At 61.1% G+C, this 57,671-nt stretch carries 45 protein-coding genes, 1 tRNA gene, 1 other RNA gene and 1 pseudogene (2 of these 48 cut by a window edge); 35 read left to right on the top strand and 13 right to left on the bottom strand.

All coding sequences use genetic code 11. The annotated features are described in order from the left end of the window. The 8 genes from DTQ13_RS03220 to DTQ13_RS03185 form a co-directional block, all read left to right on the top strand. A protein-coding gene (locus tag DTQ13_RS03220; RefSeq protein WP_248461076.1) for a D-alanyl-D-alanine carboxypeptidase family protein crosses the window boundary here: on the top strand, window positions 1–257 show its 3' end. 742 nt of this gene lie to the left of the window's left edge; only the last 257 of its 999 coding nucleotides appear in the window; its start codon lies beyond the left edge, outside the window; it ends in the stop codon at window positions 255–257. 213 nt (window positions 258–470) lie between these two features. Next, window positions 471–1,271: a type I methionyl aminopeptidase gene (gene map / locus DTQ13_RS03215; protein ID WP_043557966.1), complete on the top strand. Its 801-nt coding sequence runs from the start codon at window positions 471–473 to the stop codon at window positions 1,269–1,271. 29 nt (window positions 1,272–1,300) lie between these two features. After that, on the top strand, window positions 1,301–3,124 hold the full coding sequence (gene ggt / locus DTQ13_RS03210) for a gamma-glutamyltransferase (RefSeq protein WP_408868401.1): 1,824 nt from the start codon (window positions 1,301–1,303) through the stop codon (window positions 3,122–3,124). A gap of 70 nt (window positions 3,125–3,194) precedes the next feature. Then, an RNA gene (ffs, locus tag DTQ13_RS03205) (signal recognition particle sRNA small type) lies at window positions 3,195–3,291 on the top strand. Window positions 3,292–3,366: 75 nt separating this feature from the next. After that, window positions 3,367–5,454 (top strand): DNA polymerase III subunit gamma/tau, encoded by a 2,088-nt coding sequence (locus DTQ13_RS03200; RefSeq protein ID WP_248461074.1) that lies wholly within the window; start codon window positions 3,367–3,369, stop codon window positions 5,452–5,454. A gap of 54 nt (window positions 5,455–5,508) precedes the next feature. Further along, window positions 5,509–5,832 carry a YbaB/EbfC family nucleoid-associated protein gene (locus DTQ13_RS03195; RefSeq protein ID WP_043557969.1) on the top strand — a complete coding sequence of 108 codons (324 nt, stop codon included), beginning with the start codon at window positions 5,509–5,511 and terminating at the stop codon, window positions 5,830–5,832. Window positions 5,833–5,889: 57 nt separating this feature from the next. Next, a complete protein-coding gene (gene recR / locus DTQ13_RS03190; protein WP_248461215.1) occupies window positions 5,890–6,456 on the top strand; it encodes a recombination mediator RecR in 567 nt (188 codons plus the stop codon). 2 nt (window positions 6,457–6,458) lie between these two features. Next, the gene (locus DTQ13_RS03185; RefSeq protein ID WP_248461214.1) at window positions 6,459–7,211 is read left to right on the top strand and encodes an SDR family oxidoreductase; all 753 of its coding nucleotides are present in this window, start codon (window positions 6,459–6,461) and stop codon (window positions 7,209–7,211) included. Here the strand turns inward: DTQ13_RS03185 and DTQ13_RS03180 are convergent. Both DTQ13_RS03180 and DTQ13_RS03175 read right to left on the bottom strand, forming a co-directional pair. Continuing rightward, window positions 7,147–7,713 (bottom strand): hypothetical protein, encoded by a 567-nt coding sequence (locus DTQ13_RS03180; RefSeq protein ID WP_192848367.1) that lies wholly within the window; start codon window positions 7,711–7,713, stop codon window positions 7,147–7,149. The two genes, DTQ13_RS03185 and DTQ13_RS03180, sit on opposite strands and share 65 nt — an antisense overlap. 79 nt (window positions 7,714–7,792) lie before the next feature. Next, complete coding sequence (locus DTQ13_RS03175; protein WP_043558425.1) at window positions 7,793–8,110, bottom strand: TIGR02300 family protein; 318 nt, start codon at window positions 8,108–8,110, stop codon at window positions 7,793–7,795. Between the two features lie 223 nt (window positions 8,111–8,333). Here DTQ13_RS03175 and aroA point away from each other — a divergent pair, with 223 nt between their 5' ends. The 6 genes from aroA to DTQ13_RS03145 all read left to right on the top strand — a co-directional run bounded on the left by aroA (window position 8,334) and on the right by DTQ13_RS03145 (window position 19,956). Continuing rightward, window positions 8,334–9,662: a 3-phosphoshikimate 1-carboxyvinyltransferase gene (gene aroA, locus DTQ13_RS03170; protein WP_043557972.1), complete on the top strand. Its 1,329-nt coding sequence runs from the start codon at window positions 8,334–8,336 to the stop codon at window positions 9,660–9,662. After that, window positions 9,659–10,312: a d(CMP) kinase gene (locus tag DTQ13_RS03165; RefSeq protein ID WP_181005183.1), complete on the top strand. Its 654-nt coding sequence runs from the start codon at window positions 9,659–9,661 to the stop codon at window positions 10,310–10,312. Before aroA ends, DTQ13_RS03165 begins: the two co-directional genes overlap by 4 nt. 244 nt (window positions 10,313–10,556) lie before the next feature. Further along, window positions 10,557–12,266: a 30S ribosomal protein S1 gene (gene rpsA, locus DTQ13_RS03160; RefSeq protein ID WP_043558429.1), complete on the top strand. Its 1,710-nt coding sequence runs from the start codon at window positions 10,557–10,559 to the stop codon at window positions 12,264–12,266. A 229-nt stretch (window positions 12,267–12,495) separates the two neighbouring features. Then, a complete protein-coding gene (locus DTQ13_RS03155; protein ID WP_248461073.1) occupies window positions 12,496–15,873 on the top strand; it encodes a glycosyltransferase in 3,378 nt (1,125 codons plus the stop codon). An 8-nt stretch (window positions 15,874–15,881) separates the two neighbouring features. Continuing rightward, complete coding sequence (locus tag DTQ13_RS03150; RefSeq protein WP_248461072.1) at window positions 15,882–18,890, top strand: glycosyltransferase; 3,009 nt, start codon at window positions 15,882–15,884, stop codon at window positions 18,888–18,890. A 31-nt stretch (window positions 18,891–18,921) separates the two neighbouring features. Then, window positions 18,922–19,956, top strand: a complete 1,035-nt coding sequence (locus tag DTQ13_RS03145; RefSeq protein WP_081562839.1) for a glycosyltransferase — start codon at window positions 18,922–18,924, stop codon at window positions 19,954–19,956. 99 nt (window positions 19,957–20,055) lie between these two features. Here the strand turns inward: DTQ13_RS03145 and DTQ13_RS03140 are convergent, their stop codons facing one another. Beyond that, complete coding sequence (locus tag DTQ13_RS03140) at window positions 20,056–22,788, bottom strand: pitrilysin family protein (protein WP_248461069.1); 2,733 nt, start codon at window positions 22,786–22,788, stop codon at window positions 20,056–20,058. A 148-nt stretch (window positions 22,789–22,936) separates the two neighbouring features. Between DTQ13_RS03140 and DTQ13_RS03135 the strand changes: the two genes are divergently transcribed. Both DTQ13_RS03135 and DTQ13_RS03130 read left to right on the top strand, forming a co-directional pair. Next, window positions 22,937–23,467: a hypothetical protein gene (locus tag DTQ13_RS03135; RefSeq protein ID WP_043558433.1), complete on the top strand. Its 531-nt coding sequence runs from the start codon at window positions 22,937–22,939 to the stop codon at window positions 23,465–23,467. Beyond that, window positions 23,457–24,011: an MliC family protein gene (locus tag DTQ13_RS03130; RefSeq protein WP_043557977.1), complete on the top strand. Its 555-nt coding sequence runs from the start codon at window positions 23,457–23,459 to the stop codon at window positions 24,009–24,011. The genes DTQ13_RS03135 and DTQ13_RS03130 overlap by 11 nt, the downstream gene beginning before the upstream one ends. Before the next feature lie 167 nt (window positions 24,012–24,178). On the opposite strand, the gene metE is transcribed toward DTQ13_RS03130, so the two are convergent. Continuing rightward, window positions 24,179–26,509, bottom strand: a complete 2,331-nt coding sequence (gene metE, locus DTQ13_RS03125) for a 5-methyltetrahydropteroyltriglutamate--homocysteine S-methyltransferase (protein ID WP_043557978.1) — start codon at window positions 26,507–26,509, stop codon at window positions 24,179–24,181. Window positions 26,510–26,861: 352 nt separating this feature from the next. Between metE and DTQ13_RS03120 the strand changes: the two genes are divergently transcribed. Beyond that, window positions 26,862–27,755 carry a methyltransferase domain-containing protein gene (locus DTQ13_RS03120; protein ID WP_248461068.1) on the top strand — a complete coding sequence of 298 codons (894 nt, stop codon included), beginning with the start codon at window positions 26,862–26,864 and terminating at the stop codon, window positions 27,753–27,755. 26 nt (window positions 27,756–27,781) lie between these two features. Continuing rightward, the gene (metF, locus tag DTQ13_RS03115; RefSeq protein ID WP_248461067.1) at window positions 27,782–28,660 is read left to right on the top strand and encodes a methylenetetrahydrofolate reductase [NAD(P)H]; all 879 of its coding nucleotides are present in this window, start codon (window positions 27,782–27,784) and stop codon (window positions 28,658–28,660) included. 151 nt (window positions 28,661–28,811) lie between these two features. Here metF and infC read toward each other — a convergent pair whose 3' ends face one another. From infC to DTQ13_RS03095, 4 genes are all read right to left on the bottom strand, one after another. Then, window positions 28,812–29,372, bottom strand: coding sequence for a translation initiation factor IF-3 (gene infC, locus DTQ13_RS03110; RefSeq protein ID WP_043557988.1), 561 nt, complete (start codon window positions 29,370–29,372; stop codon window positions 28,812–28,814). A 114-nt stretch (window positions 29,373–29,486) separates the two neighbouring features. Beyond that, window positions 29,487–31,433 carry a threonine--tRNA ligase gene (gene thrS / locus DTQ13_RS03105; protein ID WP_248461065.1) on the bottom strand — a complete coding sequence of 649 codons (1,947 nt, stop codon included), beginning with the start codon at window positions 31,431–31,433 and terminating at the stop codon, window positions 29,487–29,489. 201 nt (window positions 31,434–31,634) lie between these two features. Next, entirely contained in the window at window positions 31,635–32,594 is a 960-nt protein-coding gene (locus DTQ13_RS03100; protein ID WP_086431330.1) for a glycosyltransferase family 9 protein, read from the bottom strand. 26 nt (window positions 32,595–32,620) lie between these two features. Further along, the gene (locus DTQ13_RS03095) at window positions 32,621–33,259 is read right to left on the bottom strand and encodes a nucleotide exchange factor GrpE (RefSeq protein ID WP_248461063.1); all 639 of its coding nucleotides are present in this window, start codon (window positions 33,257–33,259) and stop codon (window positions 32,621–32,623) included. 366 nt (window positions 33,260–33,625) lie between these two features. Between DTQ13_RS03095 and DTQ13_RS03090 the strand changes: the two genes are divergently transcribed. The 6 genes and pseudogenes from DTQ13_RS03090 (at window position 33,626) to DTQ13_RS03065 (ending at window position 40,924) form a co-directional block, all read left to right on the top strand. Beyond that, window positions 33,626–34,402, top strand: a complete 777-nt coding sequence (locus tag DTQ13_RS03090; protein ID WP_081562832.1) for a response regulator transcription factor — start codon at window positions 33,626–33,628, stop codon at window positions 34,400–34,402. Window positions 34,403–34,461: 59 nt separating this feature from the next. Continuing rightward, window positions 34,462–36,210: a sensor histidine kinase gene (locus DTQ13_RS03085; protein WP_248461062.1), complete on the top strand. Its 1,749-nt coding sequence runs from the start codon at window positions 34,462–34,464 to the stop codon at window positions 36,208–36,210. 96 nt (window positions 36,211–36,306) lie between these two features. Next, entirely contained in the window at window positions 36,307–37,239 is a 933-nt protein-coding gene (gene rapZ, locus DTQ13_RS03080; RefSeq protein ID WP_373364573.1) for an RNase adapter RapZ, read from the top strand. Between the two features lie 26 nt (window positions 37,240–37,265). After that, on the top strand, window positions 37,266–37,787 hold the full coding sequence (locus tag DTQ13_RS03075) for a Fur family transcriptional regulator (protein WP_086431376.1): 522 nt from the start codon (window positions 37,266–37,268) through the stop codon (window positions 37,785–37,787). A gap of 191 nt (window positions 37,788–37,978) precedes the next feature. Beyond that, window positions 37,979–39,378 (top strand): annotated as a pseudogene (locus tag DTQ13_RS03070) (sugar porter family MFS transporter). 115 nt (window positions 39,379–39,493) lie between these two features. Beyond that, window positions 39,494–40,924, top strand: coding sequence for a sugar porter family MFS transporter (locus DTQ13_RS03065; RefSeq protein WP_043557999.1), 1,431 nt, complete (start codon window positions 39,494–39,496; stop codon window positions 40,922–40,924). 98 nt (window positions 40,925–41,022) lie between these two features. Here DTQ13_RS03065 and DTQ13_RS03060 read toward each other — a convergent pair whose 3' ends face one another. Next, on the bottom strand, window positions 41,023–42,549 hold the full coding sequence (locus tag DTQ13_RS03060) for a glycosyltransferase family 2 protein (RefSeq protein WP_043558002.1): 1,527 nt from the start codon (window positions 42,547–42,549) through the stop codon (window positions 41,023–41,025). Window positions 42,550–42,579: 30 nt separating this feature from the next. Beyond that, entirely contained in the window at window positions 42,580–43,638 is a 1,059-nt protein-coding gene (locus DTQ13_RS03055) for a quinone-dependent dihydroorotate dehydrogenase (protein ID WP_248461061.1), read from the bottom strand. Window positions 43,639–43,777: 139 nt separating this feature from the next. Here DTQ13_RS03055 and DTQ13_RS03050 point away from each other — a divergent pair, with 139 nt between their 5' ends. The 7 genes from DTQ13_RS03050 (at window position 43,778) to hflX (ending at window position 51,417) form a co-directional block, all read left to right on the top strand. After that, window positions 43,778–44,059: a hypothetical protein gene (locus DTQ13_RS03050; protein ID WP_043558447.1), complete on the top strand. Its 282-nt coding sequence runs from the start codon at window positions 43,778–43,780 to the stop codon at window positions 44,057–44,059. 87 nt (window positions 44,060–44,146) lie between these two features. Next, window positions 44,147–45,196: a tRNA dihydrouridine synthase DusB gene (dusB, locus tag DTQ13_RS03045; protein WP_248461060.1), complete on the top strand. Its 1,050-nt coding sequence runs from the start codon at window positions 44,147–44,149 to the stop codon at window positions 45,194–45,196. Continuing rightward, window positions 45,196–45,936: a helix-turn-helix domain-containing protein gene (locus tag DTQ13_RS03040; protein ID WP_043558012.1), complete on the top strand. Its 741-nt coding sequence runs from the start codon at window positions 45,196–45,198 to the stop codon at window positions 45,934–45,936. Before dusB ends, DTQ13_RS03040 begins: the two co-directional genes overlap by 1 nt. Before the next feature lie 17 nt (window positions 45,937–45,953). Next, window positions 45,954–48,311: an ATP-binding protein gene (locus tag DTQ13_RS03035; RefSeq protein WP_081562827.1), complete on the top strand. Its 2,358-nt coding sequence runs from the start codon at window positions 45,954–45,956 to the stop codon at window positions 48,309–48,311. Window positions 48,312–48,320: 9 nt separating this feature from the next. Beyond that, window positions 48,321–49,748, top strand: a complete 1,428-nt coding sequence (locus DTQ13_RS03030; RefSeq protein WP_043558015.1) for a sigma-54 dependent transcriptional regulator — start codon at window positions 48,321–48,323, stop codon at window positions 49,746–49,748. Window positions 49,749–49,759: 11 nt separating this feature from the next. Next, window positions 49,760–49,987 (top strand): RNA chaperone Hfq, encoded by a 228-nt coding sequence (hfq, locus tag DTQ13_RS03025; RefSeq protein WP_081563414.1) that lies wholly within the window; start codon window positions 49,760–49,762, stop codon window positions 49,985–49,987. Between the two features lie 107 nt (window positions 49,988–50,094). Further along, on the top strand, window positions 50,095–51,417 hold the full coding sequence (hflX, locus tag DTQ13_RS03020; protein ID WP_081562826.1) for a GTPase HflX: 1,323 nt from the start codon (window positions 50,095–50,097) through the stop codon (window positions 51,415–51,417). 69 nt (window positions 51,418–51,486) lie between these two features. Here the strand turns inward: hflX and DTQ13_RS03015 are convergent, their stop codons facing one another. Beyond that, window positions 51,487–52,941 (bottom strand): SulP family inorganic anion transporter, encoded by a 1,455-nt coding sequence (locus DTQ13_RS03015; protein ID WP_043558022.1) that lies wholly within the window; start codon window positions 52,939–52,941, stop codon window positions 51,487–51,489. 274 nt (window positions 52,942–53,215) lie between these two features. On the opposite strand from DTQ13_RS03015, the gene DTQ13_RS03010 reads away from it, so the two are divergent. Continuing rightward, a tRNA-His gene (locus DTQ13_RS03010) sits at window positions 53,216–53,291 on the top strand. Between the two features lie 53 nt (window positions 53,292–53,344). Here DTQ13_RS03010 and DTQ13_RS03005 read toward each other — a convergent pair. Continuing rightward, entirely contained in the window at window positions 53,345–55,000 is a 1,656-nt protein-coding gene (locus tag DTQ13_RS03005; protein WP_043558025.1) for a hypothetical protein, read from the bottom strand. A gap of 355 nt (window positions 55,001–55,355) precedes the next feature. Between DTQ13_RS03005 and rplM the strand changes: the two genes are divergently transcribed. From rplM to DTQ13_RS02990, 3 genes are all read left to right on the top strand, one after another. After that, window positions 55,356–55,826: a 50S ribosomal protein L13 gene (gene rplM, locus DTQ13_RS03000; protein ID WP_043558027.1), complete on the top strand. Its 471-nt coding sequence runs from the start codon at window positions 55,356–55,358 to the stop codon at window positions 55,824–55,826. A gap of 11 nt (window positions 55,827–55,837) precedes the next feature. Then, window positions 55,838–56,341, top strand: coding sequence for a 30S ribosomal protein S9 (gene rpsI, locus DTQ13_RS02995; RefSeq protein ID WP_043558030.1), 504 nt, complete (start codon window positions 55,838–55,840; stop codon window positions 56,339–56,341). Between the two features lie 215 nt (window positions 56,342–56,556). Then, window positions 56,557–57,642, top strand: a complete 1,086-nt coding sequence (locus tag DTQ13_RS02990) for a branched-chain amino acid aminotransferase (RefSeq protein WP_248461059.1) — start codon at window positions 56,557–56,559, stop codon at window positions 57,640–57,642. Between the two features lie 24 nt (window positions 57,643–57,666). Here the strand turns inward: DTQ13_RS02990 and DTQ13_RS02985 are convergent, their stop codons facing one another. Beyond that, window positions 57,667–57,671 carry the 3' end of a tetratricopeptide repeat protein gene (locus tag DTQ13_RS02985; protein ID WP_043558452.1) on the bottom strand. It continues 751 nt past the right edge of the window, so only the last 5 of its 756 coding nucleotides appear in the window; the start codon falls outside the window, past its right edge — the gene reads right to left on this strand; the stop codon is at window positions 57,667–57,669.

Here is a 57,671-nt window from a genome sequence, read left to right as displayed (position 1 = left end):
GGGCTTCCAGCAATGAAAGCCGGAACCAGACAATGATTTCCCTGCTGGATGATGGTTTTTCCGCTTCCGGGCAGGCCCCGCTGCCGCTGCTCAAGCAGCCGGGTCATTATTACGCCTTGGCCCGGCATGGTGGCAGCCGGATGGCGCACCGTTCCCATCTGCGGCGGGGAGTCGTGCTGGTCACTTACCGGTCTCACGGCGCTCCACGGGGGCTGCATCATTCATGGGCCTCACGCCGGGGGCATCATCGCTCCTGAGGCTACAGCCGGAAGCCCCTCCGCCCCCATGGCCGGAGGGGCTTTTTTCTGTCTGGCAGGCTGTTCCACTTCCGGCAGTTGAGGGGCGGTCACTTGGCCGTGTCTGAGAGGGTCTTGCACTGGGGCAGGGCAGGGCGCATTCTGCGGGCAGTTCCGACATCATGGTCGAGCCGACAGCACATCACAGAACAAGAACAGGGATTACGATACTTCATGTCTTCTCAGGACGGGCGCAGCATCCAGCATTACACGACGGACGATTTCAGGCATCTCAAGGCAGCCGGGCAGCTGGCCGCCGCCACGCTGGACATGATCACCGAGCATGTACGTCCCGGCATCACGACAGGTGAGCTGGACAGGATTGTACATGAATACACGCTGGAGCATGGCGCAACGCCAGCCCCGCTCAACTATCACGGTTTCCCGAAATCCTGCTGCATTTCCCTCAATCATGTTGTCTGCCACGGGATTCCCGGTGACAGACGCCTTCAGGAGGGGGACATCCTCAATATTGACGTCACTTCCATCCTGAATGGCTGGTACGGCGACACGTCCCGCATGTATGTCGTGGGCAAGCCGCCCCGCAAGGCCGAGAAGCTCATCGACCTGACCTATCAGGCGCTCATGCTGGGGATCGAGCAGGTGCGGCCCGGGGCCACGCTGGGCGATATCGGTCATGCCATCCAGAGCTTTGCGGAGAAGCACCGCCTTGGCGTGGTGCGGGATTTCTGCGGGCATGGCATTGGCCGCAACTTCCATGAGGCGCCAAGCGTCCTGCATTATGGTCGGCCCGGCCAGGGTACGATACTGAAAGCGGGCATGGTCTTCACCATCGAGCCGATGCTCAATCTTGGCCGCCCGGACGTGAAAGTGCTGGCCGATGACTGGACGGCCGTGACACGGGACCGCTCCCTGTCCGCCCAGTTCGAGCATCAGCTGGGTGTGACGGAAGACGGGTATGAAATCTTCACCCTGTCGCCCCGTGGTTATACGAAACCGCCTTACGCCCTCTGAAATCTGTTTCGTGGACAAGGAAGCCCGTCATGATGGCATTGCGTAAACTGGCTGCCCGGCTGGCTTTGGGGAGCATGGTGCTGGGCAGCGTGGCCCTGTCCCAGGCCGAGACGCTGAGTGCAGCACATGACCCGCTGGCCTATGGGCCGGACACCACCCGCCCCGGCACGCTGGTGAAGGGGGAGACGGGCATGGTCGTCTCTGCCCAGCATCTGGCCTCCGAGGCAGGGGCACGGATTCTGCGTGAGGGCGGCAATGCCGCCGATGCTGCCGTGGCCGTCGGTTATGCGCTGGCCGTGGTCTATCCAGCGGCGGGCAATCTGGGCGGTGGCGGCTTCATGACACTGCGCCCCCCGCATGGTCCTGCGGTATTCATCGACTTCCGGGAACATGCGCCCCTGCGTTCCCAGCCTGCCATGTATCTGGATGAAGAAGGCCGGGTGAAACCGGGTCTTTCCACGGTGGGCTGGAAGGCCGTGGCCGTACCGGGGACGGTCGCCGGGCTGGAGGCCGTGCGGAAACGCTGGGGACGGCTGAGCCGGGCGAAGGACATGGCCCCGGCCATCGCCCTGGCCCGGGACGGTTTCGTTCTGGAAGAAGGTGATGTGGAGCTTCTGCACACGTCCACCGACTATTTCCGGCAGGATGAGTATGCCCGTAGCATTTTCCTGCGGCCTGACGGGACGGAGCTGGCCGTGGGGGACAGGCTGGTCCAGCCCGGTCTGGCCCGGTCGCTGGAACTGATCGCCAGGGATGGCAGGGACGCCTTTTATCGTGGCCCCATAGCCTCGGAAATCCTCCGGGCCTCCCGTCTGGGTGGCGGGTTCCTGACGGAAGCGGATTTTCGTGCTTATAAGCCACGCTTCATGGAGCCGGTCACCTGCCAGTATCGTGGCTATCAGATCGAGACGGCACCTCCGCCAAGCGGTGGTGGCGTGGCCCTGTGCGAGGTGCTGAACATTCTGTCCGGGTATGACATGGGTCGCCTTGGCCTGCACAGTGCGCCTGCCGTCCAGCTGGAGCTGGAGGCCATGCGTCATGCCTATTCCGACAGGCGGGACCTTGGTGATCCGGCCTTTGTCGTCAATCCGGTTTCCTATTTCCTGAACTCCACTTACGCAGGGCAGATCCGGGCCGCCCTGCCCAGGGACAGGGCCGTGCCATCCGATACGCTTCAGGTCGGGCGTCCGGCCCCCGGCAGGAGCGTGCCGACTTCCGGCCCGGCCGTGGAGAAGCACGAGACGACCCATTTTTCCACGATCGATTCCCATGGCATGGCGGTGTCCACCACCTATACGCTCAATGGCTGGTTTGGAGCGGGCGTCATGGGGGGGCGCACCGGCATCTGGATGAATGACGAGATGGACGATTTCTCCATCAAGCCGGGAGAGCCGAACATGTTCGGCATTGTCGGTTCTGTGGCCAATGCCATTGCGCCGGGCAAGACGCCCCTGTCATCCATGTCCCCGACGATCGTGAGCCGGAACGGGCATGTCGTGATGGTCACAGGCAGCCCCGGTGGCTCCCGCATTCCTACCATCGTGCTGTCCAGCCTGCTGGGCGTGGTGGATTATGGGCTGGACCTGGCACAGGCGGTCGATCTGCCCCGCCTGCATGAGCAATGGAAGCCCGATGATGTGGAGATGGAGACGGGCGCCCTGAGTCCGGACGTGCAGAAGACGCTGGAACAGGAAGGGTACCATTTCATCCCCCATCGTCCGTGGGGCATTACGGAGGCGATTCTGGTCGGGGGGCCCCGGCTGGATGGTCAGGACCCGGCCCGGAAGGGGATCGGCCCGTTCTATGGCGTGGCGGACCCCCGGCATCCCGGTGGTGCGGCTGTCGCCCCCTGAAAGGGCATGGGGTGTGGTGGAAAGTAAGGGCTTGCCTGCCCCCCCTGTTCCTGTGCTAGAAGCCCGCTTGGGAGATCGGCCCCGGGCGGCTGACCTGCGAACCCGGTCAGGCCCGGAAGGGAGCAGCCGTAGTGGGCTCGTGTCGGGTCGGGTGTCCGGTCTCCTCCGATTGCCGTGCAGGCCCGTGTGCCTCCGGGGCGTCCTTTCCAGACGATGAAAGCTGTGGGAGGCACGTTGCAGCCGTGAGCGAAGAAGACATTCCCCTCCCACCCGAAGGCGGAGCCGGTTTTTTCTCCGATGCTGCCCCAGCGGATGCCGTTCCTTCGGAACAGAAGGCACCCTACCGTGTTCTGGCTCGCAAATATCGTCCCCAGACATTCGATGACCTGATCGGTCAGGAGAGCCTCGTCCGCATCCTGCGCCGGGCCTTTGCCGTGGGCCGTGTGGCCCATGCCTTCATGCTGACAGGGGTGCGAGGCGTGGGCAAAACCACCACGGCCCGGATCATCGCCCGTGCCCTGAACTGCACCGGCGTGGATGGCAGGGGTGGCCCGACGGCTGATCCCTGCGGTGTCTGCCCCAACTGCAAGGCCATTCTGGCAGACCGTCATCCTGATGTGCTGGAGATGGATGCTGCCTCCCGCACGGGCGTGGATGATGTGCGGGAGATCATCGAGGCCGCCCGGTTCCGCCCCATGCAGGCCCGCATGAAGGTCTTCGTGATTGACGAAGTGCACATGCTGTCCCGCAATGCCTTCAATGCGCTGCTGAAGACGCTGGAGGAACCTCCGGCACAGGTCACCTTCATCTTTGCCACGACCGAACTGCGGAAGGTGCCTGTCACGGTGCTGTCCCGCTGCCAGCGTTTCGACCTCCAGCGTGTGCCGCAGGCCATGCTGGCCGAGCATTTTGCCCGCATCGCCCGCAAGGAGGGGGCGGAGCTGGAAGAGGGGGCTTTGGCCCTCATTGCCAGAGCCGCTGACGGTTCCGTGCGTGACGGCCTGTCCCTGCTGGATCAGGCCATCGCACAGGGAGCGTCCGATACGGCCAGCGTGGCGGACATGCTGGGGCTGGCGGACCGTGGCATGGTGTTCGACCTGCTGGAGGCTGCCCTGCACGGGCAGGTGGCGCCCGTGCTGGAGATTGCCGGGCGGGCTTATGCCCGTGGGGCTGATCTGGGCGTCCTGCTGACGGACCTGATGGACGTGCTGCACCTTCTCTCCCGCATCAAGGCCCTGCCGGAACTGCGTGACGGCCCAGAACTGCCGGAAATGGAGAAGGTCCGTGGCGGGGCGATCGTGGATCATGTGGGGGTCACGGTTCTGGGGCGGGCCTGGCAGCTGCTCCTGAAGGGGCTGGCCGAGGTGGAAGCCGCTCCGGACCGGCAGCAGGCAGCCGAGATGGTGCTGATCCGTCTCTGTCATGCCAGTCTCCTGCCCACGCCGGACAGGCTGATCCGGCAGATGCAGGAGGCATCGTCTTCCGGTGCCATCCAGACCGAGGGACGGTCCGGTCCGCAGGGAAATGCCGCTTCATCCGCCGCTCATGGCGGGGGGACGGCTCCAGCAGGGGGCGTGTCCTCATCCGTGTCCCGGTCTTCCGTTCCCCGGGGGCAGGAGGGAAGTAGGCCTTCAGCTTTCGTGCAGGGGGCTGGGACGATGGCCGGGGGGAGTGATGTGGTCCGTCAGGGCAGTACCGTCCTGAAGCCGCAGCTGGACGGGCCTGCTCCGGAACCGGTCCCTGCGAGGCAGCCTCTGCGTCTGGCCACGGAGAATGGCACAGCCGTGTCGGCCCGTGATGAAGGGCCGGGGCCGGATGATGGCGGTGCGGGCGAGGCCATTCCGCCCATGCCCCGAAGCTGGCGGGAGCTGGTTGCGCTTGTGGGGCAGCAGAAGGAAGCCCGTCTCCACGGAACGCTGCGGCATCTGGGGCATGTCGTGGAGTTCGAGCCGCCCCGTCTCGTGCTCCGTCTGGCTGAAAATGACCGGGATCAGAAGCGGCAGGCCTTCCGTGCCCTGACAGCCCTGCTGGACAGGCTCTATCCCGGCCGCTGGCAGGTGGTCGCCTCCGAAGAACAGGGTGAGCCGACGCTGGACGAGCAGGGGGCAGAAATCATCGCCCTGCATCAGGACAAGGCCAGGCAGCATCCGTTGGTCCGGGCCATCATGCAGCGGTTTCCGCATGCCCAGATTGGTGAGGTGCGGGATCATACTCTGGATGATTACGGCCTGCCGCCGGAGACGGTGGTGCCTTTGGGGGAAGACGTGCCGCCTGATTTTGAATTTGCCCCGCCGGATGCCGATTACCCTGATGAGGATGAGTTTTACTGAGCCGTCAGAGGTCACCATGGCCCCGGCCCAGTTCTGTAACCAAGGAGTGACGTGATGAAAAATCTTGCTGGCATGATGAAGCAGGCCACACAGATGCAGGCCCGCATGAAAGAGGTTCAGGCCAGGCTGGAGAGTGCGGAGGTTGACGGTGAGGCCGGCAACGGGCTGGTACGGCTGACCCTGACGGGCAAGGGGGCGCTCAAGTCCATCACGATCGACCCCAAACTGGCTGATCCGGAAGACATGGAGACCATGCAGGACCTGATCGTCGCTGCCTTTGCCGATGCCCGCAGCAAAACGGAAGCCATGAGCCGGGAGGAGATGAAGAAGGTCACCGGTGGTCTCCAGCTGCCGCCGGGCATGGACCTGCCTTTCTGAAAGCCGGAGCGAGGATGAGGGTCTGACGTGCGCATAAGCCCCGAAATCGAAACCCTGATGTCCCGTCTGGCCCGTCTGCCCGGCCTTGGCCCGCGTTCGGCCCGTCGGGCGGCTCTGGCGCTTCTCCAGGCACCAGAGGCACGTCTCCAGCCCCTGATTGCTGCCATGCAGGCGGCGGCACAGTCGATCCATACCTGCCCGCAATGCGGCAACCTGGACAGCTGTACACCCTGTTCGCTCTGTGCAGACCCCCAGCGTGATCCATCAGTCATCTGTGTGGTGGAGAGTGTTGGTGACCTCTGGGCGCTGGAGCGGTCCGGAATGCATCGGGGGCGGTATCAGGTACTGGGTGGTGTGCTGTCGGCCCTTTCAGGCTGTGGGCCGGAAGACCTCAATCTGACGGGCCTCATAGAGCGTGTGCAGTCAGGCGAGGTGGAAGAGGTCATTCTTGCCCTTGGAGCCACGGTGGATGGTGCGACCACGGCCCATTGGTTGCAGGAAAAACTGGCCCCTCACAAGGTGGCGGTGAGCCGTCTGGGTCACGGCATGCCGATGGGCGGGGCGCTGGATGTGCTGGATGAAGGCACGTTGGCGGCCGCCATGTCATCCCGGAAGGTTCTGTGAGCATGTTTGGTCTGTCGCCCCATATGCCCCGTGTTGCGCTGGTAACGGGGGGAGCCCGTCGCCTCGGCCGGGCGATGGTGGAGATGCTGGCCTTGGAAGGCTTTGCCGTGGCCATCCATTGCCGCCACAGCCGTGATGAGGCCGAGGCCCTGCTGCGGCAGATTGATGGTCGTGGCTGTGTCGTGCAGGCTGATCTGGCGGAGGAGGCTACTCTGCTGCCCCTGTTGGCGGAGGTTGAGGCCAGGCTGGGGCCGGTTGGCGTTCTCATCAACAATGCGTCCGTTTTTGAACGGGATGAACTGGGCGGCGTGACCCGTGCAAGCTGGGATGCACATATGGAGCCGAACCTGCGTGCTCCGTTTGTTCTGTCCCAGGCTATGGCCGTTTCCTTGCCGGACGGAGCGGAGGGGCTGATCCTCAACATGCTGGACCAGCGTGTCTGGAATCTGACGCCTCATTTTGTCAGCTATACCGTATCCCGCTCTGCCTTATGGAGCCTGACCCGCAGCATGGCTCTGGGGCTGGCACCCCGCATTCGGGTGAATGCCATCGGGCCGGGGCCTGTCCTGCCTGCCGCAGGCCAGTCTCTGGACCATTTCGAGAGCATGTGCCGCAGCACACCCCTTCAGCGGGGTGCGGGTCCGGATGAAATTGCTGCCATTGCCCGCATGTTCCTGATGCTGCCATCTGTCACGGGACAGATGCTGGCACCTGATGGCGGGCAACATCTGAACTGGTCGCCTGCGGCGTCCTGATCTCAAGGGCCGCCTTTTTGTAGCGTTCAACAAGATAGGAAAAACCACGCTGATCCACCCTGCGGTGGAGGATGGCCCGGTTTTCCAGCACGACGCCTGCGGGCAGCCCTGTGAAGCGGCTTCCAAGACGCTGCCGGGAAAAGGCGGCCTCACCAACGGCCTGGCCGAAAGGCACATGGCTTCCGGCCAGTTTCCGGCGGGCGTCTGGTGTCAGACGGTCGGGCAGGTATAGATTCCATGCCTCTGACCATACTGCCCGCCCGCAGAGAAGCTGGACGTGCCGGACGACCAGTCGTGTTGTTGGGGAGGCCTGCAGGGCCTGTCTGGCGTCCCGCTGGAGGGCAGGGGGCGCCGCTCTGTCCAGAAGATGGGCTGTAATGGGGCGGGGGCAGTGCTGTTGCAGGGTGGCTGTGGCACTGGCCCGTTGGCCCAGCTCGTGTGCGAGGGCCTCTGCTGTCGCTGGGCGGGGAGCTGCGGCATGGGCCTGCACGATGCCGGCCATGCAGGTGCCAATCCCCAGACAGAAAAGCCGCACCCGGGTGGGGGTGCGGCTCCTGCATGGGAAGAACAGGGAGAGCCCTTTATGAATCGTCCCGGTCATCCTTGTCGGTCGAGACCTCGATATCCTGGCTGATGTCATCATCGTCATCCAGATCATCATCACCGGAGATGACATCGTCATCATCGCCAGTGTCGATGTCCATATCATCCTCGTGCTCTTCCTGGGCGAGATTCTTGTCCTTCTCGTCGGCCAGCTCGTCCTCTTTCTTCAGGCGGGAGAGGTTTCCGGGCTGGGTGGTCCCACATTTCGGGCAGACAGCCGGTACGCGGTTGAGATCATAGAAGCGTGCATTGCAGTCAACGCATGTCCGTTTCAGACCGAGTTCTGGTTTTGCCATAATGCTGGAGCCCATGTTGCCACAAAAGAGAAGTGACTGGGCCATGCCACCGAAATGTCCCGCTGTCAAATATTTCTCCATGTGGTGGCAGAAGAGGCGGAGCTCTGCCTCGGGGTCCGTTCCTGCTGGCAGAATTGCCGCATGGGGGGACAGACTTTTCCAGATGGATGGAGTAGTCTGGCCCTATTGGATGATCCCACCCTTGATGATGTGAAGCAGGATTATGACAGCACAGCGTCCCTTGAAAGTCTCCTCTGCCCCGGCTGGGCTGGCCGGGCGGGTCCGTGTTCCCGGAGACAAGTCCATCAGCCATCGTGCGCTCATGTTCGCCGCCCTTGCCGAAGGGCGGACCCATATTTCCGGCCTGCTGGAAGGTGAGGACGTGCTGCGTACGGCAGAGGCCATGCGTGCCCTCGGGGCAAAGGTCGTCCGGGAAGAGGGCCGCTGGATTGTCGATGGCTGTGGTGTGGATGGGCTGAAAGAGCCTGCCGATGTGCTGGACATGGGCAATTCCGGTACGGCAGCCCGGCTGCTCAGTGGTGTTCTGGCGACGCATCCCTTCATGAGCATCATGACGGGTGATGCCTCCCTCCGCAGCCGCCCGATGGGGCGTGTCAGCGTTCCGCTGGGTGAGATGGGGGCACGATTCGTGACCCGTGCGGGCCAGAAGCTGCCCATGGCCGTGGAAGGAACGGGCAAGGGGAAACCGCTGCATTACCGCCTGCCGGTGGCCTCGGCACAGGTGAAATCCGCCATCCTTCTGGCAGGGCTGAACTGCGAGGGGGAAACGGTGGTGGAAGAGCCGGCCCCGACCCGGGATCATACCGAGAACATGCTGCGTCATTTCGGCACGGAGGTGAAGGTTGAGGAGCTGCCCGGAGCCGGACGGCGCATCACGCTGAAAGGCCCGGCCCGCCTCGTGGCGCAGGACGTGCTGGTGCCGGGGGACCCGTCATCAGCGGCTTTCCCCGTCGTGGCGGCCCTGCTGGTGCCGGGTTCGGAGATTGTCGTGGAGGCAGTGGGCCAGAATCCACTGCGGACCGGCCTGTTCAAAACCCTGAAGGAAATGGGGGCGTCCCTGGAGGTCCGTGATGAGCGGATTGAAGGGGGGGAGGTCATCGGAGACCTGCATGTTCGTGCGGGGCGGCTGAAGGCGGTGGATGTTCCAGCTGTGCGGGTACCCTCCATGATTGATGAATATCCGGTTCTGGCCGTGGCCTGTGCGTTTGCGGAGGGTACATCCCGCCTGCGGGGCCTTGCCGAGCTGCGGGTGAAGGAGAGTGACCGCCTGGCCGCCACCGTGGCGCTGCTGGAGGCCAATGGGGCGAAGGTGCATGTCGAAGGAGATGATCTGATCATCGAGGGGCAGAAAACCCTGCCCGGTGGTGGGAAGGTCCAGACCCACATGGATCACCGTCTGGCCATGAGCGCCACCGTGCTGGGGCTGGCGGCTGAGAAGCCGGTCCATATTGATGATACGGCCTTCATCGAGACCAGCTTCCCCGGTTTCGTATCCCTGATGAACGGTCTTGGTGCGGGGCTGGAGGCATGAGCCGGCGGGGCATGAAATATCCGGTCATCGCCATTGATGGCCCCGCCGCCGCAGGCAAGGGCACGCTCGCCCGCCAGCTGGCGGACACGCTGGAGCTGCCTTATCTGGATACGGGGCTGCTGTATCGGGCCGTGGCCCGCCGGGTGCTGGACCAGGGGGGCGATCCGGCTCATGACGGGCCGGAGCAGGCCCGTCAGCTCGTGCCGGAGGACATGCGCCGGACCGACCTGCGGGAGCCGGAGGTGGACCGGGCGGCCTCCGCCGTGGCCCGGCACCCGGAGGTCCGGGAAGCTCTGCTGGAGCGGCAGCGTCATTTCGGGCGGGCCCGGGGTGCCGTGGTGGATGGTCGTGATATCGGGACGGTCGTGTTTCCTGATGCCACCGCCAAATTCTTCATTACGGCCTCGGCAGAGGTCCGGGCCCAGCGGCGTTATGTGCAGCGGCATGGTCAGCCATGCACGTCTCCGGCCCAGCTGGCTGAGGAAGTGGCGGCCATCAATGCACGGGATCAGCAGGACGCCTCCCGCGAGACGGCACCGTTGCGCCCGGCCGAGGATGCCGTGCAGATTGTAACGGATGATCTGGATGCAGCCGACGTGCTGGACCGTGTCTGCCAGATTCTGCAGGAAAAGGGCATCATCCGGCGCTGATTCATATCTTCGCTGTTGACAGTCCCCCCCTTATGCGTGTTGGTGAGGGGGTATGACGCCGCACAGCCCGTGGTGTCATGAATCCCCTTGGGGGATCTGCGATTTGTGATGACTTCCGCTCCGGGCTGTGGGGTCGGGGGGAGACGTCGTTTTTTGGGCCCATCACTGTGTTTTTGGGCAGAGGGAGACGGCGCATGGCTGGGTGCCGGGCACTGGCTGCGGCACTCTGGAATGCTGGAAATACATGGCTTCTGCCACTCAGAATACACCGGAACACGGTAAAGAAGATTTTGCTGCCCTGCTGGATGAAACACTGGGCAGTGACAGTGCGTTTGACGGGACCGTTGTCCGCGGCCGTGTCATCCGTCTGACAGACGATCACGCCATCGTCGATGTCGGCCTGAAGAGCGAGGGGCGTGTTGCCCTGCGCGAGTTCGGCCCTGTTGGCACAACCCCGGATGTGAAGCCGGGTGATGTGTTCGAGCTGTTCATCGAGCGCTACGAGGACCGTGACGGTTCCATCGTTCTGTCCCGTGAGAAAGCCCGCCGCGAAGAGGCATGGACCGCTCTGGAGAGCGCTTTTGCCCACAACCAGCGTGTCAACGGCACGATCTATGGTCGCGTGAAGGGTGGTTTCACGGTTGATCTGGGCGGCGCCATGGCCTTCCTGCCGGGCAGCCAGGTGGACATCCGCCCCGTGCGTGACGTCGGGCCGCTCATGGGCCAGCCGCAGCCGTTCCAGATACTCAAGATGGACCGGGCCCGTGGCAACATCGTCGTGTCACGTCGCGCCGTTCTGGAAGAGACCCGTGCCGAGCAGCGTTCCGAGCTGATCCAGGGCCTGAAGGAAGGCATGATCCTCGACGGCGTCGTCAAGAACATCACCGATTACGGTGCGTTCGTTGACCTCGGCGGCGTTGATGGCCTGCTGCATGTCACCGACATCGCCTGGAAGCGCATCAACCATCCGTCTGAAGCTCTGCAGATCGGCCAGCCTGTCCGCGTGCAGGTGATCCGCTTCAACTCCGACACGCAGCGCATCTCCCTGGGCATGAAGCAGCTTGAGGCTGATCCGTGGGAGAACGTGGCCGTCAAGTATCCGGTCAATGCCCGCTTCACGGGCCGCGTGACCAACATCACGGACTACGGTGCCTTCGTTGAGCTGGAGCCGGGTGTTGAAGGTCTGGTGCACGTCTCCGAAATGTCCTGGACGAAGAAGAACGTCCATCCGGGCAAGATCGTGGCCACCTCCCAGGAGGTCGAGGTCATGGTTCTGGATGTGGACAGCGCCAAGCGCCGCATCTCCCTGGGCCTGAAGCAGGTTCAGCGGAATCCGTGGGAGCAGTTCGCTGAAGAGCACAAGGTTGGCTCTGTCATCGAAGGCGAGATCCGCAACATCACCGAGTTCGGTCTGTTCATCGGCCTGTCCGCCGACATCGACGGCATGGTCCACATGTCCGACCTGTCCTGGGACGAGTCCGGCGAAGAGGTCATGAAGCGCTACGAGAAGGGCCAGGTCGTTCAGGCCAAGGTTCTCGACGTGGATGCCGAGAAGGAGCGTATCTCCCTGGGTATCAAGCAGCTTCAGGAAGACCCGGCTGCCGATGTGCTGGACCGCATCAACAAGGGTGATGTCGTCACCTGCGTTGTGACGGCTGTTCAGAGCAACGGGATCGAGGTCAAGGTCGATGATGTCCTGACAGGCTTCATCCGTCGTGGCGAGCTGGCCCGTGACAAGAGCGAGCAGCGTCCGGAACGCTTCGCTGTTGGCGAGAAGGTCGATGCCAAGGTGGTCGGTCTGGACCGTTCTTCCCGCAAGCTGTCTCTGACCATCCGTGGTCGTGAGGTTGAGGAAGACAAGCAGGCCATCAGTGAGTATGGCTCTTCTGACTCCGGTGCATCTCTCGGTGATATCCTTGGTGCGGCCATCCGTCGTCGTAGCTCCGAGGACTGAGAAGCTCATTTTCGGACCATGGCGGAATGGTAACATTTCTTCATGGATTCAAAGCGGTAAAAGGGCGGCCATTTGGCCGCCCTTTTATTGTTTTGTAATTATGTTGGTGGTAAATCTTTACTGGAGCTGCGCTTCAGACTGGCTCGTCCTCTGTAATTAAGCCGTTCTTACGGTCTGTCTGGTGCGGCCAGACTTGAAGATAGGTTTTTCTTGGAACTCAGGGTTGGCAATGGCGATTATCTACAACACGAATCATACCCATAACCCGAATGCCTATCTGACACTGGCAATACAGCGTGCGGCAGAAGAGCTGTTCGGGAAAGAAAACATTGTCGTTGCCGACAATATGAGTCTGGCCAGTGCGGCGGCCTCCGGCCAGCATGACACCCTGCTCTGTATTGATGGCCAGCGCATCAATCAGGCCCTGATCCGCCGTGTGCGCCCCGCCTTCAAGACCGTGATTCTCTGGACATTTGAAGACCCCTTCATGCAGGAGATAAACGGTCAGCTGGCTCCGCTGTTTGACCATGTTTTCACCAATGATCCGGCCTCCGTGTCAGTCTATCAGGGCAAGGGGCATTATCTGCCGCTGGCTGCGAGTCCCAGCCTGCATGAGCGGCCCGTGCGGGCTGCGGCTGATTGTGAGTATGATCTGTTTTTTGCCGGGACGATGTGGCCCAACCGGGTGCGGACTCTCCGGCGTGTTCTGGCCAGCTTTCCTGATGTAAGGCTGAAGCTTGTCTGCCCGGGCAATGAATATCTTCCCCCGCTGCCGGACGATATTGCTGCACTGGCCCTCCAGCGGCCTGTCAGCCATGAGGCCTTTATTGATTTCGCCAATGCCAGTGCTGTGACGCTGACCATGTTCCGGGACTATGCCAGCCATGGTGATGTCAGCCAGGCGACGGCGCCTGGTCCACGCTATTTTGAGCTTGGCCTCGCAGGGACAGCGCAGGTGGTTGAAGTGGCCCGTGGCATGGATGTCGAGCACTTCAGGAGTGTGGATGGCGTTCATCTGGCCCATGATGATGATGAGGTGGTGGAGAGCATCGCCCGACTGCTGCGGGATCATGAGCTGCGGCAGGACTCCGCCCTGGCGGCGCAGAAGTCGGTCATCGGGCAGCATCTCTATGCGCATCGTCTCCAGTTCATCCGTGAAGTCACGCAGGCGGAGTTCACATGCTATGCTCCGGCCAATGTGGTGCCGACACCACGCCGCAACCGCCTGCGGGTGCTGATGTGCACCCACTCCACCATTCATGAGCAGGTCTGGGGTGGGGTTGAGGTTTACCAGCGGGAGCTTTGCTCCTTTCTGGGCCGGGATGTGGAGTTTTTCTTCTGGCTGCGGCGGGGGACGAACTGCCGCCTCCTGTCTGCCAACGGGCATGAGCTGGAGCGTTTCGATATTGCGGAATGCAGCTGGGATGATGTCGTCTGCGATGCGCAGGAAGAGATGCTCTTCTCCAGTGTGCTGAGCCAGTACAATATCGATGTGGTTCATTTCCAGCATCTGGGGCATCACGCTCTTTCCCTGCCGCTCATTGCCAAGGCAAGCGGGACAGGCGTCCTGTTCTCGGCGCATGATTTCTGGCTGGTGTCATCCCGCTACAACCTGCTGAATCAGGAGATGCGGCATGTGGAGGACCAGTTTGGTTCCGTTCTGGCCATGGATATCATGCTGAAGCAGGCGGAAGGGATCGAGTATGGCGGGGAACAGACCCGCCGTGCCTTCATCGACCGGATGCTGCACCACGTTGATGCCATCATGTTCGGTACGGCCCATTCTCGGGACTTCATGCACAGGATCTACCCTGTGCTGGACAGGAAGATCAGTCTGGTCAACGGAATCCCGAGCCCCGACGTGACGGTGCCGGTTGTGCCCAACGCTTACAGGCCGCTGGAAGAACGCCCGCTGGGCGTGGCTGTTGTTGGCAATTTCGCCCGGACCAAGGGAGCGGATACCATCCTTTCCCTGATAGAGGCGGCCCATCCTGATCATTTCCATTTCCACATTCTGGGCTATGTCCATCCGGATTATCAGCCGGTGCTGGAGGGGATGAAACGCCCGAACGTAACGGTGCATGGGCGGTACGAGGTCGGCAATACGGATGTCATGAAACAGGCCGATGTGGCGCTGTTTCTCTCCATATGGCCCGAGACCTACTGCATCTCCCTCTCCGAGGCATGGCAGTACGGGCTGGTGCCCATCGTGACGGAAATCGGGGCGCTGGATGACCGTGTGACGGATGGTGTCAATGGCTTCAAGGTACCGGTCAGCCGGGCAGACGTTGTGCTGGAACGTCTGGAGCTTCTGCGGTCTTCGGAGGATATCCGCCGGAAGATGATGGAGGCCATCACGCCTGATCTCTGGACGCATGAAGGAGATTATACGGCCGGGTTGCTCAGCCTTTACAGGGAGCTCGCACCAAAGCGTCTTCTCGGTGTGTCAGACCTGATGCTGGATGCCGGGCAGCTTGGCCTTCTGCCCATCTCTTCCTGGAAGAACCAGGCGCCGCCCCGTCATATTTTTGATCCCCCGCTGGTGCGGGATCTGGCCATCAATCTGCCATCGCACATCAATGACTGGTTCGCCATCCAGGGGGCCAACTGTTATCTGGATGACATCTGCCACCATGTGCTTGTTGAAGGGGCAGAGAAGACCTTCAAATCGGCTGATGAATTCCATCTCCGTGGCTGGCTGTTCATTCCTGGTGTCACGACGGCGGGACAGCTGCATGTCGTGCTGATCAGTGAAGATGAGCGGAGCCCGCTGATCTTCCTGAAGAGCGAGCGGGAAAGCCGGGGGGACATTTCGGAACTGTTCGGTGCCGATGTGCCGCGCCGGTCCGGTTTTTCCGTCAAGGCGGCGCTCCGGGGCAAATGGTGCGAGGGCTGGTACAGGATCGGCCTTGTCAACTCCATCAATGGCCGTGGGGCGTTCCAGCTGCTGGCCTATGGCCTGGAGGTCGAGGGCAGCAAGGTCAAGAGCATCAGGGCCTTCCGTCTGGACAATGATGTGATTCTGAACGATTTTTACAGGGTCGTGAATGATGACAATGTCCTGCGGGGTGTTCCGCTGACCCGTTTCCCGCGAGGGCGCCTCTTTGCGCAGGAGCAGGGGACGCAGTTCTATTTCATGGACCGTCTGGAGCTTCTGGCAGCCAATGAGGATACGACGCTGGTCGTGCCGCCCGAGGAGCTGGGGGGGGTCGTTCTGCGGGGCTGGAGCTTCATGGCGGGGCAGGGCCGGTCTGGTACGGTGTACGCTGCCATGGTCAGTGAGGAGACGGATGAGATCGTCCTTTTCGCCATGTCCCGTTTTGCCCGGGATGATGTCCGGACAGCCCATCACGATGCGCCACTCTGCTCTGGCTTTGAAGGGCTCCTGAGACCATGGAAGGGGCGTGTCAGCCCAATGGGCGGCGTCTGGCATCTGGCTCTGGTGAATATCATCGGAGAGATTTTCGGGACGGTCGTGACGGATATCTGCATGCAGATGGAAGGGGGCCGTTGCCAGGTGCTTTACCGTGAAATGCCGACCGACGAGCAGCAGGAGCGTATCCGGCAGCTGGTGCTGGACCTTTCTGACCGACAGTCCCGGCAATGAGTTCTGGCGTGGCGGACAGGGCCGGTGGGCCATTGGGGGGACTGTCACCCCAGTGGCTTGAGTTCCAGCCGCAGTGGTATCTGCTGCGGTACCCTGATGCGCAGGAGCTGATGCTCCAGCATGGCTATGAAGATGCGCAGCGTTTCTACGAGGAGATTGGCTGCCACAGGGGGCATTCGCCCAACCGGTATTTTGATGAGATATGGTATCGGCAGGCCTATCCTGAAGTGCGACGTGGCCTGTTGGAAAAACGCTGGAAGTCCGGCTTCGAGCATTACCGGTCAGAGGGGTATCATCGCTTCTCGCCACACTGGCTGTTTGATGAGGTGGCCTATCGCCGTCGATATCTGGAGCTGACAGACCGTCATCTGGCAGAGCGTGGTTTCTGCAACGGGTATGACCATTACCTCTCCCATGGTGAGGCGCATGGGTTCAGGGCGGGGCCCTTTGTGGATGTGACGCTGCTTCAGGAAATGGCAGGCCGTCATGAGGAGTGGTTCGGCCCGGAGGGGCTGCTGGCCTCATGGCTGGTTCTGCCGGCCTATATCGCAGATGCTGCGCCACTTTCCTGGTATTTTGATGCCCCCTGGTATCTGGAAACTTACCCGCAGGTGCGTGAAGCCATCGAGGCCGGGGATTATGGTAATGCGCTGCATCATTATCTGACAAATCCAACGCCGGAGGCCTTCAATCCGTCGCCCTGGTTCGATGAGGCCTATTACCGCAGGACATCCCCGGATATTCTTCCTTCCGTCGGTGCCGGGGGATTGCGGAATGGGTATGAACATTTCGTTCTGTTCGGGGCGCATGAGGGACGTTCACCAGCAGAGGGAATTGATCTGGCGCTTTATAAACGCCATCCTCTCGTCTGGTCGGATTGTGAGGGCGGTGTCTATGACAGTCCCTTTGCCCGTCTGGTAGCGGAAAAGGCTGGCCATGCCGTACCAGTGGGATGTGAGGACCCTCTTCCTGATGAGGACCAGACCCGCCAGCTGTTCCGGGATGATGCGGCCCTGCATCTGCCTGCCCTCGCCCGTCAGAAGCTGGATTTCCGGGTGCGGGGCATGGCGGAAGTCAGTGTCATCATGGTCGTGCATGACCAGATCGACCTCACCCTTCAGGCTCTGGCGTCCCTGCGGGCTGGATATGATGGAGCCATCGAGCTCATCATTGTGGATTCCGGCTCTTGTGATGAGACATCCGGTCTGGAACAGCTTGTCGAGGGGGCGATCATCCTTCGGCACAGGACCAATATCGGCTATCTGCTGGGCTGCAATGAGGCGCTGGAGCATGTCACGGCACCGGCTGTGCTGTATCTCAACAATGACATACGGCTTTATCCCGATGCGCTGCACCATGCGCTGAAGCGCCTGTATCGTCAGGAAACAACCGGGGCCGTGGCAGCCCGTCTGGTGCGGACCAATCTCTTCCTTCAGGAAGCCGGGTCCATCATCTGGAGGGACGGAGCGACCTATGGATACCGGCGGCAGGATGACCCCAACATTCCCGAGGCCAGCTTCAGCCGGGAGGTCGATTATGGCTCGGCAGCTTTTCTGCTGGTCAGGACAGGGCTGCTCCGGCGTCTTGGTGGGTACGATACCCGGTACTGGCCTGCCTATTTCGAGGATACGGATCTGTGTGTCCGGCTCCAGAAGATCGGGGCCCGGATTGTCTATGAACCGCTGGCGATGGTCGAGCATCTGGAGTTCGGCAGTTCCGGGCAGAGTGGCTCCCATCAGCTCATCCAGCGGCACTGGAAGGTCTTTGCCCAGCAGCATCAGGAGTTCCTGCGTCAGCAGCAGCCCCAGCATATCCGCAATGCCCTGCTGGGGCGCGAGCGGCGCAGGCCGGAGCGGCAGCGTGTCCTGCTGATCGAGGATCGGATCCCCTTGCGGGGTCTGGGTTCAGGCTATGTGCGTTCCAATGATATTGTCCGTGCGCTTGTGGCGCTGGATTATCATGTGACGGTCTTTCCCGTCATGCGGGAGCAGATACCGCCCTTTCTGCTTTACCGGGACTTCCCGGAAGAGGTGGAGCTGGTCTTCAATCAGGACATGTCCACTCTGCTGGAGTTTCTGGAAGAACGGGCCGGGTATTATGACCTGCTCTGGGTCGGGCGGACCCACAACATGGCCCGCCTTCTGCCTCTGCTGAATGAGGCAAGCCGCTTCCTGCCGCATTGTGGCTCCGTCCTGGATACGGAAGTGGTGGCGGCCCCGAGAACTCTCCTTCAGCAGCAGGTGACGGGCCTGATGGCTGATGGCAGCCCGGCTCCGGAGCTTGCGCCGGAAGCCTGGGAGGAAGAGCAGGACCGGCTGCTGGCGGAGGAGCTGCGCTGTGCCCATTACTGCCAGCAGATCGTGGCTGTGACAGAGCATGATGCCGGGCTGATCCGCCGGGCGGGCTATCCCAATGTGATGGTTCTGGGGCATGGCATGGCAGTCGAGCCGACATCCCGGCCTTATGGGGAGCGGCGGGACATCCTCTTCCTTGGGGCCTTCCATAGCGAGGCCTCGCCCAATTACGACAGCATGACGTGGTTTGTCGAAGAGGTCCTGCCTTTGCTGAAGGCGCTGCCGGAAGATGTATGCCTGCACATTGCCGGGTATGTTCATCCTGCCGTGGACATGACCCCGCTGGGACAGCATGACCGCGTCGAGATTCTGGGAGCGGTGGATGATCTTGGTGCACTGTTTGACAGGTACCGGGTGTTTGTGGCGCCGACACGCTTTGCCGGTGGTCTGCCCTTCAAGGTGCATGAAGCTGCTGCCCGGGGTCTGCCCATGGTCGTGACGGATCTGCTTCGGGAGGAGGTGGGCTGGCAGGCTGGGGAGAGCCTGCTGAGCGCACCGGGAACGGACCCGGCAGGTTTTGCCGCAGCGGTGGAGCAGCTGTATGATGATGAAACACTCTGGCAGCGTATCCGCCAGTCTGCCCTGGAGGCTGTGAAACGGGATACCGATCTGGGGCAGTTCAGACATAGATTGAAACAGATTGTGGATGCCTCCCTGAACTGACATGGGGCAAGGCGTTGTGGGGGAGTGACAGATGAGCGCAGGTGAAGGGCAGACCGCCGTGAAGGACAAGGACAGCCGGAAGAAGAACAGGCCCAAAAGAAAAGAGCACAAAGTGCTGCTCTGTAGCGGTGGCCGTTATGAGAGCCACGCCAATGCCCAGGTGCGTGCCACCATCATGGAGGGACTGGAAGACTGCTTTGGCAAAGGGAACGTGGTGTCCGTGCATGTGACGGCCGCTGCCTCGGCCATCCATACCCTTCAGCCGGCCCTGGTGTTTGCCATGGGGTCTTACCTGCCGGAGAGCACCTATTTCGGGGAGGTCTCACGGGCTGCGAAAAAGGTTGGTGCCGTGACGACCTTCTGGGCCACGGAAGACCCCTATGAGCAGGATGCCCATTACCAGATCGCCAATGATTTTGATGTGATCTTTTCCTGCGACCGCTGGGGGCACAATTTCTACCAGCGTGACCGGGTGTTCCATCTGCCGCTGGGGGCCTGCCCCAAACAGCACTATGTGCCGCTCGACCGGCAGGCGGACAAGACCATTGATGTTCTCTTCTGCGGTGTGGCTTTCAGTTCCCGCAAGGAGGTCGTGCGCAACCTCATGCCGGTGCTCCAGCAGCTCAATATCCGTATCATCGGGCCGGGCTGGGGTGAGATGGGTGTGGGCTTCTCAGATGCCCGGATTGAGAAACAGCAGCTCATCGAGTTGTATAGCCGCTCACGTCTGGTGCTGAATCTGGGCCGCTCCCTGCATTTTGAGAACAAACGCTTCATGATTTCCCCGTCCACGCCGGGCCCACGCACGTTCGAGGCTGCGGCGGCTGGGGCTTTCCAGGTTTTTCATGAGGAAACCTATGAGCTGCGCCGGTATTATGAAGCAGACGAGATTCCGGTTTTCTCGAACCGTGATGATTTCGAGCAGATCGTGAACCGGTATCTGCGGGATGATGACCTGCGGTTCGAGATGGCCAGGAAGGCGCAGGAGCGGACCATGAAGGAGCATCTGTATGGCAACCGCATCCTCCAGGCCGTGAATTATCTGATGGATGAAGGCCTGCTCTGACCTGCAGTGCGCCATGGGTCACGCTGACGTGTGGCAGGTATGGAAAAGGGCACCCGTGGGGGTGCCCTTTTTTCGTTCAGGGGGCTGAATGACTGCCCTTCATCGTGCCGGTGCGGGCCCCATGATGATGCGGGCCAGGTCTGTCGGGCGGATCCACCGGGCGAAGGCTTTCTGCACATCCGTTGCTGTCATTTCATAAACGGCTTTGGCGGCCTTGCCCGGGTTGTCCAGCGGCAGGTCGAGATCAATCAGAGAGAGCCAGAGACCGGCAAGGGAATCGAAGCTGGCCCGGCTCATCGGGAAACTGCGCAGAAGGCTGGCCTTGGCGAGGTCCAGCGTCTCGTCAGAGACAGGTTTTGTCCTCAGCCGGTTCAGGTCCTTGATGGCCAGGGCCTGTGCGGCGGGTACTTTGGCCGGGTCCGCTCCGAAGGTGATGGAGAAACTGCTGCGTGTGCGGCTGTAATTCAGTGCACTGCCAACACCATAGACATACCCTGTACGGACACGGAGGTCCTGCATCAGGAGGGATGAGAAGCCATCACCCAGAATGGTGTTGCCGACGGCCAGAGCATGACGGTCCGGGTTGGTGACGGTCAGGCCCAGTGTTTCTGTCAGTGTTACCTTGTCCTGGGAGCGCCCGGGGTCGGCAACCACCGTTCTGCTGGCACGGCTGGGGGGAATTGGCGGCAGGTCAATCTGCGGGGCCGGTCCCCTGGCCTGCCAGCTGCCAAAGGCAGCCGTGATTTTCTGTACGGCATCCTCTGGCGTAATGTCCCCGATGATGACGATGGTTGTCAGGTCTGGCCGGTAGGCCAGCCGGTAATAGGTGTTCACGTCATTGAGGCTGAGGGCCCGGATACTCTCTGGCGTGGCTTCACGCAGGGTCGGGTCCTTTGCCGGGACCAGTGCTTTCTTGACAGCCCGGCCGAAGCGATAGGCGGGGGATTGCAACGTGCCCTGCTGGCTGCGGGCTTCCTGCTCCCGTGTGATGACGAAGGCCTGGGCCGGGAAGGCTGGGTGCAGCTCGTGCTCTGCCAGAAGGGACAGGCCTGTGGTGAAGGAATCTGTCAGGGTGCTGAGGCTGAAGCTGCTTCCGGCTTCTTCTTCGGCAGAGATGTCATCAAGGGCACGGGCCAGCGAGAGCCGGTCATGCTGCGTGCTGCCATAGAGGAAAAGCCGGTCCGTCAGGGAGGCTATACCCTCCTTGCCCTGTGGCTGCTCCAGGGCGGGGTTCTGGCGGATGCTGCCATACAGCTCGATTGTATGGCTTACATGCTCGGGCTGGACAATCAGCCGCAGGCCGTTGGGCAGTGTGGTGGCATAAGGCTGGGGGGAGGCTGGGGGCAGGGTCAGCCGGGCAAGAGCCTGCTCTGCCCAGTCCGGCAGGGTGACATGCTCCTTGGGCGGATTGGTGAAGGATTCGGCACCACCAAAGCCTTTATCTGCCAGCGGCTTGCCAGAGTTGCTGGGTGTCAGCGTCGCACTGATGGCGTGGTTGGGGTCCAGCCATTCCTGTGCCAGGGCATCAATATCGGCTTTGGTGACGGTCTGGAAGGCCCGGATCATGTCACGGGGATTGTGCAGGTGCTGGATGGCCACAGCCTGGGACCAGCTTTCCGCCTGTCCGCTGATGCTGTTGGCGTTGAATTCCAGCGCAGCGATTTCCCGCCGCCGTGCCGCTTCGATGAGGTCTGCCGGCAGGCCTGAGGAGCGGTAATGCTCCAGAATGGAGGCCATCTTCACCCGGACCGGGTCTGGATTGCCACCCTGCGGGAAGACCGCATAGGCCGTGGCAATGCCGCCCTGGGCTTCTGGTGCATACATGAAGCCGGTCTCAAGTGCTGTTCCCTGCGGGACGAGGGCAAAGAGATCAGCCCGCTGGCTGGCCAGCACGTCGGCCAGAAGCGTGGCGGCAGCAAAGCGGGGGTCACGCTGCCCGGGCATCTGCCATGCCAGCGTGACCAGTCCAGCTGGCAGGTCCGTTGGCAGGGACAGGGTCTGGCTGGCGACAGGTTTCGGCACAACCCGTGGGTGTTCTGGCAGGGTGCGGGCTGGCAGGGACCCAAAAGCGGCGTCAACCTTCTTCAGCGTTTCGGTCGGGTCCACATCACCGGTGATGACCAGCACGGCATTGTTGGGGGCGTACCAGCTTTCATAGAACTGCCGCAGCTGATCGACCGTCGTGGCATCGAAGGACGGGCGGCTGCCCAAGGCATCGGCTTCGTATGGTGTCCCCTTGTAGAGCAGGCCTCGTACCTGTGAAAGGTAACGATAGATCGGGCTGGAGAGATCACGGGAGACTTCCTGCTCGATAGCACCGCGCTCATGTGCCCATTCATCTCCGCTCAGAGTCAGGCCCTCCATCCTGCCTGCTTCGATACGCAGGAGAATGTCCAGATCACTGGCAGGGGCGGTGAAGTAATACTGGGTGACGTCTGCTGTCGTATCGGCATTGTCGTTGTTGCCGAGCCGTGCGCTGAGTGTGGCCAGCTGGTCCCGGCTGAGGGACTTCGAGCCATTGAACATCATGTGTTCAAGCGCATGGGCCGTACCGGGGAACCCTTTGGGGGTATCCACGGACCCGACTTCGTAATTCATCATTGTCTGCACGACCGGGGCCAGATGGTTCTGGACGATGATGACACGCAGGCCGTTCTTCAGGGTCGCCCGGGTAACGCCTTCCTCATCGGTTGTGGTCAGGGCAGCTGGTGCCGCTGGGGTCCGGGTCGGCTGGGGAGGCGTTTCGGCCAGGGCGGGCAGGGCCGTGAGGCTGGTGGTCAGCAGTGTGACCGCAAGCAGGGCCGGACGGAACAGTGAAGCGGGTAGAGCCATGAGGGCTGCGCATCCTTTCAGCAGGGGAAGGGTCTGTGTCTGTTTTCGGTGTGTTGGTTACATATCGTCAAGGGGTGTGTTCTGTTATACTCCCGGCCAGGAGTCAGGCCACGCCAGGATGGCATGGTATCAGAGAAAAGGAGACAGGATGAAGGAGGGGGTTCTTCAGGCACTGGATGATTTCATTCTGGACAGGCTGTTCCAGCCCGTTGCGGACCGTCTGCCGGGTGCCATGTCTGCCTGGAGCATCGGCATCAATTTTGAGCTTGGGTCCGTCGTTCTCCAGTTTGCCTGCCTTCTGGCACCGTTGCTGATGTACGGGGCCTCCATCAGCGAGAGTGTCCAGTCCGTTCTGGTACTTCTGTGCAGTATCGTGCTGTTTGTCGGCTTCCAGCGGTTCCGCCCATTGGTGAGGCCGAACACGCTCAATCCCCTGCGCCCGCTGATGCGCAGCCTGCGGCTGATCTGTCTGGCCTTTCTGGTTTATGAGACCATATCCGTTTTCATGGCTCCGTCTTCTCCGGCCACATGGTTGTGGAACCGTCTGGGCCTGCTGTCGCAGCTGGCGTTTGTGACGGGTCTGTATTTCATGGCCTGCCAGCCCCGTCCGCCGGAGGAAGAACGCAGGGCCGCAAGACGTCGTGTCGAACTGAGAGGAGTCGTGACTGATGGCATATGACCGGATGAAGGTAGCCTCCCTGTGTGGGCTGCTGCTGGGCGTGGTCTGGACTGGGGGGCATGAGGCCGTGGCAGGTGATGAAACGGCTGCGTCTCTCCAGGCTCAGTCTGTCGCACCGGTACAGGACAGAAAGCCTGGTCCATCATCCCGCAAAAAGGCCGTCCCAGCCCGGAAGGCCGAGAATCATCTCCTGATTCCCCTGCCGGCCGATGAGGTCGTGGGGCGGCAGGATGTCGATTATACATGCAGCCTGGATGAGAAGAAGGCGGGTGATGATGTCCGGTCCCTGCGGACTTCCCTGCCTGCTGGCCGTTTCACGGTGACCTATCTGACAGCAGATATCATGGCATTGGCCATTCTGCCCGTGGATGGTCGTGTGCTGGTGTTTTCCAATGTCGTGGCGGCTGATGGTGCCAAATATGTGGCAGGCAGCTATAGCTGGTGGTCGAAGGGTGATGAGGTCACGTTTGCCCGTGAGGGGAAGGATGATGTGTTCTTTTCCTGCCATGTCGTCCCTTCAGGTGGGAAAACGGCTGATCATTGAGCATGGGGCAGATGCCCTGTAGCAATGGAAGCGGAAATACAGAAAAGGGCTCCCCAGAGAGGGAGCCCTTTCCATGTGGGGGAGACTGTTTTAAATCGCCCCCGGAACCCGGCTTCATTGGATGGATCGTGCTAGGTAACGAAGCCGGATTCCATCTCTTTCAACCTTCAGCCACGCAGGATCTCGGCAGCCTTGACCATGTTGGTGATGGCCGGGCGGACTTCCTTCCAGTTGCGGGTCTTCAGGCCGCAATCCGGGTTCACCCAGAGCTGGCGGCGGGCAACCTTCTTCTCTGCCGCACGCAGCAGCTCGACCATTTCCTCGACGGACGGAACACGGGGGGAGTGGATGTCATACACGCCCGGGCCGATCTCGGCAGGGTATTTGTGATCGGTGAAGGCTTCCAGCAGTTCCATCTTGGAGCGTGCCGTCTCGATGGAGATCACGTCAGCATCCATGTCGGCGATGGCCTGGATGATGTCGTTGAACTCGGAGTAGCACATGTGGGTGTGGATCTGCGTCCTGTCCTGCACGCCGCTGGCCGTGACACGGAAGCTTTCCACGGCCCAGTCCAGATAATGCTGCCAGTCCTTGCGGCGCAGGGGGAGACCCTCACGCAGGGCGGCTTCGTCAATCTGGATGACGGGGCAGCCAGCCTTCTCCAGGTCCTGCACTTCGTCACGGATGGCGAAGGCGATCTGGCGGCATGTCTCCGAGCGTGGCTGATCGTCACGGACGAAGGACCAGTTCAGGATCGTGACCGGGCCTGTCAGCATCCCCTTTACCGGCTTCCTGGAGCAGGACTGTGCATACTGCCACCAGTCGAGCGTCATGGCTGCCGGGCGGGAGACATCACCAAAGATGATGGGCGGGCGGACATAGCGGGAACCGTAGGACTGCACCCAGGCATGTTTGGTGAAGACGAAGCCTGAAAGCTTCTCACCAAAATACTGCACCATGTCGTTGCGCTCGAACTCGCCATGCACGAGGACGTCCAGCCCGACCTCTTCCTGCCACTTGATGGCGGATGCCGTCTCCTTCTGGAGGAAGGCCACGTAATCCTGCGTGGAGAGTTCCTTCTTGGCGTGGCGGGCACGGGCCTGACGCACTTCCTTCGTCTGCGGGAAGGAGCCGATGGTGGTGGTGGGGAAGAGCGGCAGCTTCAGGGCCTCTTCCTGCGCCTTCTGGCGGACAGGGAAGGCGGACTGACGCTGTGTCAGTTTGGCGTCCTTCTGGGCGGCACGCTTCTTCACATCCTGATTATGGATGCGTGTGGAGGTGCGGCGGCTCTCGGCAGCAGCATCGGAGGCGTCCAGAACGGCCTTCACGCTCTCATGGCCTTCGTTGAGGGCCTTGGCGATGGTGGCGAGTTCGGCAATCTTCTGCACGGCAAAGGCCAGCCAGTTCTTCACCTCGGCATCCAGCTGCGTCTCACGCTCCAGATCAATCGGCGTGTGCAGCAGGGAGCAGGACGGGGCCACGATGATGTCACGCTTGGCGGCAACTGGAGCGATGTGCTTCAGAATTCTGGAAAGGTCGGCCTTCCAGATGTTCCGGCCATCAATCACGCCGAGGGAGAGCAGCAGGTCCGGGCGTGCCTTGGCGACGACGTCCTCCAGCTGGTGCGGGGCACGGACCAGATCGACATGCAGGCCATGAACCGGCAGGGACAGGGCTGTCTCCAGATTGTCACCCAGCCCGCCGAAATAGGTCGTCAGCAGCAGCCTGATGTCAGGAACGGCACTGGTGAGGCTCTGATAGGCTAGGGCAAAAGCCTTGCGGGTGGCATCATCAAGGTCCAGCACCAGGGTCGGCTCATCAATCTGGACCCATTCGGCCCCAGCCTGACGCAGCTCACGCAGCACCTCGGTATAGACGGAGAGCAGCCCCGGCAGCAGGTCCAGCTTGTTGAAGGCTGCACCGTGGGCCTTGCCCAGCAGCAGGAAGCTTACCGGCCCCAGCAGGACAGGGCGTGTCTCGATGCCCTGGGCCTTGGCTTCCCTGTATTCGTCAATGATCTTGGTGGAGGAGAGGCTGAAGCTCTGCCCTTCTTTGAATTCCGGCACGAGGTAGTGATAGTTCGTGTCGAACCACTTCGTCATTTCCGCAGCGGGAACATCGGTGGCGGCATGGTGATGACAGGAACAATCGTGGGCATGGTCCCCGGCCTCTTCCCCACCGGCGACCTGACGGCCACGGGCGATGGCAAAATAGGTGGTGAGGTCCACCTTGCCACCCTTGTGGCCATAGATATCCGGCACGGCCCCGACCAGGGCGCTGGTATCCAGCACATGGTCATAGAGGGAGAAATCGTTGGAGGGGATGATGTCCGCTCCCTGCTCCTTCTGGCGGGTCCAGTTCTCCTTGCGGAGGCTGGCGGCGGTCTGGAGCAGCTCGGCCTCGCTGCTGTTGCCGGCCCAGAAACTTTCCAGAGCCTTTTTCAGTTCACGGCGACCACCGATACGGGGAAAGCCCAGTGTTGCGACGCGTACGGTCATGACATGTCTCCTGGCGTTGGGTGGGCACCGTTCCATTTGCCTTCCACCACCCTGCGGGATGTGCCGCCGGGGGAGAAAGGCAAACGGGCGGGCGGTATCTGCCCCACCGATGAGATCGGGACTGCCTCCGGGAGGCAGCCGGGAAAAGCGTCCGGTCCATCTCCTGCACGGGGTGGGGAGACAGGCCGGGCTGTGCTTCGGGAACCAGAAGTGACAGGGCTTTTTAAATGTGTCAACAGATATTGCATATATAATGAAGTCATTATATATAGTCTGCATGGATCGTGCTCTTATAATCTTTCAGGCTCTTGCAGAGCCGACGCGTCTGAGAATTTTGCGCCTGCTGCGCGAAATGGAGTTGTCAGTTGGCGAACTGGCCCAGGTTCTGGGCCAGAGCCAGCCGCGGGTTTCCCGGCATGTAAAGGTGCTGGCGGAGGCCGAACTGGTGGAGCGCCGCAAAGAAGGAAGCTGGGTTTTTCTTGCCCTTGGGGACGAGAATGACCTGGAGCCCATTTTTGCAGCGTTGGACCATTGGCGGCGTTATCACGAGGAGGATGATGACGAGATGGGCCGGGCGGACCGGCAACGCCTCCAGGCCGTGCGGAATGTCCGCATGGGTGAGGCCGAGGACTGGTTTGAGGTTCATGCAGCGGAGTGGGATGCGATTCGCTCCCTGCATGTTTCGGAAGAATCTGTCGAGTCGGCCATCGTGAAACTGGTGGGTGATGGACCGCTCGGGCGTGTTGTGGATATCGGGACGGGGACAGGGCGCATGCTCGAGCTTCTGGCCCCGCAGTGTGAAAGCGCCATCGGGTTTGACCGCAGCCCCTCCATGTTGAGGTTGGCCCGGGTCAAGCTGGAAGAGAACCGGACGGCGGATGGAGAAGAGATCAAGCTGCGGCAGGGCAATTTCTATGCCCTGCCACTGGCTGCAGGCTCGGCTGATCTGACCATTCTGCATCAGGCGCTGCGTTATGCGCAGCACCCGGCCGCCGTCATTGCCGAGTCGGCCCGGATTCTCAGCCCCGGCGGGCGTCTGCTGGTGGTGGATTTTGCCCTGCATGACCGTGAGGAACTCCGCACACGGGATGCCCACATGTATCTCGGCTTCAGTGATGACCGCATGAAACAATGGTTCGAGGCGGCAGGGCTGGAAGCAGACCCCCCTGTCTCTCTCGATGGAGAATTGACGGTGAAGCTCTGGATGGGCCGCTTGCCGTTTGATCAGCAATCAAGGGTTACGTAGAACCGTATGTAAAAGGAACTGGCATCATGCCTGAGGTCTCATTTGAATTCTTCCCGGCGAAAACGGATGAAAAATCCGCAGCTCTGCTGCGTGTCGCCCAGCGGCTCACGGCTTATGAGCCCCGCTTCATGTCTGTCACCTATGGGGCAGGCGGTTCCTCACGGGAACGGACTCTGGAGACCTTGCGGCAGATGTCGGCCAAGGTATCGACTCCTCTTGCGGGGCATCTGACCTGCGTCAATGCGTCCCGGGGAGAGGTGGACGATGTGGCCAGAGCCTATTGGGACAATGGAGTGAAGCATATCGTAGCTTTGCGGGGGGATCCGCCGGTGGCAAAAGGGGCGGCGGCAACGCCCTACGTGCCACACCCGCAGGGCTACCGCTATGCAGCAGACCTCGTGGCGGGGTTGAAGAAGGTTGCTCCTTTCGAGATTTCTGTCGCAGCTTATCCGGAGACTCATCCGGAAGCGGAGTCGTCCCAGTTAGACATCGATCATCTCAAGGAGAAGTTTGATGCCGGGGCAGACAGGGCCATCACGCAGTTTTTTTTCAACCCCGAGAGTTTTCTGCGTTTTCGGGATCGTGCCGTGAAGGCAGGAATCACCAGGCCCATCGTGCCGGGCATCCTGCCCATAGGTCGGGCGTCGCAGGCATGGCGCTTTGCCCGGATGTGCGGTGCCTCCGTGCCGGAGGAACTCAAAGCCCTGTTTGAGGGGGTGGATGATCTGGCTCCGATCCGCTCCCGCCTGAGTGCCGTGGTGACAGACCGCATCTGCCAGCGTCTGAGAGATGAAGGGGTGGAGCATTTCCATTTCTACACGCTCAATCAGAGCGCACCCACGTCAACTCTCTGCACGTTGCTGGGCCGCCAGCGCTGCCATGCTCTGGTGGAGAACGTGGCCTGAGTGTGTTCCCGTACTCATGCGCTCCTTCTTCACCGGAGGGGCGCTGCAACGTGGGGTCATGAAGGTAAAAACCCCCGGCTCTGCCATGCAGGACCGGGGGTTTTCATGGAGCATGTCTCAAGCCACCTTCAGGACAGGGTGGCCGGAAACATCATTTGGTGTCCCGCTGCTTGCTCGGGGCCAGAATCATGATCATCTGGCGATTCTCAAGGCGAGGCATCTGTTCGGCCTTGGCAATATCTTCCACGGACTCACGGATGCGATGCATCATCTTGGCACCGAGGTCCTGATGGGCCACTTCACGTCCTTTGAAGCGCAGGGAAACCTTGACCTTGTCACCTTCCTCCAGGAAGGAGCGGACGGCCTTGGCCTTGGTCTGGAAGTCGTGCTCACCCGTACCCGGGCGGACCTTCACTTCCTTGATCTCGATGACCTTCTGCTTCTTGCGGGCTTCGTTACGTTTCTTCTGCTGTTCGTACTTGAACTTGCCGTAATCGAGGATCTTCGCAACCGGGGGCTCCGCCGTCGGGCTGATTTCCAGCAGGTCCAGTCCTTCAGAAAAAGCACGGGAAAGAGCCTCACGCGTCGGCATGATGCCGATCATTTCGCCTTCGGCGTCGATAACACGTACCTGCGGCACCCGGATCTCTTCATTGACACGTGGCCCATCGCGGTTCGGGGCGGCGTGAAACGGCGGTCTAGCTATGGTCATCTCCTGTTGATGCTGCGGCCCCATCACTGATGAAAGAGCAACGGGACTCAAACTACCTGTTCAGATTCATACCCCCCGCACCGGTATGGTGCAAGGGGGCAGACGCAGGAGAGATCAGGCCGTTTTCCGGGAGGCAGCCCGCAGGATATCTGGCGGTGTGGCTTCCTCCACCAGTGCGGCGATGATCTTATCGGCAGCCATCACATTCTGTGCCTGTTCACCAAGACGGCGGACGCTGACAGTGCCTTCTTCCGCTTCCCGGCGGCCGACCACGAGCATGACCGGCACCCGGGCCAGACTGTGCTCACGCACCTTGGCGTTGATCTTCTCATTGCGGACATCCGCCTCGGCATGAAGACCGGCCTTGCGCAGACGTTCGGTGACTTCCAACGCATAATCGGCGGCATCGGTGACGATGCTGGCTACCACAACCTGCGTCGGGGCCAGCCAGAGCGGGAACTTGCCTGCATACTGTTCGATCAGGATACCCAGGAAGCGTTCGAAGCTGCCAAGGATGGCACGGTGCAGCATGACAGGGCGGTGGCGTGCACTGTCCTCGCCGATGTAGGAGGCATCCAGCCGTTCCGGCAGGACGTAGTCCACCTGGAGCGTGCCACACTGCCAGTCACGCCCGATGGCATCGGTCAGGACGAATTCCAGTTTCGGACCATAGAAGGCCCCTTCACCGGGATTCAGTTCATACTCCACGCCGACCATCTCGCAGGCCCGCTTGAGGGCCCCCTCGGCCCGGTTCCACACCTCGTCAGACCCGGCACGGGTTTCGGGACGGTCGGAGAATTTCACACGGAAACTCTCGAAGCCGAAATCCCTGTAGACCTCGCCCAGCATGGTGACGAAACGGGCCGTTTCTTCGGCGATCTGGTCATCCGTGCAGAAAATGTGGGCGTCATCCTGCGTGAAGCCCCGCACCCGCATGATGCCATGCAGGGAGCCGGACGGTTCGTACCGGTGGCAGGCGCCGAATTCCGCCATGCGTAGTGGCAGTTCACGGTAGGAGCGCAGGCCGTGACGGAAAATCTGCACATGGCAGGGGCAGTTCATCGGCTTGAGGGCGAGGGTCTTGTCTTCATCCTCCACCGTGGCGATGAACATGTGCTCACGGTACTTGTCCCAGTGGCCGGAGGCTTCCCAGAGGGTCCGGTCCACCAGCTGCGGGGTGCGGACTTCCTGATAGTCATTCCGGTTCTGGGCACGGCGCATGTAATCCTGCACCGCCGTGTAGAGGCGCCAGCCCTTCTGGTGCCAGAAAATCTGGCCGACCGCCTCTTCCTGAATGTGGAAGAGGTCCATGTCCCGGCCGATGCGGCGATGGTCCCGCTTTTCGGCTTCCTCAAGCCGCAGGAGATAGGCCTTCAGTTCCTTCTTGTCCCGCCATGCCGTGCCGTAGATGCGGGTCAGCATGGGGTTGCGGTGGTCACCACGCCAGTAGGCCCCGGCCACCCGCATCAGCTTGAAGGCGTTGCCGACATCCGCCGTGCTGCGGAGGTGTGGCCCACGGCAGAGGTCCAGCCATTCGCCCTGACGGTAGATGGAGATTTCCTCACTTTCCGGCAGGTCCCGGATCAGCTCGGCCTTGAACTTTTCACCACGTTTCTCGAAGAAGGCAATGGCCTCGTCCCGGTCCCACACCTCACGGGTGAAGGCATCGCCCCGTGTGATGATCTCGGCCATCTTGGCTTCGATGGCTTCAAAGTCGGCTGGTGTGAAGGGTTTGTCCCGGAAGAAGTCGTAATAGAAACCATCCTTGATGCTCGGGCCGATGGTGACCTGCGTTCCCGGCCAGAGCTCCTGCACGGCCTCGGCCATGACATGGGCGGCATCGTGGCGGATCATCTCCAGCACGTCATCATCCTTGCGGGTGATGAAGCGGACGGTACTGTCTTTGCTGATCGTGAAACCAAGGTCCACGGCTTTGCCATCAACTTCCATGGCCATGGCGGCACGGGCGAGACCCGGCCCGATGGCCTCGGCGATGGTTGTCCCGGTCACTGCCCCATCGAAGGTGCGAATGCTTCCATCGGGCAGGGTAATGGCGGGCATGGAGGAACTCCTTGGTTGTTGGTCAGAAGAGGATGCTGCCCTTGTATGAAAGGAAAGGCGCAGCAGACAGAGATGGGGGCGAAAATGGCCTTTTATGGCGCTGTCCTGCAAGCCCTAATATGCAGCCAGATGGAGGAAGGGCGGTTTTTTGCTGGTTCCTGCCAGTTTTCGGGGCAGGGTCGGCTGGTCACGTTTTGTCGATCAACCATGCCCCTGAAGCGTCAGGCGGGCCTGCATGAGAGGTCGGCCCCAGTCTTCCAGCAGTCTGAGAACCCGTTCCGGGTGCAGGGTGGAGAGGTCGGGGCAGTCCAGTACCCGGCTCTGCCCGGGCGTGATGCTGAGGGGGGCACAGCGTCTCGGGTCACTGTCGGCGGAAAAGAGGGTCAGGGTTGGGCAGTCCATCGTGGCGGCCATGTGCAGCGGGCCGGTGTCATTGCCTATGCAGAGCAGGGCACGGTGGAGCAGCCCGGCCAGAGCGGGAAGGTCCGTCCGGCCTGTCAGGTCCAGTGCCTGCGGAACCCGGGAGCGGATGATGTCTGCCAGTGGGCGGTCCGCCGTACTGCCGATGATGACGGGCTGGCAGCCCCACGTGTCGAGAGCCTGTGCCAGCGTGGCAAAATGGAGGGCAGGCCAGCGTTTCGCCGGGCGGTGTGGTGCGGCCCCGGGCACGAGCACGGCGTAGGGGGCGGGCAGGTATGGGCCTCGGTTCTTGAGAAATTCCGGGACGGTACGGGGCAGGGAAGGGAGGCCAGCCGCCCGGAGCTGATCGGCCTGCCGCACGAGCGTGTGCATCTGGCGGGCTTGTGGATTGAGATGGGGCAGGCTGGCCCGCCTGTTCTGGCCGGACCAAACAGTGCCGGGGCGGACAAGATGGAAATAGCGGGCTGTCCGGCCGGAATTCTGGAGGTCAAACACCATGTCCATCTGTCGCAGGATGTGGCGGATTTTCAGCCAGTGGCGCAGATTGGTGAAGGGAGGCCGGTCATCCGTGGCGATGGCATCGAACCACGGGCAGCACGAGGCCAGATCATGATAGGGACTGGCTGTCAGGAGAGTGACATGGTCGTGGGGGAAAGCATGACGGATGGAGGCAAAGGCTCCAAACGCCTGAAAGAGATCTCCCAGAGCACCATGACGGATGATCAGTATCTTCTGCGGCATGAGGCTCCGGGTGATCGTTCCGGGAATCAGTCCTTCTTTTCGGGAGGCTGACCCGTTGAGGAAGCGTTGGAGACGATGACCATGGCTGGCTTCAGCAGGCGGTCTTTCAGCATCCATGTTGGCGTCCATGCCTGCACGACATGGTTGGGCGGAAGGTGGTCGACTTCCTGCTCCTGCATGGCCTGATGCAGGTTGGCATCAAACGGTCCGTGTGTCGGGTCCAGTCTGGTGATGCCATTCCGTTCCAGAATGGAGAGGAAGGAGCGCTCTGTCCCTTCGAATCCTTCCCGCAGGCGGGTGATCAGGGCATCCTCGCCCTCTTCACGCGGGGGCAGGGCGGACAGGCCACGGTGCAGGTTCTCGGCGGCTTCGACGACATCACGGGCGAATTTCTGAACGGCGTAATGGCGGGTGTCTTCAATCTCGCGCTTGTGGCGGGCACGGAGATTCTGGTTGTCCGCTTCGGAGCGCTTCCAGCGGTCTTCCATCTCAGCCAGTTTCTCTTCAAGGGCGGCAATGCGCTCCTCGGCAGTGCCGGTCCCGGCCTGTTCTTCCGTAGCGTGAGCCTCATGCGCCTCGGCCTGGGATGCCGTGTTGTGCGGCTGGGCTTCGTGCTGTGTGGTATCGGTCTGTGGCATGTCGGTATGAGAAGTCTGTTCTGTCATATCGTGACCCTGTTTCCGTCTTCGTGAGCACATTTCCTGCGGACTCGACTCACTATGCCCTTTCGGGTTTTCGTGATTGCAGCGGCAGGATGCGCTCCTTTCGTGCCTCTAGGAGATAGTGTCCCATGCGGCAAAAGCAAGGGGGGAGGTAGTGCTGGGGAAGGGTGGCGCTGAATTTTGGATGGCAGCGTAAAAAAACACAATTTACATAATGGGCTGGCGGAATTACCGGGATTCAATGTATAATGTTGTCAGAATAGTGGCATGTGTTGGCAGTCGTCTTCCTGTTAATATTTGCTGTAAACAGTCTTAACTTTGTGTTGAGATTTTTTGTTGCTTGTTATGTTGCAAGGCACAGGAGTTTGCATGAAGAAGACCACTTTCCCTCCCGTGGTTCCGTCTCACACGGAAGAGAAACATGGTTCCAAGGCCCAGCAGGTTCCGGTCATTGCCCTGGTGGATGATGACCGGAACATTCTGACATCTGTTCAGATGACGCTGGAGGCCGAGGGTTTCACGGTTCATGTCTATACGGATGGGGAAAGTGCCCTGCAGGGTATCCTGTCCCGCTCGACATCCCTGGCGGTGCTGGATGTCAAGATGCCCCGCATGGACGGGATGGAGCTTCTGCGTCGGCTGCGCATGCGTTCGAGCAGCCTGCCTGTCATTTTCCTGACCTCCAAGGATGAAGAGATGGACCAGCTCATGGGGCTGCGCCTGGGGGCGGATGATTATATTACCAAGCCTTTTTCTGTTCGCCTGCTGGTGGAGCGGATCCGTGCCCTGCTGCGCCGGCATGAGGTCAGTCAGGCGGAAATCACGGGGGAGGCTGGGGCAAGCAGCAGCATCCTGGTCCGCGGTGCGCTGGCGCTGGATGAAGCCCGGCACCAGTGCCTCTGGAATGGTCAGGAGGTGGCGCTGACAGTTACCGAGTTTCTGCTCGTCAAGGCACTTGTCGTGCGTCCGGGGCTGGTGAAATCCCGCGACCAGCTGATTGATGCGGCTTATGGGGACAGCATTTATGTTGATGACCGTACGATCGACAGTCACATCAAACGGGTCCGCAAGAAGTTCCGTCGGGTGGATGAATGTTTCAATCATATCGAGACCCTTTACGGTGTCGGGTACCGCTATCGGGAGTGAGGTGATCCTATGGCCTGCCCTGGAGAGATCATGTCTGTCGGCACTGGCAGGGTTCCGTCATGATTACCGGGCATGACGAGCTGACAAGCCCCCTGCGGAGCACCTGGGAGTATCTGCGTGCCGTGCGGCTGCGGCGTTGGGTCTCGCCGCTGACGAGCCGGCTTCTGCTGGTCAATTTTCTGCCGCTGCTGTTCATGGGGGGGCTGCTTCTTTCCATCAATGAGGTACGCAACACGCTGCTGAATGACAGTGTGGATAGCCTGCGGGAGCAGGCCCGCATTTATGCCTCTGTTCTCCAGCAGGCGCAGAAGGTCGATCCTGAAAGCGGGGAGGTCGAGCTGGATACGAAGGTGGCCCACCTTTTTCTGGATGACATGATCCGTTTCAGCCGCAATGCGCAGGTCCGGCTTTATGCGCCCAACGGGTCCTTGCTGACAGAAAGCGCCAGGGGCGGCGTCCTGACGGCATCCGGCACCCGCTGGCAGCCGAATGTCAATGTGGTTGACCGTATTTATGGCTGGGTCCTGTCCCTGATTCCTCTCAGGACCAGAGAGGGGGATGTCCCTCTGGACAATTCGACGACATCACAGAATTTCGGGCAGGATACGGGTGAGGATGTCCATCTCAGTGCCCGGGAGGACCTGCCACCCTATATTCGGCAGACTGCCCAGCATGAGCTGGTCATGACCGTTGTGGCGCCCGTCGTGGTGAATGGGGAGACGGTCGGCGTCCTTCAGCTGACCCGTCACAATGCGGATATCGATCGGGCCATCATCAAGGTGCGATGGGTCATCGTTATCATGATGCTGATGAGCATGGGAGCTGCCGTCCTGCTGTCGTGGTATTTTGCGATGACACTGTCCCGGCCTTTGCGTCGCCTTGTCGTGCGGTCGCGGGAGATGCGTGAGCCCGGGCAGGGCCGGGTGGATGGTCTGCCCTATGCGCTGCTCAGCCGCCGGGATGAGATTGGTGAACTCGCCCGGACCCTGCGTGAGAGTGCACTGGCCCTGTGGGCCAGAATGGATGATGTGGAACGTTTTGCATCGGAAGTCAGCCACGAGCTGAAGAATCCGCTGTCTTCCATCCGCTCGGCTCTGGATACCCTGCCCCGCATTGCGGATGTTCAGGCCCGGGACCGGCTGCTTGGTATCCTCGGGCGGGATGTCCAGCGGCTGGAGCGGCTGATAGCGGACATTTCCTTTGCCAGCCGGGTTGAGGGAGAGCTCAAGCGGGGCGGGCGTGTGGTGGTTGATGTCGTGGCGCTGCTGGAGCTGTTTGTCGAGGTGAACCAGGCCACCCGCAAGGAGCATGCTGCCAGGCTGGTGCTGTCCATTCCGGAAGGGGAAGAACCCCTCAATGTGATGGTCGGGCGGGATGGGCTTGTCCAGGTCCTGCATAATCTGATCGGCAATGCGAAGTCCTTTTCCCCGCCGGATGGTATCATCCGGCTTGCTGTCCGTGTCATGAAGGGGCTGCCGAAGCTGGCCGAAGATGGCACCATCTACCCCGGTGGCCCGACCATAGAGATTGCCGTGGAGGATGACGGGCCTGGCATACCGCCTGCAAAGCTGGACAGCATATTTGAGCGCTTTTACTCGGAACGTCCCCCCGGGGAGAATTTCGGGAAGCATTCCGGCCTGGGGCTGGCCATCAGCCGGCAGATCATTCTGGCCTTCGAGGGAACCCTGCACGCAGAGAACCGGGAAGAGCTGGATCCGGAAACCCAGCAGAGCCGCATCTGTGGGGCCCGCTTTGTCATCCGTCTGCCCCGCTTTACGGCTGCGGCACTTCCGCCTGTTCCGGAGTAGGCAGGCGGGGGTCTGTTTCTTGTGGGTTGGAGACTGTGATATGCTCCACTGCGCTGGCAGTTCCGCCAGCGTGATGCAGGGAAACAGGTCATGGGTATGAGGATGCAGGGCCGGTCTTCACGGGGTATTGTTCTGGTGACGGGTCTTTCCGGCGCCGGGAAGGCCTCCATCCTTCATATGCTGGAAGACCTTGATTACGAGGTGGTGGACAATCCGCCGCTGGACCTGTTTGAGGCGCTGATTACCCGGACAGGGTCCCGTCTGGCCATCGGGGTGGACGTGCGCAGCCGGGGGTTTGATGCCCATCGGATCGTGGATTTTCTGACACTGGCTCGTCGTGAACCAGACTGCTCGGCTCAGCTGGTTTTTGCCACGGCGGATTATGATGTCCTGCTGCGCCGGTTCACCGCCACAAGGCGGCGCCATCCTCTCGCCGGGGAAGGTGGCCTGCGCCCTGCGCTGGAGCAGGAGGCCGGACTGCTGGAACCGCTGCGGGCCGTGGCTGATTTCGTGATAGATACCAGTGACCTGCCCCTGCCGGACCTGCGCCAGATGATCGAGGCCCGTTTCAGTGCCGGGGTTGGGACCATGCTGTCCGTGGCACTCATGTCTTTTGCCTATCCGGCAGGTCTGCCGCGGGAGGCAGATATCGTGCTGGATGCCCGTTTCCTGAGAAATCCGCATTATGATGAGGAGCTGCGGCCCCATACGGGGCTGGAGGCCAGCGTGGCGGAGTATGTGAAGGCGGATCCGTTCTACCAGCCTTTTTACAGCCATGTATTGGGGCTGGTGCAGACCGTGTTGCCCCGTTTTGCGCAGGAAGGGAAAAAATACGTCACCATTGCTGTTGGCTGTAGCGGGGGGCGGCATCGTTCCGTCACGGTCGTGGAGGCGTTGGCACAGGACCTGGCAGCCGACCCGATGATCGGGGAGCTTCGGGCCCCGGTGATGGTGCTGCATCGGGAGCTGGCCCGCAACGGACTGGCCTCATGCCGCTGGGCCGTGCCACCATTGGATGGTACGGCATGAAGGCGGCGCATGGGAAGCCGGACAGGATGGAGGAACCGGGCGGGCCGGCGTTCAGCCGGGATGTCATGGCCCGGCTGGAAGAGGCCACTCACTGGTGCCGACATCACGGGCAGAAACTGACCCCGGTCCGCCGCCTGGTTCTGGGACTTGTTCTTTCGGAAACCAGACCGCTGGGCGCTTACGATATTCTTTCCCTTTTGCGGGCCTATCAGCCGAGGGCCGTGCCGCCGACCGTCTATCGGGCTCTGGATTTTCTGCTGGAGCAGGGGCTGATCCACCGGATAGAGCGCCTGAGCGCCTTTGTGGGCTGTCATCACCGGCTGGACTGTGAAGAACATTGCACGTCCCATGGTGCGTGGGGTGCCCATAGGGCCCAGTTCCTGATCTGTCGGAGCTGTGGTCAGGTGCAGGAGCTGGAGCAGGATGTTGTGGCGGCGGTGCTGTTGCAGTCTGCCCGGGGGCAGGGGTTTCGGGCTGAGGCTGCCACGGTGGAGATTGAGGGAGTCTGTGCCCGTTGCGCCGGAGAAAGGAAGGTAAGGGAAAATTAAGGCCTGCCCTGTTTTCCTGCCATGCAGACATATGGTTTGTCTTTCTGAAAGATCAGGTAGATCAGGGAGTTATGCGACCTCTCAGAACTGTGATCCTGTGGTCAGTCATGGTGCGTAGGTTAAATTGTTTTTTATGATATGGAAGATTCTCTTCAGGGAGTTTTCCCTCCAGTAATAAAGGTCCGATTGTTATGAACGGGACAGCTGAATCTCCACGGTCTGCTGTGGATCCCGCTGCCAGGCGGAGAGTGCTTTTCATCTGCATTCTTGCCTCTTTGGCGGGGCTGATGTGCGGTATGGACATCGGGGTAATTTCCGGTGTGCTGAGGCCGTTTGGTATCGAGTTCCATGCCTCCACCGTGGCGCTGGAGTGGATTGTTGGGGGTATGCTTGTCGGCGCCACGATTGGCGCCCTGACAGGGGGACAGCTGACCCAGCGTCTGGGCCGCAAATACACGCTGACGACCGCTGCGGCTTTCTTCTCCATAGGGGCGGCTGGCTGTGCGGCTTCCCAGTCCATCACCATGATGATCATCTGCCGTGTGCTGGTGGGCATGGGCATGGGCCTTTCCGACTTCTGCACGCCACTTTATCTTTCCGAGGTAGCCCGGACGGAACAGCGTGGTGCCATGGTCTCGCTGTACCAGCTGCTCAAGACGATCGGTATTTTCCTGGCCTTCTTCTCCAACAGCTGGTTCGCCCCTCCGGTGCATGGCGCTCCATGATGGTGGTAGAGGCCGTGCCGGCTGTCGTGTTTCTGGTGATTTTCCTCTGTCTGCCGCAGAGCCCACGCTGGCTGATGCTCAAGGGCCGTGAGGAAGAGGCTCTGGAGACGATGACAAAGCTGCGTGATGCGCCGTCCCAGGCCCGGCAGGAGCTGAAGGCCATTGGCGAGCAGTTGCAGACCAAGGAAGAGGGCTGGAAGCTGCTGCGGACCAACAGCAACTACCGCCGTTCCCTCGGACTGGGCATGTTGCTGATGGTCATGCAGCAGTTCGCTGGCATCAACATCATCATGTACTACGCCCCGCGTATTCTGGAGACAGCCCATTTCAGCCTTGAGGCCCAGATGTGGTGTACGGCGCTGATCGGCCTTGTGAACGTGCTGATGACATTTGTGGCCGTTGGTTATTCCGACCGCTGGGGCCGCAAGCCGATCCTCTATGCCGGGTATGCCAGCATGGCAGCCAGCATGGCCATTCTTGCCTTCCTGCTGTGGTATGGGACGACGACCCTTGCTCTTCAGCTTCTGGCTCTTGGCATGATCATCATCTTCGTGGGTGGGTTCGCCATGTCCGCCGGGCCGCTCATGTGGGTCATCTGCTCGGAGATCCAGCCTGCCGCAGGGCGCAGCCTTGGCATCTCCATCTCTACCGGGACAAACATGCTGAGCAACCTTCTTATCGGCACGACATTCCTCAGTGTGCTGGAGCTGATTGGCGGCCCCAATACTTTCTGGCTGTTTGCCGGATTCAACGCCATCTGTGTCGTGTTACTTTATCTCTTCGTTCCAGAAACAAAGGATGTTTCGCTGGAAACTATTGAGAAGCGCCTCATGAGTGGTGTAAAACTGCGTGATCTTGGTAGTTGATTGAAGATCAGCCCTGTTCATGCACTGCCGGGCAGGAGGGACAGTCCGTCTCTTCTGCCCGGTTTCGTGTCTGGCTGGTGGGGCTGGTCTGCATCAGGGAGGTTGCGCCCTTTACATGGTAGATGAAGTTGATCCCCGTTCTGTATCCCCAGGGACAGGCGATGATGACGATGCGTCATTTTTCGATCCCACGAAATTCAAGATTCTTGTCATTGGTGGTGTTGCGGCCCTTGCGGGGCTGATGTCTGGTATTGATATCGGCGTGGTTTCCGGTGCGCTGGATCTGTTTTCCCGGGAGTTTCATCCTTCCACACTGGCGCTCTCATGGGTTGTCAGTGCCATGATGGCCGGTGCGGCCCTTGGCTCGGTGAGTGCCAGCAAGCTGGCCCAGAAGGTCGGGCGCAAGCGGGCGTTGATCTGCGGGGCCGCAGTGTTCGTGATTGGGGCACTGGGCTGCTTCCTGAGCTGGTCTGTTGCCTCCATGATCTCCTTCCGGGTTGTGATGGGCTATGCCATCGGGCTGTCCGCCTTTACGGCGCCGCTCTATCTTTCTGAAATTGCCAGTGAAGATACCCGTGGTGCGATGATCTCCACCTACCAGCTTATGCTGACGATCGGCATATTCGTGGCTTTTCTGGCTGATGCCTATTTTTCCTATCGTGGCAGCTGGCGGAGCATGTTTGCTTTTGCAGCCTTCCCGGCAACGCTGTTTCTTATCGGGGTTCTGTTCCTGCCTTACAGTCCGCACTGGCTGGTGATGAAAGGCCGCCACAAGGAGGCGCGGAGAATCCTGCTGGACCTGCGGGATGACCCGCTGGAGGCCGCCAAGGAGATTCAGGCCATCCGCCAGCAGCTGGAAACGAAGCAGGAAGGGTGGGCACTGCTGAAGCGCAACAGCAATTTCCGTCGTTCCGTGCTGCTGGGTATTGGCCTTCAGGCCATGCAGCAGCTGGCGGGCATCAACATCGTCATGTTCTATGCTCCGAAGATTCTTCAGGCTGCCCATTTTGATACACATGCACAGGTCTGGTGTACGGCCATCATCGGGCTGGTGAACATGCTGGCCACGTTCGTGGCGGTTGGTCTGGTGGACCGCTGGGGCCGCAAGCCCATTCTTTATGTCGGTTTTGCCGTCATGGCGCTGACAATGGGGGCTCTTGCAGCCCTGTTGCATGAGGGTATGGCGGAGCAGGCTTCCCAGATGATCGCCGTGTTCGTGCTGATGGTTTTCTGCGCCGGTCATGCCATGTCGGCGGGGCCGCTCATGTGGGTGCTGTGTGCAGAGATCCAGCCCATTCAGGGGCGCAATTTCGGCATGTCCGCTTCTACCCTGATGAACTGGCTGGCCAATATGGGCGTGAGTGTCAGCTTTCTGCCGCTGATGGAGGCCTTTGGGGCCTCTGGCACGTTCTGGCTTCTGGCCGTTCTGAACTTCATTTTCATTGGTCTGACATATCTGTACGTGCCGGAGACCAAAGGCATGTCTCTGGCCAAGATTGAAGAACGGCTGATGAGTGGCGTGAAGCTGCGCAAACTTGGGCGCTGAGCCATGGCGGTCAGCCTGTCTGGCACGAAGAGAAAAAAGGCTCACCAGTCCTCTGGTGAGCCTTTTTCAATGAAGGGAATGGGCCTGCTCCCCTGTTCTTACAGGATGAAGGGGGCCAGGGCGCCCAGATGGCTGTGCAGTTCCCTGTATTGTGGCGCCTGTAAATGGAGGGCCAGAAGAGGGAGAAGCCATACGGTGGTTTCCCGGTCGATGGCTGTCAGGGTGGAAATGGTGTCCAGCGTGAAGGTTGGAGCGCCCAGAGCCATCTCCAGCAGGTTGAAGGGCGACAGGCTCAACCAGGAGGCCCCTGAGGGTGTGGTCTCCTGAGGAATGGTGATGAAACATTCCCAAAGGCTGACGGCCTGCCTGTCAGGCGCCATTGGTTCCGTGGGAGGAGAGCAGAGAAAACGTTTCTGGCCCCCATGCTGCCTCAGGGCAATGGCTGTCTGTTCGATGACAGGCAGGATGTCGTAGCGGGGCAGGCCGGTGAGGCGGCCATCATGCAGGATGAAGAAGTCCCGTATCCTGTCCTTTTCATCCAGGCCGAACAGAAAGGCGGCTTCGGGATGGATCAGGCTCTGGATCAGGAAAAGCTGGAACTCACCCCCCTGCTGCTCGGCACTGCCAAGGTCCTGGAGCAGATCATTGACGAGACCGGGATGGCGGGCATCCTTCGGATGCAGGGAAAAGACCCGGAAGCCAGCCGGATTCTGCCGGGTTGAGGGGGGAGTCAGGCCGGGGATGGGAGGGTGCTGACGCCGCATCTCTTCCAGCACGGTCATGGCCCCTGCCGTGATGACCGGCCTGACCCAGCGCAGAACGTCCGACGTCTTTTCACGGGGGACCGTGTCTTCAATGTCGTTCCATTGGGCCAGCTGGTGGTCTGAAAGGGTGAGCTGGAGGTCTTTGCGGTTGAGGACCCGTTTGACGAACTGTTCCAGACTGCGCCGCTGGAAATGCATCAGGCTGGCAACAGCCCAGTCAGGATACCCTACCGTAATGCCGGGTACGGCAGACCAGGCAACAGGCGCACCGGATGAGGTGACATAACGCCCTTCAGCCAGCGCAAAATAATGGACATTGACCCATTTGCCTTTCTTCCAGCAATGAGGGCGGATGAAGCTCTTTACATGCCGGTTGATGGCCTCTCCCGCCGTGCTGTGGCGGCTGAAACTGTGGAAAGGCGGCAGGCTGGGTGTCGTGATGTGGTTGTCATGGCCATAAACCTGCCAGTGCAGGGCTACTGCACCGGCATCGGCAGGCAATGATTCCAGAAATTCCGGCAGGGTTTCGTGGGCGTACAGCCTGACATATTCGTCCGTATCCAGAAAACCCACCCAGTCGTAAGACTGTTCATCCATGGCAATGGCCGACAGGGCATCAAGATAGACCTGTCTCTGGCGCTCTGCATGGTCCTGGCTGGACAGGTCAAGGCTGTGCTCACGGATATGGAAAAGGCGCACATCCCAGTGCAGGCTGGCGGCCGTGATGAGATCCCTCGTGCCATCATCTGAATCATCATCAAACAGGATGAAACTGTCCACACCGAGGAGGGCATGCCAGGCCAGCCAGTACAGTATGTCGTGTGCTTCGTTTTTGACGATGCCGACCAGAGCAGTCTTCATGGTGCTACGTGGCCCCTGCGTTACGGTGATTCAGCGCCGGAGAGAGGCGAGGGTGCGGATGCCGGAGCGGCTCATCTCGTGCAGCAGCTCCTGCTTCAGCCGGGTGAGGACGGCGGGCCCTTCGTAGATGAAGGCCGTGTAGACCTGTACGAGGTCCGCCCCCATTTTCAGGCGCTCGAGAATGTCTTTTCCGGTTTCGATGCCGCCGGAAGAAACGAGGCAGAGGCGGCCATTGTTCAGGTCGCTCACGAGCTGGAGCACATGGCGGGCCCGTTCGGCCAGTGGCGCACCGGAGAGGCCTCCGGCCTCCTCACGGTGAGGGTCCGTCAGGCTGGCGGGACGGGCCAGCGTGGTGTTGGTGAGAATGAGACTATCAGCGCCACCGTCCAGTGCCGTCTGGAGGATGGGGCCATAGGCGTCATCTTCAAGATCAGGGGCAAGCTTCACCAGCAAAGGGGGGCGGTCGGGATGGGCGGTCTGTATGGCATCCAGCAGGCGGGCCAGCATGTCGGTAGCCTGAAGGTCCCGCAGGCCGGGGGTGTTGGGGGAGGAGAGGTTGATGGTGATATAATCGGCGTAGGATTTCGTCCGGCCTACCAGGGCGGGGTAGTCCACAAGCGGGTCTGCCCCTGTCTTGTTGATGCCCAGATTGATTCCCAGCGGAACACCGGCGGCTTTTACGGTGCCATTCCCGTCCGGGCGGAAAAGGGGTGTCAGGTTCTGGCAGAACCGGTCAATCCCACAGCTGTTGAAGCCCATGCGGTTGATGATGGCGTGGTCATCGACCAGACGGAACAGGCGGGGCCGGGGATTGCCCGGCTGGGGCCGGGGTGTGACCGTGCCGGTCTCCACAAAGCCGAAGCCGAGTCTGGCCAGCCCCCGCACGGCCCGGGCATTCTTGTCGAACCCTGCTGCAAGGCCGATCGGGTTGGGGAAGGAAAGACCCAGAGCTTCCGTCCGGAGGGCCGAATGATCGGGTTTGCCGCGACCGGCGAGGCCGTGGGCAATGCTGTGGATGGCAAGCTCATGTGCAGTTTCAGGGTTGAGACGGCGCAGAAGCCACGTGGCTGTTTTTCCGATATCGAGCATTCACTCTTCCCTTACTGACAGTTAAGAACCTTTCAGAACGCATGGTCGTTCTTGTCAAGACAATTTGCGGTATTGATGACTGTTGTGTGGCTTTGCAGAGAGGGAGTTGCGCCATGTCGATGAAACGGGAGCCGGAGCCATGAGCTGGGATGACCTGTACCTGGAAACCTGCTGCCGTTCGGCCCTGCACCGGCTTGTGCTGAGCGGTGAAACGGGCCGCCCGGTCGGCCCCCCGCCGGAAGGGCGGATGCCCGATTTCCGGGCTCCTCTCAAGGACCGGTCCTGCCTGCTGCGGCTGGCTGGCATGGGGCTGGCCCGGCAGAGGGATGACGGACGTTTTGAGGTCACACCGGCTGGGGAACAGCGTCATGACCGGGAGATTCTTTCCATGAGGCGGGCCCGGCGGCGCAGGCAGGGGTGAGGCAGCCGCCATTTGCGCTTTGAAGGCCGTAACTGTAAAATCCCGCCCCGGTCTGCTCCACGAAAACCTGACAGGTATCCCGTATCCATGCCAATGCCGATTCCTCTGCCGCCCATCACTCTGGGGACGGGCTGCGTGATTGATGACCCTGTCATCCTCGCTCCCATGTCCGGCGTCACGGACCTGCCGTTTCGCAGGCTGACCAGAGAGCTGGGAGCGGGGCTTGTCATTTCGGAGATGATCGCTTCATGGGCGATGGTACGGGAGAATGAGCGGACCCTGAGCATGGCCTGCAGCGCCGGGGCTGGTGGTGTCAATGCCGTACAGTTGGCGGGGTGTGACCCGCAGGCCATGGGAGAGGCAGCAAAGATCGCCGTGGCGGGTGGTGCGGATGTTGTGGACATCAATTTCGGCTGTCCGGTCAAGAAGGTGGCCATCGGCCAGATGGCCGGATCGTCCCTCATGCGGGATGAAGCTCTCGCCGCCCGCCTGCTGGAGGCGACAGTGAAGGCGGTGGATGTCCCCGTGACGCTGAAGATGCGGATGGGGTGGGACCATGAGCATCTCAATGCTCCTGCCCTGGCCCGTATTGCCGAGGATGTCGGCATCCGCATGATCACGGTGCACGGGCGGACCCGCCAGATGTTCTACAATGGCCGGGCGGACTGGAAGTTTGTCCGCAGGGTCAAGGAGGCGGTGAGGCTTCCGGTGATCGTCAATGGTGACATCGTGAGCATGGCCTCGGCCCGTCAGGCCCTGGCGGATTCGGGGGCGGACGGCGTCATGGTGGGACGGGGCTGCTATGGGCGGCCCTGGTTCCTCGCCCAGCTGACCCAGTCCCTGCGGAGCGGCGTGGACGTGCCAGACCCTGATCTCGCAACGGAGAAAGAGATCGTCCTGAAACATTATCACATGATGATGGACCATTTTGGGGAGCGACCGGGCCTGCGCCTCGCCCGCAAGCATGTCTCCTGGTATTCCGCCGGTCTTCCGGGGTCGGCGGCATTCCGGGCGGAGGTGAACCGGCTGGATTCCGCTCCTGCTGTCATTGCTCTGCTGGAGCGGTTCTATGATGACGCCATCGCGGCTGGCATCGTGCGTGATCGGGAAGGGGCTCTTGCCCGGCATGTGGCGTGATGGGTGAGCCGACGGCCCGGGCAGTCCGTGCGCTGCGCCCGTTGTTCCTGCATGGTGCCAGCTCGCAGGAGCGTCTCGACGTGGCCCAGAGGATTCACGCCCACAGTTCCTGTGCAGGCGGAGCTTTTGTCGTTGCGGGGCTGACGGCTGTTCCCCGTGCCCTGCGGGAGGAGCGGCTGTTTGGTACGGCAGGCAATGGCTGGCTGGAGCAGGCCCGTGGCGGCACGCTTCTTCTGGATGAGCTGGATTGCCTGTGCCCGACACTCCAGAAGCGTTTTGCGGCTGTTCTGGCCCACAGGCCGCCGGCACGGCGGGAGGAGGCCGTGCGTATCGTGGTGGCCAGCCGGCATGACCAGGCGACCCTGTTGCGTCACGGAGGGCTGGAGGATGGCCTGCGGCACTGGCTGGCTTCCCTGCCGATGGAGCAGTGCCTCGGGCCGGAACGTCTGCGGGCCGTGCGGGCTCTTTCCGGTGACCGGAGCGGGGGGCTGGCAGCGATGTTCGAGCCGGTCATGCGCAGTTATGTACGGGCAGGGCTGGAGGCGGGCAGCTGCAACCTGCATGGCAGCGTGGTGGGAGCAGTGGAACGTCCCCTCATCACCATGGCCCTCCAGCATACGGGTGGGAATCAGCTCCGTGCCGCTGCTCTGCTGGGGTTGAACCGCAACACCCTGCGCAAGCGCATCAGGGAACTCCATATCGTTGTCCCCCGGCCCGGAGCGAAGCCGGGGGACCGTTGAGCAGGAAAGATACCGTGATGATCAGACGTCTTGCCAGCAGGATGCGGGCCTCTCTCGGGCGTCTGACCAGCCCTGATGGCGTGGTGGTGCTGACGGTCGTGGCGCTGGTCCTCACGTTCGTGACATTCATCGTCCTTGCGGGTGGTGTTTCACTGGCCCGGGTACCACGGGCGCAGGCCCTGCTTTTCCTGCTGGATTTCATCACGCTCATGCTCATCGGTGCTGCCGGGGTACGGCAGATCGGCCGGATGCTGGCCGCACGGCGCATGGGGCAGGCCGGGGCCCGGCTGCACAGCCAGCTTGTCATGCTGTTTGGCGTGGTGGCCGTGGCGCCTACACTGATGGTCGGTGCCCTTTCGGCCCTGTTCTTCCATTATGGTGTGGAGATCTGGTTTTCAAACCGGGTCAACACGGCCCTGAGCGAGGCCCGTTCCGTAGCGGCAGGATATCTGCGGGAGCATAATGAGAATACGAGGACAGAGGCCTTTGCCCTGGCCAACACGCTTCTGACAGTCCAGAACGACGAGATGTTCGCCCACGGGACGGACCTGTTCCACGACCAGCCACGCCTTCAGGCCCTGCTGGAAGATGAGGTGACGGAACGGGGACTGAATGATGCGATCATTTTCAATCCGATCACCTACAGGATCATCGCTACGGGGGGGCTCATGGCCATCCGGGCGGGGGACCCGGAAAAGGAGCTGCCGCCCCGGTCTGTGGCGGCCATGGCCAGAACAGGAGAAGTCGTGCTTCTGGACCAGCCAGAGGCGCAGCTGGTGCGGGGGGTTGTCTCGCTGGGGGGCAATTCTGGTCTCATGCTGGTCATTACCCGGCCAGTGGACCCGGACATCCTCCACCATATGACACGGACAGACACGCTGGTGCAGGATTATCAGCGGATGCTCAACAATCGTGGCAAGACCCAGCTGACACTCATCGTGATTCTGGCGCTGATGGGTCTGCTGGTGCTGGCGGTGGGAATGCTCAGCGGCCTGTCCCAGGCCAACAGGATCACTCGGCCCCTCAGCCTTCTGATCCGGGCAGCCCGTCGCATTTCCCGGGGGGATCTGACGGCACGGGTCCCTGTGGAAAGCCGTGGCCTTCGTGAGGATGAGCTGGTGGCCCTCTCCCGTGCCTTCAACCTGATGGCCAGCCAGTTGGCCAGCCAGCGTTCTGAGCTGATGCAGGCTTATGACCAGATTGACGAACGGCGGCGTTTCACGGAGACCGTTCTTGCTGGTGTGTCTGCCGGTGTGATCGGGCTGGACCATGACCAGACTGTCGAACTTCCCAATCGGGCTGCCTCCTCCATTCTTCAGCGGGACCTGGAACAGGCCAAGGGGTGCCCTCTGGTCGATCATGTGCCCGAATTCGCCACTCTGCTTCAGGCTGTGAAAGAGCATCCCGAGAAGGAGCATGGGGCTGAAATCCAGATCGATACTGAAAGTGCCCGGGCGCCGGGTGGGCCAGGAGGCGGGGGTGGTGCCGGAGCCGGACGGACCCTGCTCGTCTCTGCCGTGGCGGAGCAGAACGGGCATGAAGGCCGGGGGGGATATGTTGTCACCTTTGATGACATCACCCTCCTTCAGGTAGCCCAGCGCAAGGCCGCCTGGGCCGATGTGGCCCGTCGCATCGCCCATGAAATCAAGAATCCACTGACCCCCATCCAGCTGGCGGCTGAGAGGCTGAGACGGCGTTTTTACAGGGAGATTACCAGCGATCCGGAAATCTACGATCAGCTCATCAGCACGATCGTGCGGCAGGTAGGGGATATCGGGCGCATGGTGGATGAGTTCTCATCCTTTGCCCGTATGCCCCAGCCAGAGATGGCCGAGCATGACCTTGTCCGCCTGTGTCGTGAGGCGCTGTTCCTCCAGCAGAATGCCCATCCGGAGATAGCGTATCGGCTGGATGTCCCGGCTGGTGGGCCGGTCATGGTGCGGTGTGACCATCGCCTGATTGGTCAATCTCTTATCAACCTGCTACAGAATGCAGCAGATGCCATCCTGATGACAGGGCGGCGCCTGGGGGTGGACCAGCCCGTGCTGGGCTGGATTGTCCTCCGCTTGACGCTTGAGGATGAAGCGGCAATCATTGGTGTGGCTGATAACGGCGTGGGGCTGCCCGCTGGGGAGCATCAGCGTCTGACAGAGCCTTACGTGACCCACAAGGAGAAGGGGACCGGGCTGGGGCTGGCCATTGTTCACCGGGCGATGGAGGCCCATAAGGGGCGGCTGCACCTGCGGTCCCTGACAGAGGAAGAGCGCCGGGTGCTTGCCGGTACCGGAGATGTGGGAACGGCTGGCACCCTGGTGGCACTCATCCTCCCGCTGGTGGGCAGGGGGCTTGCAGCAGAGGGCGTGAGCAAAGCATGAAGGTATCCCATGGAGCATGAAATTCTGATCGTTGATGACGAGCCGGATATCCGCCTCCTGCTTGCCGGGATTCTGGAGGATGATGGCTACGTGACCTGTGGAGCTGCGGAGGCTGATGAGGCCATCCGGGTTTTCCGGGAGAATCGGCCCTCGCTGGTGATACTGGACATCTGGCTCCAGAACTCTCGTCTGGACGGCATGGCCCTGCTGCGTCTGTTCCGGGAGGAGCAGCCGGATGTGCCTGTCATCATGATTTCCGGGCACGGAACGATCGAGACGGCCGTCTCCAGCCTGCATCAGGGGGCTTATGATTTTCTGGAGAAGCCCTTCCAGTCGGACCGTCTTCTGGTCATTGTCCGTCGGGCGCTGGAGGCAGCCCGGCTGCGCAAGGAAAATGCCGAGCTGCGCCTGAGAGCCGGAGAGCAGAGCACGCTCATGGGCAACAGTGCGCTCGTCAATGCGCTGCGGGGGCAGATCAGCCGTGTGGCCCCTACCAACTCCCGTGTTCTTATCACCGGCCCTGCCGGTGCGGGCAAGGAGGTGGTGGCCCGGCTCATCCACGCTGAATCCAAAAGGGCGGAGGGCCCTTTCGTGGTGCTGAACTGTGCCGCTTTGGCCCCGGAGCATCTGGAGGAAGAACTTTTCGGGGTTGAGGGAGCCGGTGACAGGCCGGGCCGTCCGGGCCTGCTGGAGCGTGCCCATCGGGGCACCCTGCTGTTGGATGAAGTGGCCGACATGCCGCTGGAGACACAGGGCAAGATCGTGCGGGCGCTTCAGGTCAATACGTTCGAGCGTCTGGGTGGCAATCACAGCGTGAAGGTGGATGTCCGGGTGCTGGCGACCACCAGCCGGGACCTTCAGGCTGAAATTGTCCGGCGCCGTTTCCGGGAGGACCTGTATTATCGGCTGGCCGTCGTGCCCCTTCAGGTTCCGGCTCTTTCGGAGCGACCAGAAGATATTCCGGTCATGGCGCAGCATTTTCTGGAACGTTGTGCCCGGTCTTCCGGCCTGCCGGTCCGGACACTTGCCGTGGATGCTCTGGCCTGTCTCCAGACTTACGAATGGCCGGGGAATGTGCGTGAGCTGCGGAACCTGATGGAACGGATGCTCATTCTGGCCCCCGGTGGGGATGGTGACACCCCGCACGTCATACGGGCAGACATGCTGCCAGAGGCAGTCCGGGAGGGGGCTCCTTCCATGACCTGCCTGACAGCTGGTGCTGATGTGATGAGCCTGCCTTTGCGGGAGGCTCGGGACCAGTTCGAGACACAGTATCTACAGGTCCAGCTGATGCGTTTTGGTGGCAATATCAGCCGGACGGCCAATTTTGTCTGCATGGAGCGGAGCGCACTGCACCGCAAACTCAAGCAGCTTGGTGTAACACAGGAAGATCGGTCTGCTGCCCCGTCCGAACGTGACGGGCAGGGTGGGAAATGATGAAGGAATCCATGTCAGAACAGAGAACAGGCGACGTGCAGGAGCAGTTTCTGGCCCATGTGCAGCAGCGGGAAGAACCGGTGACGGTTTTTCTGGTCAATGGTGTCAAGCTTCAGGGGGTCATCACACGGTTTGATGGTCGCAGTGTGCTGCTCCGCCGGGACGGGCATGTGCAGCTCGTCTACAAACATGCGATCAGCACCATCATGCCCGTGGCGGCTCTTTCGGACCTGCCCTGACTGGTGCCTCTCTTCCGGGGGGTGCTTGTGTCTGGCAGGGCTCCCTCCCATATGAGGCGGGCCTGAAGAAGGCCGATACAGGATTTTGAAGACAGGATGTTCCGGATTTGAGACGTCAGCCCAAGGAAACCGCCCGCAAGCCCACCCTCGCCGCCGTCATTCTCCCTGCGGAGAAGCAGGCCTTCGCTGAAGGCCGAGCCGCAGAAGCCCGGCTGGAGGAGGCGGTGGGGCTCGCGGCCTCCATCGGGTTGGAGATCGTCCATACGGCCATTTATCCGCTGCGGACGAAGCGCCCGGCGACCCTCCTCGGTGCGGGGCAGCTGGAGGAGCTGACAGAGATCGTCAAGGCGGAGTCCGTGGGCGTGGTGGTGGTCGATGCCCGTCTTTCGCCCGCCCAGCAGCGCAACCTGGAAAAAGAGATGGGCTGCAAGGTGGTGGACCGGACCGGCCTGATTCTGGATATTTTCGGAGCCAGAGCTGCGACACGGGAGGGTGTGTTGCAGGTGGAGCTGGCGCATCTGGAATATCAGCGGTCCCGTCTTGTCCGGCTCTGGACGCATCTTGAGCGGCAGCGTGGTGGGTTCGGCTTCCTTGGTGGCCCGGGTGAAACGCAGATCGAGGCGGACAGGCGGATGCTGGATGAACGTCTGGTCAAGCTGCGGAAGGAGCTGGAGCAGGTCCGTCGGACCCGTGGTCTGCACCGCCATGCCCGCCGCAAGGTTCCGTTCCCGGTCGTGGCCCTGGTGGGGTATACCAATGCGGGAAAATCCACCCTGTTCAACCGGATCACCGGGGCGGGTGTCCACGCACAGGACCAGCTCTTCGCCACGTTGGACCCGACCATGCGGAACCTGACCCTGCCTTCAGGCCGTCGGGTCATCCTGTCCGACACGGTGGGATTCATCAGCGACCTGCCGACCGAGCTGATCGCCGCCTTCCGGGCGACGCTGGAAGAGGTGGCGGAGGCAGACATCATCCTGCATGTGCGTGATGTCGCCCATCCGGACAGTGCCTCCCAGCGGGAGGACGTGCTGTCCGTTCTGGGTGACATGACAGCCGACGGGATGTTGGATGAGGCGTGGCCGGAACGGACGATCGAGGTGCTGAACAAGGCCGATCTTCTGGGCGGTACGGAAGCCGTGCCCCGCCGTGAGGGCAGCGTGGCCGTGTCCGCCCTGACGGGGGAAGGGCTGCCGGACCTCATGGAGGCTCTGGATGCCTTCATGACACGGTCCATGAAGCAGTTTTCGGTGCAGGTTCCTGTCACGGATGGTGCCGCACTGGCATGGCTTCATGAGCATGGGGAGGTGATGGAACGGCTGGATGATGAGGAGAGACTGCATCTCCGGGTCCGTCTGTTCCCGGCGGATCAGCAGCGTTTTGTCCGGCAGTTTCCAGCCTTGCCCCTCATGCTGGAACAGGAGGGCTGATCATGAAAAACCCCGGCGAGGTCATCCTGCCGGGGTTTTCCGTATCCGGAGGCCGAGGTCGGGCCTCCTTCAGATGGTGAAAGCCTTTTCATCGGACTGCTCGGTGAGGATGCCATGCTGGGCATGATCCAGCCCGCAGACGGTCACCTCCTTGCCGTGCTTGCGGAATTTCTCGACAATCTTCTCGAGGGCCTGCACGGCCGTGATGTCCCAGAAGCGCGCGTGGGAAAGGTCCAGCGTCACCCGGTGGGCATGGGTGGTGTAGGTCATGGCCTCGGCCATCAGGTCTGCTGAAGCAAAGAAGATCTGACCCTGTATGTGGTAGGTCAGTATGTCATGTTCTTCCGTGGAGCGGACCTGCACCAGCCGGGCCGTATGCCATGCAAAGAACAGGCCGGAGAGCAGGACGCCCACGAGCACGCCAGCCGCCAGATTGTGGGTCAGCACGACCACGCCGACGGTGACGAGCATCACGAGGCTGGTCAGCTTGGGGTGGTGGAAGAGGTCTTTCAGGCTGCCCCAGGCGAAGGTGCTGACGGACACCATGATCATGATGGCCACGAGGGCGGCGACCGGCACCCGGGCCACCCACGGGTGCAGCACGACCATCAGCAGCAGGAGGAAGGCCCCTGCCGTGAAGGTGGAGAGCCGCCCACGCCCGCCATAGCGCAGGTTGCCGACGGTCTGGCCGATCATGCCGCATCCGGCAATCCCGCCGAACAGGCCGACGAAAATGTTGGAGATTCCCAGCCCGGTACATTCTCTCTGTGGTGTGCCATGCGTGTCCGTCAGGTCATCCACCACACTGGCAGTCATCAGGGATTCCAGCAGTCCGACAGCCGCCACGGCCAGGGCATACGGAAAGGTGATGGTGAGCGTTTCAGCATTCAGGGGAAGCTGTGGCAGGGTGAACTGCGGCAGGCCTGTCGGCAGGGCCCCGAGGTCCGCAATGGTACGGACCGGCATCGGATGGATGATGGTGATGGCCGTCAGTACGATGATGCAGATGAGCGGTGAGGGAATGGCCTTGGAGAGCCGGGGCAGAAGATAGATGATGACCAGCCCGATGATGATGAGCAGATGGGTCTGCCAGCTCACTCCCAGCATCTGCGGGACCTGTGCGGAAAAGATGAGAATGGCCAGGGCGTTGACGAAGCCGGTACGGACCTCGCTGGAGACGAAGCGCATCAGGGAGTGGAGGCGCAGCAGCCCGAAGATGACCTGCAGGCCCCCGGCCATCAGGGTGGCCAGCAGCATGTACTGGAGGCCATGGGCATGGACGAGCGGTGCCAGCACCAGGGCAACAGACCCGGCGGCCCCGGAGATCATGCCCGGCCTGCCTCCGAAGATGGCGATGGAGACGGAGATGACGAAGGAAGCGAACAGCGAGACGGCCGGTGACACGCCAGCAATGTAGGAAAAGGCGATGACTTCAGGAATGAGGGCGAACGTGCCCACCATGCCTGCCAATATTTCCCTGACGGGTCTTTGGGTCCATTGCTGGATGTAGGAATCACTGGCCATGAATGCGGCTGGTCCTTCTCTCTGTTGAGGCTGTGGGGCAGATACAAGGTTCTGCCATGGTCACCGTACTGGCGGCCCGGTGCGGCCAATTGTGCGGCAACTATAGGCGGCTGCCGGGAGGCTGTGAAGCATTGTGGCCATGTCGTACCGGATATCGGCCCATGATGGCGGGTTTTTCGGCCCGGAGGGGGTACGTCCTAAAAAAATATGACAAAAATGCTTTTGAGGGCTGGACGGCAGAAGCAGGATTTAATAAATGTCAGGTCGCTGTGTGGCGGATGTAGCTCAGTTGGTAGAGCGCCGGTTTGTGGTACCGGTGGTCGCGGGTTCGAATCCCGTCATTCGCCCCAGCATTTCCCCTAAAACGTAATGTCGAGTGACGCAGGCAGGCTCTCCTGAGCCTTTACTGGTCCTGCGTTGTGACACTCAGTACATGCAGCCGGTCGAATTTGGCCGTGTCGCTGCTGTCGCTCGGGATATGGGCCAGTTCCTCCAGAGAGAGCGGCCCGGTCTTGAAGGTGAGGGTCCGCCGTTCGGGTGCCAGCAGGAAATCCAGTACAGGGGCCAGAATGGGTTTCTGGAGGGCCAGAACATTGAAGCGGGGTGTAACGACATACCCCTGTTCGGCCATCATGGAGCCTTTTGGAGACTCCAGTGTGGGTTTGGCGGCGCCCGTTCCATCGGCTGGTTTGTCCGTTTCGGAGGAGGCTTCAGCCTGGTGGGTCAGGATGCCGTAATAGGAGAAGATGTCCAGCCCCTGCACGGTCAGCTCTGTCCCCAGGCATTGCCCAGCCTGGAGGAAGCGTGACACGCTGTCATCGCCCAGATGGAACGGATTGATGTCAGGCAGACTGAAGACCACGGACATCAGGGCGGGGCTGTCCTTGCCAAAAAGGGTACGGAGCTGGAGGGTCTCGTCCCATTCCCCCATCCTTTTCCGGGAGGTGGCAATGATGTGGTAATCCGTCGGCAGAGCCACGGGAGAGGCCAGCAGTGAGGGGGGTGGCGAGAGCCGGGTCGTCAGGCCGGACAGGTCTCCCTCCGTGCGGAGATCATCATTCTCTCCGGCCCGCCGCTCACCTGCCAGATGGGTGAGGATGAGGGTCCGTCGCAGGTCTGTCCGGCTGAAGAGAAGGGACAGGCCGTTGATTTCCAGTTTGCCAGGCTTTTCCCACAGGGTTGCTGCCGGGTCCTGCCAGAATGTTTCTGCCGGGTTGCCTGCATGCTGGAAGGGGCGCTTCAGCCACTGGATGTAACCTTCTCTGGCTTCCAGATGCTGGAGGGCCAGATTCAGTTCCATGGGAGATTTGGCCCCGGGCGTGGCGTCCGTGTTCCCGGGCAGGAGGATCTGCTGCAATACTGGCGGGAAGAGGCTGTTTTTGCCGCCGGGGAGGGAAACGGAGAGGGACAGGCCGTTCATGAGTGTATGGACACGGAGTCCCTGCCCGTAGCCTTCAACGATCAGGTTGTCAGCCGACAGTGTTTTTATGGTGAACGGGCGTGCAACTGCGGAGCCAGCCGCAATGGGCGGGGCGTTTTCTGATGGTGAGACACGCAGTTTTGTCAGCTGCATCTGTTCAAAGCGCAGGGCTGTCACGTCTTCCGGTTCAAACGACATGATGGCTGCCAGGGAGCGCATGCTGTCCGCTTCGCCATGACCTTCATGCAGCGTTTCTGCCGAGGAGGGGATATGGAGGTGATGGAACGACGCTTCGTCTGCCGTGATGTGATGTGTCTGGTCGGTATAGCTGGGTGAATCCAGCAGGAGGCTGGCCAGTCTCAGGGTTCCGCTGGAAAGCAGCTTGGGGTAGCCGAAACGGACACGCCGGGCGTGGAAATCTGTCGCCTGATAATGGAACGACACATCATACAGGGTCACCCCGCCAAGCAGGAATGCGGGCCGGACCTCGCTGTAATGAAAGTCCGCCCCGGCAGGCAGGGCAGCCCGGAACCGGTCCAGTGCGTGGGAAAGACGGATTCCGGCCTCGCGGTAGATGCCCAGTCCCCCCAGAATCAGGATGAGGAGGGCCAGACAGAGGGGAAGCCGTAACCGTTGCATGCTGCACTTACCTCACTTGGGCACTCTTGATATGCGAACCGGCACAATACCCTTTGGCAGAGGCATGAGCAAATGGGGATGGAGCTGTCTGCTGCCGGAAGGAGGCAGAAAGAAGGGATTATTTTGCGGTATTTTAATACCACATCATAAAAAATGGCTGTTCTCTGCCGCTTGTGGCGCAATGGTCCAGAATTAAAGGGCTTGACCTTTTTCCCGTCTCCCGCAATAACGCCCACATCCTGAATCTGTTTCCGGCTTTCAGGGTGTCTGGCCTCTTACGGAGCCGGCATCGTCGGGGCAGTCCTTTTCCTGATGCCGCATTGTCCGTGGCATCTCAAACTGGAAATGATACGTCATGAAGACCACACTTTCGCTGAAACCCGCGGAGGTGACGAGAAACTGGATCCTGATCGATGCCGAAGGGCTGGTTCTGGGCCGTCTCGCCACCATCATTGCCAACCGTCTGCGCGGCAAGCACAAGCCGCAGTACACCCCGCATGTTGATTGCGGTGATGCGGTTGTCGTCATCAACGCCGAGAAGATCGCCCTGACAGGCAACAAGGTCGGCCAGAAGCTCTTCCATTACCACACCGGCCATCCGGGTGGCATCAAGGAGCGCACCATCACTCAGCGTCTCGAGGGCAAGAACCCCGGTCAGGTCGTGGAGAAGGCTGTCGAGCGCATGATCACCCGTGGTCCGCTCCAGCGCGCCCAGATGAAGCACCTGTACGTCTATGCCGGCACGGAGCACCCGCATGAGGGTCAGAAGCCCGTCAAGCTGGACGTTGCTTCCCTGAACCGCAAGAATACCCTGAAACGTCAGTAAGGCCTGTCATCATGTCAGAAACTCAAGAGCGCCCCGCCGCCGAGCTTACCGGCACTTTGCAGGACCTGGCCAATGCGGCTCCTGCTGTTGCCAATGCAGCTCCCGTCTATGAAGCCAAGCGTGATGCGCAGGGCCGTTCCTACGCAACGGGCCGCCGTAAGGACGCCGTCGCCCGTGTGTGGATCAAGCCTGGCAAGGGTGAGATCACCGTCAACGGCCGCCCGGTCACGAACTATTTCGCACGCCCCGTGCTGCGCATGCTGATCACCCAGCCCTTCCTGCTGACAGATCGCTACAACCAGTTTGACGTGTATTGCACGGTCACTGGCGGTGGTCTTTCCGGTCAGGCTGGTGCGGTCCGTCACGGTATCTCCCGTGCCCTGACCCACTACGAGCCGGAGCTGCGTGGTGTGCTGAAGATGGCTGGCTTCCTGACGCGTGACAGCCGTGTCGTCGAGCGTAAGAAGTACGGTAAGGCCAAGGCCCGCCGTTCCTTCCAGTTCTCCAAGCGCTGATCTTTCAGCCATACGGAAAACTGGCCTGCGCCGGAAAAACCCTCACCCTGCCGGGTGGGGGTTTTTTTTATGGTGCATGTCTGGCATTCATGAAATAAAGTTTCAAAAATATGGTCTTGAAAGACATAGTATTCCATATATTAGTTTCTTGACGGAACAGCACATAAATTCCGAAATGTGACATCTTTGAACCGACCGGGAAGGCAGGAAGCATCATGGCAGAGTTCAGCATTGAACGGACAGAGACCCCTACATCAGCCGAGCAGCGGCAGGCCTTGATGGTGGACCCAAAGTTCGGGCGTGTCTTTACGGACCATATGGCCATCATCCGTTATACGGATGAAAAGGGCTGGCATGACGCCAGAATTATTCCTCGTCAGCCTTTGCAGATCGACCCGGCATCGACCGTCCTGCATTATGGGCAGGAGATTTTCGAGGGGCTGAAAGCCTATCGGGGCAAGGGGGGGGCTGTTACGCTGTTCCGGCCGGAGGCCAATGCTGCCCGGTTTGCGGCGTCAGCCCGCCGCCTTTCCATGGCCGAGCTGCCGGAGGAGCTCTTCCTCGGGTCCATCAAGGCCCTGCTGAAGGTGGATCATGACTGGGTGCCCACCAATCCGGAGCAGAGCCTCTATCTGCGGCCGTTCATGATCTCCAATGAAGTGTTTCTTGGCGTGAAACGGGCCAATGAATATCTGTTCGTCGTGCTGGCCAGCCCTGTAGGGGGGTATTTCAGTGGTAATGGCAGCATCCCGGTCTGGGTGTCGGAGCAGTATACACGGGCGGCTCCCGGTGGCACGGGTGAGGCCAAATGTGGGGGCAATTACGCAGCCAGTCTGCTGCCCCAGCAGGAGGCGGCGGACCATGGCTGTAGCCAGGTGCTGTTCCTTGATGCGAAGGAACGTCGCTTCATTGATGAAATGGGCGGCATGAACGTCATGTTCGTCCGCAAGGATGGCAGTGTGGTCACACCACCGCTTGGTGGGACGATTCTGCGAGGCATCACGAGGGACAGCATCCTCAAGCTGGGCCGCAGGATGGGCCTGGCCATGGTTGAGGAGCCTCTGGCCATAGATGATGTCTTCAGGGCTGCCGCTGCTGGTGAGATCACGGAGGCCTTTGCCTGCGGCACGGCGGCAGTCATTTCACCGATTGGCGAATTCCGCCGGGATGCTGGCTCCGTGGCATTTGGTGATGGGAAAACGGCTGGGCCGGTTACCATGAAGCTGCGCAACGCCCTGTGCGCTCTCCAGCGTGGTGAGGAAGCGGACCCGTTCGGCTGGGTTCATACCGTTTCCCTGTGAGGGAAGAGCGCAGGCCGGGTGTTGTCAGT

The organism is Parasaccharibacter sp. TMW 2.1888 (assembly GCF_023167265.1).
Lineage (GTDB): Bacteria > Pseudomonadota > Alphaproteobacteria > Acetobacterales > Acetobacteraceae > Bombella > Bombella apis.
Note: the sequence above shows the minus strand (reverse complement) of the source record. Positions and strands in the feature narration are given on the sequence as shown.

Excerpts from the sequence above, each read along its gene's own strand:
- DTQ13_RS03120 (WP_248461068.1), top strand. The coding sequence starts at position 26,862 with ATGGAGTTGTCAGTTGGCGAACTGGCCCAGGTTCTGGGCCAGAGCCAG.
- DTQ13_RS03100 (WP_086431330.1), bottom strand. The coding sequence starts at position 32,594 with ATGCCGCAGAAGATACTGATCATCCGTCATGGTGCTCTGGGAGATCTC.
- map (WP_043557966.1), top strand. The coding sequence starts at position 471 with ATGTCTTCTCAGGACGGGCGCAGCATCCAGCATTACACGACGGACGAT.
- DTQ13_RS03140 (WP_248461069.1), bottom strand. The coding sequence starts at position 22,788 with ATGGCTCTACCCGCTTCACTGTTCCGTCCGGCCCTGCTTGCGGTCACA.
- DTQ13_RS03155 (WP_248461073.1), top strand. The coding sequence starts at position 12,496 with ATGGCGATTATCTACAACACGAATCATACCCATAACCCGAATGCCTAT.
- dusB (WP_248461060.1), top strand. The coding sequence starts at position 44,147 with ATGCCAATGCCGATTCCTCTGCCGCCCATCACTCTGGGGACGGGCTGC.
- DTQ13_RS03165 (WP_181005183.1), top strand. The coding sequence starts at position 9,659 with ATGAGCCGGCGGGGCATGAAATATCCGGTCATCGCCATTGATGGCCCC.
- DTQ13_RS03015 (WP_043558022.1), bottom strand. The coding sequence starts at position 52,941 with ATGGCCAGTGATTCCTACATCCAGCAATGGACCCAAAGACCCGTCAGG.
- DTQ13_RS03195 (WP_043557969.1), top strand. The coding sequence starts at position 5,509 with ATGAAAAATCTTGCTGGCATGATGAAGCAGGCCACACAGATGCAGGCC.
- hfq (WP_081563414.1), top strand. The coding sequence starts at position 49,760 with ATGTCAGAACAGAGAACAGGCGACGTGCAGGAGCAGTTTCTGGCCCAT.
- DTQ13_RS03040 (WP_043558012.1), top strand. The coding sequence starts at position 45,196 with ATGGGTGAGCCGACGGCCCGGGCAGTCCGTGCGCTGCGCCCGTTGTTC.
- DTQ13_RS03055 (WP_248461061.1), bottom strand. The coding sequence starts at position 43,638 with ATGCTCGATATCGGAAAAACAGCCACGTGGCTTCTGCGCCGTCTCAAC.
- metF (WP_248461067.1), top strand. The coding sequence starts at position 27,782 with ATGCCTGAGGTCTCATTTGAATTCTTCCCGGCGAAAACGGATGAAAAA.
- DTQ13_RS03030 (WP_043558015.1), top strand. The coding sequence starts at position 48,321 with ATGGAGCATGAAATTCTGATCGTTGATGACGAGCCGGATATCCGCCTC.
- DTQ13_RS02990 (WP_248461059.1), top strand. The coding sequence starts at position 56,557 with ATGGCAGAGTTCAGCATTGAACGGACAGAGACCCCTACATCAGCCGAG.
- DTQ13_RS03175 (WP_043558425.1), bottom strand. The coding sequence starts at position 8,110 with ATGGCAAAACCAGAACTCGGTCTGAAACGGACATGCGTTGACTGCAAT.
- ggt (WP_408868401.1), top strand. The coding sequence starts at position 1,301 with ATGATGGCATTGCGTAAACTGGCTGCCCGGCTGGCTTTGGGGAGCATG.
- DTQ13_RS03075 (WP_086431376.1), top strand. The coding sequence starts at position 37,266 with ATGGAGGAACCGGGCGGGCCGGCGTTCAGCCGGGATGTCATGGCCCGG.
- DTQ13_RS03090 (WP_081562832.1), top strand. The coding sequence starts at position 33,626 with ATGAAGAAGACCACTTTCCCTCCCGTGGTTCCGTCTCACACGGAAGAG.
- DTQ13_RS03135 (WP_043558433.1), top strand. The coding sequence starts at position 22,937 with ATGAAGGAGGGGGTTCTTCAGGCACTGGATGATTTCATTCTGGACAGG.
- aroA (WP_043557972.1), top strand. The coding sequence starts at position 8,334 with ATGACAGCACAGCGTCCCTTGAAAGTCTCCTCTGCCCCGGCTGGGCTG.
- DTQ13_RS03035 (WP_081562827.1), top strand. The coding sequence starts at position 45,954 with ATGATCAGACGTCTTGCCAGCAGGATGCGGGCCTCTCTCGGGCGTCTG.
- DTQ13_RS03050 (WP_043558447.1), top strand. The coding sequence starts at position 43,778 with ATGAGCTGGGATGACCTGTACCTGGAAACCTGCTGCCGTTCGGCCCTG.
- DTQ13_RS03060 (WP_043558002.1), bottom strand. The coding sequence starts at position 42,549 with ATGAAGACTGCTCTGGTCGGCATCGTCAAAAACGAAGCACACGACATA.
- thrS (WP_248461065.1), bottom strand. The coding sequence starts at position 31,433 with ATGCCCGCCATTACCCTGCCCGATGGAAGCATTCGCACCTTCGATGGG.
- metE (WP_043557978.1), bottom strand. The coding sequence starts at position 26,509 with ATGACCGTACGCGTCGCAACACTGGGCTTTCCCCGTATCGGTGGTCGC.
- DTQ13_RS03065 (WP_043557999.1), top strand. The coding sequence starts at position 39,494 with ATGGTAGATGAAGTTGATCCCCGTTCTGTATCCCCAGGGACAGGCGAT.
- DTQ13_RS03085 (WP_248461062.1), top strand. The coding sequence starts at position 34,462 with ATGATTACCGGGCATGACGAGCTGACAAGCCCCCTGCGGAGCACCTGG.
- DTQ13_RS03185 (WP_248461214.1), top strand. The coding sequence starts at position 6,459 with ATGTTTGGTCTGTCGCCCCATATGCCCCGTGTTGCGCTGGTAACGGGG.
- recR (WP_248461215.1), top strand. The coding sequence starts at position 5,890 with ATGTCCCGTCTGGCCCGTCTGCCCGGCCTTGGCCCGCGTTCGGCCCGT.
- rplM (WP_043558027.1), top strand. The coding sequence starts at position 55,356 with ATGAAGACCACACTTTCGCTGAAACCCGCGGAGGTGACGAGAAACTGG.
- rpsI (WP_043558030.1), top strand. The coding sequence starts at position 55,838 with ATGTCAGAAACTCAAGAGCGCCCCGCCGCCGAGCTTACCGGCACTTTG.
- rapZ (WP_373364573.1), top strand. The coding sequence starts at position 36,307 with ATGAGGATGCAGGGCCGGTCTTCACGGGGTATTGTTCTGGTGACGGGT.
- rpsA (WP_043558429.1), top strand. The coding sequence starts at position 10,557 with ATGGCTTCTGCCACTCAGAATACACCGGAACACGGTAAAGAAGATTTT.
- DTQ13_RS03005 (WP_043558025.1), bottom strand. The coding sequence starts at position 55,000 with ATGCAACGGTTACGGCTTCCCCTCTGTCTGGCCCTCCTCATCCTGATT.
- infC (WP_043557988.1), bottom strand. The coding sequence starts at position 29,372 with ATGACCATAGCTAGACCGCCGTTTCACGCCGCCCCGAACCGCGATGGG.
- DTQ13_RS03180 (WP_192848367.1), bottom strand. The coding sequence starts at position 7,713 with ATGGCCGGCATCGTGCAGGCCCATGCCGCAGCTCCCCGCCCAGCGACA.
- DTQ13_RS03145 (WP_081562839.1), top strand. The coding sequence starts at position 18,922 with ATGAGCGCAGGTGAAGGGCAGACCGCCGTGAAGGACAAGGACAGCCGG.
- DTQ13_RS03095 (WP_248461063.1), bottom strand. The coding sequence starts at position 33,259 with ATGACAGAACAGACTTCTCATACCGACATGCCACAGACCGATACCACA.
- DTQ13_RS03130 (WP_043557977.1), top strand. The coding sequence starts at position 23,457 with ATGGCATATGACCGGATGAAGGTAGCCTCCCTGTGTGGGCTGCTGCTG.